Below are 55234 nucleotides of genomic sequence, written 5' to 3'. Positions count from 1 at the left end.
GGGGCCTTCCTCGTATCCGCCGTTACGGCCTGCGGGCCGAGGTCACGCGGTACACGTCGTAGACGCCCTCCACGCCGCGTACGGCCTTCAGGACGTGGCCCAGGTGCTTCGGGTCGCCCATCTCGAAGGTGAAACGCGAGGTGGCCACCCGGTCGCGGGAGGTCTGGACGGCCGCCGACAGGATGTTGACGTGCTGGTCCGAGAGGACCCGGGTGACGTCGGAGAGCAGCCGCGAGCGGTCCAGGGCCTCGACCTGGATGGCGACGAGGAAGACCGAGGACTGGGTGGGCGCCCACTCGACCTCGAGGATCCGCTCCGGCTCCCGGGAGAGCGACTCCACGTTGACGCAGTCGCTGCGGTGAACCGATACGCCACTGCCGCGGGTGACGAAGCCGATGATCGGGTCGCCGGGCACGGGGGTGCAACAGCGGGCCAGCTTCACCCAGACGTCCTCGACGCCCTTGACGACGACCCCGGGGTCGGCGTTGGAACGGCGCTTGGAGCGGCCGCGGACGGGCGGGGCCGTCTCGTCGATGTCCTCGGTCGCCGCCTCCTCGCCCCCGAGCGCCTGGACCAGCTTCTGCACGATGGACTGGGCGGTGACATGGCCCTCGCCGATCGCCGCGTACAGCGAGGAGATGTCGCTGTAGCGCATCTCGTGGGCGAGGGTGACGAGGGAGTCGCCGGTGAGGATCCGCTGGATCGGCAGGTTCTGCTTGCGCATGGCCCGCGCGATGGCGTCCTTGCCCTGCTCGATGGCCTCGTCGCGGCGCTCCTTGGAGAACCAGGCCCGGATCTTGTTGCGGGCGCGCGGGGACTTGACGAAGCCCAGCCAGTCGCGGGAGGGCCCGGCCCCGGCGGCCTTGGAGGTGAAGACCTCGACCAGGTCGCCGTTGTCGAGGGTCGATTCGAGCGGCACCAGCCGCCCGTTGACCCGCGCCCCTATGGTGCGGTGGCCGACCTCGGTGTGGACGGCGTACGAGAAGTCGACGGGGGTCGCGCCGGCGGGCAGCGCGATGACGTCGCCCTTGGGCGTGAAGACGAAGACCTCGTTGCGCGAGAGGTCGAAGCGCAGGGACTCCAGGAACTCGCTGGGGTCCTCGGTCTCCTTCTGCCAGTCGAGGAGCTGGCGCAGCCACGCCATGTCGTTGAGGTGGTCGTCCTTGCCGGTCCGCTTCGGGACGTCGGCGCGGACCTTGGAGGCACCGGCGACGGCCTCCTGCTTGTACTTCCAGTGCGCGGCGATGCCGTACTCGGCGCGCCGGTGCATGTCGAAGGTGCGGATCTGCAGCTCGACGGGCTTGCCGTTGGGTCCGATGACCGTCGTGTGCAGCGACTGGTACATGTTGAACTTCGGCATCGCGATGTAGTCCTTGAACCGGCCGGGGACCGGGTTCCATCGCGCGTGGACGGTGCCGAGGGCCGCGTAGCAGTCGCGGACGGTGTCCACGAGGACGCGGATGCCGACCAGGTCGTAGATCTCCGCGAAGTCACGGCCGCGGACGATCATCTTCTGGTAGACGCTGTAGTAGTGCTTGGGGCGGCCGGTGACGGTGGCCTTGATGCGGGCGGCGCGCAGGTCGGTCTGGACCTCGTCGGTCACTATGGCGAGGTATTCGTCCCGCTTCGGGGCGCGCTCGGCGACGAGCCGGACGATCTCGTCGTACATCTTGGGGTAGAGGATCGCGAAGGCGAGGTCCTCCAGCTCCCACTTGATGGTGTTCATGCCCAGGCGGTGGGCCAGGGGCGCATAGATCTCGAGGGTCTCGCGGGCCTTCTTCTCCTGCTTCTCCCGCTTGAGGTAGCGCATGGTGCGCATGTTGTGCAGGCGGTCGGCGAGCTTGATGACCAGGACGCGCGGGTCCTTGGCCATGGCGACGACCATCTTGCGGACGGTCTCGGCCTGCGCGGCCTCGCCGAACTTGACCTTGTCGAGCTTGGTGACGCCGTCGACGAGCAGCGCGACCTGGTCGCCGAAGTCCCGGCGCAGGGTGTCGAGGCCGTACTCGGTGTCCTCGACCGTGTCGTGCAGCAGGCCGGCCATCAGGGTCGCCGGGTCCATGCCGAGCTCGGCGAGGATGGTGGTCACGGCGAGCGGGTGCGTGATGTAAGGGTCGCCGCTCTTGCGCTTCTGCCCGCGGTGCCAGCGCTCGGCGACCTGGTAGGCCCGCTCGATCTGGCGGAGCGTCGCCGTCTCGATCTTCGGGTCGTTGGAGCGGACGATCCGCAGCAGCGGTTCGAGGACCGGGTTGTACGGGGAGGAGCGCTGGACGCCGAGCCGGGCCAGGCGGGCGCGGACGCGGTTGGACGAGCCGCCCGAGCGTGCGGGCGCCGCCGGCGCGGGCCGCGTGGGGGCCGGGGCCTCGGGCGCCGGGGGCTTGGGGGCCGGCGACGCGGAGGCGGCAGGCGCGGGCCCGTTCTCCGCGGGCTTGTTCTGGGGCGTGCCGGTCCCCGGCGCGGCCTTGTCGGCCTTCGGGTCGGGCTGCGCGGCGGAGAGTGACTGGGCCTCGTCTGGCAAGAGCGCTCCTCTGGGGTCCCCCCGGACGGAGTCTGGGGGAGGTGCCGGGTCCCCCGGTCAGGCCCGGAAAGGCCATCGTATCGAGCCCTGACACGCACTGCTCACGCGGCCGGGGCGGCGAACGGCCCGGCGACGGGCGTGCCACGCCCCTCAGGTCCCGGACCGGGACACTCCGGAAAACCGACGGGGCGCCCCGGGGATTCCCCGGAGCGCCCCGTGCGGGGTGAAGCCCGATGTCAGACGGTGATCAGCGCCGTGAGCGGAGCGCCGTTCAGAGCCGGCTCCAGGCGGGCGCGGCCCGGGAGGAAACCGAGTTCCATCAGGACCGCGACGCCCGCCACCTCGGCGCCCGCGCGACGGATGAGCTCGATCGAGGCCTCGGCCGTACCGCCGGTGGCGAGGACGTCGTCGATGACCATGACGCGGTCGCCCGCGGCCAGGTCCTCGGCGTGCACCTCGATCTCGGCGGTGCCGTACTCCAGCTCGTACGCCTGGCGGAGCGTCGCCCCGGGGAGCTTGCCGGCCTTGCGGACGGGGATGAAGCCCAGTCCCGCGCGGACGGCCACCGGGGCGGCCAGGATGAAGCCGCGCGCCTCAAGACCGACGATCTTCGTCGCGCCGTGCGCGGAGCACAGCCCGGCGAGGGCGTCGGTGAGCGCCGTGAACGCCTCCGGGTCCGCGAGCAGCGGCGTGATGTCCTTGAACAGCACGCCCGGCTTCGGGTAGTCCGGTACGTCGCGGATGCGGCTGAGCAGGAGGTCGGTGACGTCCTCGGCCCGGGCGGTCATCCTCGCTGCCCCGAGGAGCGGCCCCGACGGCTCGCCCGCGGACCGACGACGGCGATCTCGTTGTCGTCGGAGCGGTCGTCCGACCCGTCGTACGACTCGCCCTTGGCGGCCTCACCGGCGCGCTTCGTCATGATGCGCTTCTTGAGTGCCCTGATCGCCGGCTCGCGCTCCTTGAGGTCGGCGACGAGCGGGGTGGCGATGAAGATCGAGGAGTACGCACCGGCGGCGAGACCGACGAACAGCGACAGCGAGATGTCGTTGAGCATGCCGGCGCCGAGGACGCCACCACCGATGAAGAGCAGGCCGGCGACCGGCAGCAGCGCGACGACGGTGGTGTTGATCGAACGGACCAGGGTGCCGTTGATCGAGCGGTTGGCCAGCTCGCTGTACGTGAAGCGGGTCTGCTTCGTGATGTCCTTCGTCTGTTCCTTGAGGGAGTCGAAGACGACGACCGTGTCGTACAGCGAATAACCGAGGATCGTCAGCAGACCGATGACCGTACCGACGGTGACCTCGAAGCCGACCAGCGAGTAGATGCCGACCGTGATCGTGAGGTCGTGGATCAGCGCGATGAGCGCCGCGATCGCCATTCTCCACTCGAAGGCGATGGCCAGATAGATCACCACGAGGATCATGAAGATCCCCAGACCGGTCCAGGCCTTGGTGGCGATCTGCTCACCCCAGCTGGGACCGACGAGCTCCGCCGCGATCTTGTCCTCGGGGACGTTCAGGTCCTTGGCGAGCTCCGTGCGGACCTTGTCGGACTGCGCGGTGTCGAGGCCGCCGACCTGGATGCGCAGGGAGCCGTTGCCGAGCTGCTGGACGATCGCGTCGTGGCCGGAGGCCTCTTCCGCGTACTCCTGCGCCTGGCTGACGGAGACTTCCGACTTCGGGGTGGTGAAGACGGCACCGCCCTGGAACTCGATGCCCATGTTGAGGCCGCGGACGGCCAGGGCGACGATGGCGGTGATGGTGATCAGGATGGACAGGCCATACCAGATCTTGCGGTTGCCGATGAAGTCGTAGCCGACCTCACCACGGTGGAGCCGGGCGCCGAGATCGCCGAGCTTCGACATCTCACGCCTCCTTCGGGTCGACAGGGCCAGCGACAGAGGCATTGGCACGACGGGTGCGGCGCAGCGGCGGCTTGGCGCCGAGTCGCTTCGGGTCGAGGCCGGACCAGGGGTGGCCGTCGCCGAAGAACTTGGTCCGCGCGAGGAGCGTCATGACCGGCTTGGTGAAGAGGAACACCACGACGACGTCGAGCAGGGTGGTCAGGCCGAGCGTGAACGCGAAGCCCTGGACCTTGCCGACGGTGACGATGAAGAGCACGGCCGCGGCCAGGAACGACACGAAGTCGGAGACCAGGATGGTGCGACGGGCACGCGGCCAGGCGCGCTCGACCGCCGGGCGGAGCGTGCGGCCCTCGCGGAGCTCGTCACGGATGCGCTCGAAGTACACGATGAACGAGTCCGCGGTGATACCGATGGCGACGATGGCGCCACAGACGGCCGGCAGGTTCAGCGCGAAGCCGATGGCCGGGCCGAGCAGGGCCATGATCACGTAGGTGAGCAGCGCGGAGACGCCGAGGCTGAGGATGGCGATCAGCGACAGGCCGCGGTAGTAGGCCACCAGGTAGATGATGACCAGGGCGAGGCCGATGGCGCCGGCGATCAGACCGGCCTTCAGCTGCTCGCCTCCGAGCGCGGCGGTGACCGTGTCGACGCTCTGCGTCTCGAAGGTCAGCGGCAGGGCACCGTACGACAGGATGTTGCCGAGGTCCTGGGCCGACTGCTGGTTGAAGTTGCCGGAGATCTCGGCGCTGGCGCTCAGCGTCTGGCGCACCGACGGGGCCGAGACGACCTCACCGTCCAGGACGATCGCGAACCGGTTCTGCGGGTCGGCCTGCGCCGACAGCTTGCCGGTGATCGCCTGGAACTTCTTGGAGCCCGCGCTCGTGAAGTCCATGGTGACGATCCACATGCCGCGCTGCTGGTCGAAGGCGCCCTGGGCGTCGTCGACGTCACGGCCCTCGACCTCGGCGGGGCCGAGGAGGTACTTCGACCACACGCCCGGCGCGTCCTCGCCACAGGCGACGGTGGGATCGCTGGGCTTGACGCCCTGGCCGGCGGCGCTGCGCTGCTTGGGGTCGAGGCAGTTCAGGGAGGTGAACTTCTGCTGGAGCGCCGCGGTGGCGGCGTCCGGCGCCGGGGTCGCCGACGGGGTGCCGGTGGCCTTCGGCGTCGCGGACGACGAGGCGCTGCCGGTCGGCGTCGGGGTGGGGCTCGGGGCCTTGAGGGCCTCGGTGAGCGCACGGCCCTGGGCGGATCCGGTGGCCGTCGGGGTGCCCGGCTTCTCGCCCACGGACGAGCCGGAGGTGGAGGCGGACGGCTTCGGCGTGGCCGAGGGAGAACCGGAGGAGCTGGCGCTGGGCGCCACGGCGGGTCCACCGTTCGTCACGCCGAGAACGGGCCGGAAGTAGAGCTGGGCGGTGGTACCGACCTGCTCCCGGGCCTGCTTCTCGTTCGTCCCGCGAGGGATGTTGACGATGATGTTCTCTTTGCCCTGCGTCTGGACCTCGGCCTCGGAGACACCGAGACCGTTGACCCGGCGCTCGATGATGCCGACGGCGGTGTTCATGTTGGTCTCGTTGACCGCCGACTCCTGGCCCGGCTCAGCCTTGGCCTTGAGCGTGATCGACGTACCGCCGGCGAGGTCGATGCCCAGGCGCGGGGTGGTGTGCCCCGACCAGAACATGCCGCCGGTGAGCGCGACCATGGCGATCAGGATGAGTGCCAGGGCGCGGCCCGGCCGGCTCTGTCCCCCCGCCGGCCTTCGGCCCTTCTTCGGTGCTGCCACCTGTCGTATCTCCCTGTCCAACCGTCGCGCGCCGGGTGTGCGCGGGACGGCCACGAAGTGTGTGTGGGGACCTTCCCCCGCAGACGTGGAACCGTTCCGAGAACCGCGCACGCCGGTGGGCGTGCGCGGTGTCCTCGGCCGCGACTACTTCGCGTCGGTCTCGCCGTCGGCCTTGCCGTCCTTCTGGCCCTCCGCAGCGTCGGTCGCGTCCGACTTCTTCGTCAGATCGGCCTTCGGCGCGTCCTCGACGGTCTCCGTGGCCTCGGCGGCCTCGGTCAGCGACGAGGCGTCGTCCGGGACGACCGTGTCGGAGTCCGCGTCCTCGTCGTCACCGTGGACGATGCGGTTGTACTCGGAGTCCTCGAGGACGGCGCCGATCGCGTTCTTGGCGTAGACGGCGTGCACGCCGGGCGCGACCTCCAGGAGGACGGTCTCGTCGCCGATCTCCTTGACGGTGGCGTACATCCCCCCGATCGTCCGTACGCCGGTGCCGGGCTGCATCTCGTTGCGCATCTGCGCCGCCGCCTGCTGCTTCTTCTTGGCAGAGCGGGTCATCAGGAACATGGCCCCGATGAGGACGATGAAGGGGAGGAGGGTCACGATGCTCACGGGACGGGTTTCCTTCGCACGGTCGCGGAGAACCCGCGGCCTGATCTTCGGGGGTGGGCGCGCCGACCAGAAAGGGCGGCATCGGCGGAGTCTAGGCGAGTCCGCATCGACTGAACAACGTCCAGCATCGCACCCCGGTTCCTGTCCGGGCGAGTGTCAGCACCGTCACGCCCCGAAGAGCCCCTGTTGTCCGCTTCCGGCCGCCCCTGGGCCCGCTGCCTGCGGCGGAACCAGTCCGAGATGCGCCCATGCCGCGGGGGTGGCGACCCGGCCACGGGGCGTACGGGCCAGCAGTCCCTCCCGTACGAGGAAGGGTTCGGCGACCTCCTCGACGGTCTCGCGCTCCTCCCCCACCGCGACGGCCAGCGTGGAGAGGCCGACCGGACCGCCGCCGAAGAGCTTGAGCAGGGCCTCCAGGACCGCGCGGTCGAGCCGGTCGAGCCCGCGGCCGTCGACCTCGTACACGCTGAGGGCCGCCTCGGCGATCTCCCGGGTGATGACGCCGTCGGCCCTGACCTGCGCGTAGTCGCGGACGCGGCGGAGCAGCCGGTTGGCGATGCGGGGGGTGCCGCGGGACCGGCCGGCGATCTCGGCGGCGCCCGCCGGGTCGATCTCGACGTCGAGGAGTCCGGCGGAGCGGTGGATCACGCGCTGGAGCTCGGCCGGGTCGTAGAACTCCATGTGCCCGGTGAAGCCGAAGCGGTCGCGCAGCGGCGGCGGCAGGAGTCCGGCCCGGGTGGTGGCGCCGACCAGGGTGAAGGGCGGGAGTTCGAGCGGGATCGCGGTGGCGCCGGGGCCCTTGCCGACGATGACGTCGACCCGGAAGTCCTCCATCGCCATGTAGAGCATCTCCTCGGCGGGCCGGGACATCCGGTGGATCTCGTCGAGGAAGAGGATCTCGCCCTCCTGGAGGGAGGAGAGGATCGCGGCGAGGTCGCCGGCGTGCTGGATGGCGGGGCCCGAGGTGATGCGGATCGGCGCGTTCATCTCGGCGGCGATGATCATCGAGAGGGTGGTCTTGCCGAGGCCGGGGGCGCCGGAGAGCAGCACGTGGTCGGCGGTGGCGCCGCGCTGACGGGCCGCTTTGAGGACCAGGTCGAGCTGCTGACGGACCTTCTCCTGGCCGACGAACTCACTGAGGTCCTTGGGCCGCAGCGCCGCCTCGACGGCCTGGTCGTCCCCCTCGGCCGATGCCCCGACGATGCGCGCCTCGTCGTCGCCGGTGGTCTCGTCGTCCCAGTTCACGGTTCTTCTGCCTTCTCGGTGGTGGTGCGGTGGTCGGTGCGGCGGGGTGGGGAAGGCCCCGCGCGGCGGGGCCCGTCAGCGGGCGCGGTTCAGGGACTGCAGGGCCGCCCGCAGCAGCTGCGGCACCGGTGCCGAGCCACCCGCGGCGATCGCCGCCTCGGCCTGCGGGGTCACCGCCGCCACCGCCTCCTCCGCCTCGCGCGACGCGTAGCCGAGGCCGATCAGCGCGGCGGACAGCTGCTCCGTCCACGGCGCGGGCCCGGAGGCCGCCGCCCGCTGCGCGCCGACCATGCCACTGCTGCCGAGCGGCGCGCCGAGCTTGTCCTTCAGTTCGAGGAGGAGTTTCTGCGCGCCCTTCTTGCCGATGCCGGGGACGGCCATGAGGGCCTTCTCGTCACCGGTGGACACGGCGAGGCGCAGGGCGTCGGGGCTGTGCACCCCGAGCATGGCCTGGGCGAGTCGGGGTCCGACGCCGCTGGCGGTCTGGAGGAGCTCGAAGACCTGCCGCTCGTCGTCGTCCGCGAAGCCGTACAGGGTGAGGGAGTCCTCCCGTACGACGAGGGAGGTGGCGAGCCGGGCGTCCTCACCGATCCGCAGTCCCGCGAGCGTGCCCGGCGTGCACTGGACGGCCATGCCCACACCGCCGACCTCGATGACGGCCGTGGTGGGGGCGAGCGCGGCGACCGGGCCGCTGACGAAGGCGATCATCGGGTTCGGCCTTTCACTGCGGCCGCCTGCCGGGCGACCGCCTGCTGGAGACGGTTCTCGGCGACGGCCTGTTGGAGACGGTTCTGGGCGGGGGCGCGCCAGATGTGGCAGATGGCGAGGGCGAGGGCGTCGGCGGCGTCGGCCGGCTTGGGCGGCGCGGCGAGCCGGAGCAGCCGGGTCACCATGGCCCCGACCTGCGCCTTGTCGGCGCGGCCGCTGCCGGTGACGGCGGCCTTGACCTCGCTGGGGGTGTGCAGGGCGACGGGGATGCCGCGGCGCGAGGCGCAGAGCATGGCGACGGCACTGGCCTGGGCGGTGCCCATCACCGTACGAACGTTGTGCTGGCTGAACACCCGCTCCACGGCGACCAGTTCGGGTGAGAAGCGGTCGAGCCACTCCTCGATGCCACGCTCGATGCCGACGAGGCGCACCCCGATGTCGTCGTCCGCGGCCGTCCGCACCACGCCCACGCCGAGCATGGTGAGGGGCCGTCCGGCGACACCCTCGACGACGCCGACGCCGCACCGGGTCAGACCCGGGTCCACCCCGAGAACACGCACGCCGCACCCCCTCCTCGCTCACCTGTTTGTGCAGGCTATCCGCTGCCACCGACAACGCCGCACGAACGACAGCGGGCCGACGGGGGCGTGTCCCCGTCGGCCCGCTGCGGAACCTCGTCGATCGACGGCCCGGATCAGGCGTCGACCTTCTCCATGACCTCGTCGCTGACGTCGAAGTTGGCGAAGACGTTCTGCACGTCGTCGCTGTCCTCCAGCGCGTCGATCAGCTTGAAGATCTTGCGCGCGCCCTCTTCGTCGAGCTCGACCTGCATGGTCGGGACGAAGCTGGACTCGGCGGAGTCGTAGTCGATGCCGGCGTCCTGGAGTGCGGTGCGGACCGCGACCAGGTCGGTGGCCTCGCTGATGATCTCGAAGGACTCACCGAGGTCGTTGACCTCCTCGGCACCGGCCTCGAGCACCGACTCCAGGACGTCGTCCTCGGACAGCTCGCCCTTGGGGAGCACGATGACGCCCTTGCGGTTGAACAGGTACGAGACCGAGCCCGGGTCGGCCATGGAGCCGCCGTTGCGGGTCATGGCCACGCGCACGTCGGAGGCGGCGCGGTTGCGGTTGTCGGTGAGGCACTCGATGAGCACCGCGACACCGTTCGGACCGTAGCCCTCGTACATGATCGTCTCGTAGTCGGCGCCGCCGGCCTCAAGACCCGCACCGCGCTTGAGCGCGGAGTCGATGTTCTTGTTCGGGACCGACTGCTTCTTCGCCTTCTGGACGGCGTCGAACAGCGTCGGGTTACCGTCCAGGTCGGCGCCGCCCGTGCGGGCCGCGACCTCGATGTTCTTGATCAGCTTCGCGAAGAGCTTGCCGCGCTTGGCGTCGATCACGGCCTTCTTGTGCTTCGTCGTAGCCCATTTAGAGTGGCCGGACATCTGCCTGTCTCCTTCGCGTAACCCATTTCTGAACGAACCCCAGAGATCCTACCGGGATCGGATCAGCGTGCCGCGCGCACCATGTCGACGAACAGGGCGTGAATACGGTGATCCCCGGTGAGCTCCGGGTGGAACGAGGTCGCGAGGACCCGGCCCTGCCGTACGGCGACGATGTGACCCTCGTGCTCGGCGAGGATCTCGACCTCGGCGCCGACGGACTCCACCCAGGGGGCCCGGATGAAGACGCCCTCGACGGGGCCGTCCTCGATGCCCGCGACGGTGACGCCGGCCTCGAAGGACTCGTTCTGCCGCCCGAAGGCGTTGCGGCGGACGATCATGTCGATGCCACCGAAGGTCTCCTGGCCCGAACGCGGGTCGAGGATCTTCTCGGCGAGCATGATCAGACCGGCGCAGGTGCCGTAGACCGGCAGACCGGCGGCTATCCGCTCGCGCAGCGGCTCCGCCATGCCGAACAGCTCGGCCAGCTTGGAGATGGTGGTGGACTCCCCGCCGGGGATGACCAGACCGTCGATCTCGGCCAGCTCTTCGGGGCGCCGGACCGGCCTGGCCACGGCGTCAGCCGCGGCCAGGGCGATCAGGTGCTCCCGTACGTCGCCCTGGAGTGCCAGGACACCGATCACGGGTGTGCTCATGAGTGATTACCAGCCGCGGTTGGCGTAGCGCTCGGACTCGGGGAGGGTGTCGCAGTTGATGCCGACCATGGCCTCGCCCAGGTTGCGGGAGGCGTCCGCGATGATCTTCGGGTCGTCGTAGAAGGTGGTGGCCTTCACGATGGCGGCGGCGCGCTTGGCCGGGTCGCCCGACTTGAAGATGCCGGAGCCGACGAAGACGCCCTCGGCGCCGAGCTGGCGCATGAGCGCGGCGTCGGCGGGGGTGGCGACGCCACCGGCGGAGAACAGCACGACCGGGAGCTTGCCGAGCTCGGCGACCTCCTTGACCAGCTCGTAGGGGGCGCGCAGGTCCTTGGCGGCGGCGAACAGCTCGTTGTTGTCGAAGCCGCGGAGCCTGGCGATCTCGTTCTTGATCTGGCGCAGGTGGCGGACGGCCTCGACGACGTTGCCCGTGCCGGCCTCACCCTTGGAGCGGATCATGGCCGCGCCCTCGGCGATACGGCGCAGGGCCTCGCCCAGGTTGGTGGCGCCACAGACGAAGGGGGTCGTGAAGGCCCACTTGTCGGAGTGGTTGACCTCGTCGGCCGGGGTGAGGACCTCGGACTCGTCGATGTAGTCGACGCCGAGGGACTGCAGGACCTGGGCCTCGACGAAGTGGCCGATGCGGGACTTGGCCATGACCGGGATGGAGACGGCGCCGATGATCTCTTCGATCATGTTCGGGTCGGACATGCGGGCCACGCCGCCGTCCTTGCGGATGTCCGCGGGGACCCGCTCCAGGGCCATGACGGCCACGGCACCGGCGTCCTCGGCGATCTTCGCCTGCTCGGCGTTGACCACGTCCATGATCACGCCGCCCTTGAGCTGCTCGGCCATGCCGCGCTTCACACGGGCGGTGCCGGTCTCGGGGGACTGGGGGGAAACGGAAGGCGTGGTGGACACGGGGACCTCACTCGTGACAACGGGGGTTGACGACTAGGTCGAGGAAACAGTCCACCTGCGGTCCACAGCAAGGGCCAATGTGGACCCGGTGGATCGTTTTCGCAGGCTGAGAGCGTCAGGCCGGGCGGTCGGCAAGGGCCACCGGCGCCTCGTCATCCATTTCGAAGGCCAGCGGGAAGGGCGCGTGGCCCGCGAGCCGGAACCAGCGGACCGTACGGTGGCGGCGCAGGGCGCGGGCGGCGCGGACGGCGTCGTTGTGGAAACGGCGGGCCATCGGCACCCGGCGGACGGACGCCGCCAACTCCTCCGCGGCCTCCTCACCACCGGGGGCCTCCCGTACGAGCTCCACCTGCTCGGGCTCGCCGAACACCACCCGCAGGGCCTGGCTCAACTCGCTCTCGGCGACCTCCCGCTGGTCCTCCTCGGCCTGCCGTGCGGCGTGCGCGGCCTCGTACAGCACGATCGAGGCGGCGGGGTCGAGGACTCCGGAGGTGGCCAGCTCCTGGGTGACCGAGGCCCGACGCAGCAGCTGCGCGTCGAGGGCCGCGCGGGCGGCGTCGATACGGGAGTGCAGCCGGTCGAGCCGTCCGGCGGTCCAGCTGAGATAGACGCCGATGAGGATCAGCGCGACGACGGTCCAGATCAGGGTTTCGGTCACGGGCCGAAAGGCTACCGGGGCGGCGGCAGCACCCCTTCCCAAAGGTCATGGTCATGGGCGAACAGGACACGCGCGGGCCGGCCCGCGGCGAGCTCGGCGAGCCGGTCGAGCCACGGCAGGTACGGCGTGCCGAACTCGTGGGCGAAGTCGTACGCCTGCCCGGCGAGAACGGTCACCCGGTCGCCGTGGTCGAGGAACAGCGACTGGTGGCCCTCGGTGTGACCGGGGGTGGGCACGATCCGTACGCCCGGGGCGATCTCGTGCTCACCGTCGAGCTCCACGTACCGGACGCCGGGCAGCAGCGAGTCGATGGTGTGCCCGCCGGCGCGGGCGAGGGCGAGCTCGGTGCGCTGGACGAGGACGGGGGTGTCGGGGAAGCGCTGGTTGCCACCGATGTGGTCGAAGTGCAGATGGCAGTTCACGAGGAGGTCCACGTCCGCGGGACCGACGGTGAGGGGCTTGCGGACGGGCCGGTAGTGGGCGTCGGTCTCGGCGGAGCCGGTGCCCATGCCGGTGTCGAAGAGGAGGGCGCCGCGGGGGTACCGCACGAGATGGCCGAGGACGGGCTCCACGCGGGGGTGGGGGCCGGCCCACTCGGTGGCGGGGCGGGTGAAGTGACCGAGATCGATCGTACTGACGGAGATCATGGGCGGAGCCTGCCCGGGGGCGGCGACGACATTCGCGACGCCCGCAGGACGGCCCCTGTACGGGCCGCGCCCCCGCAACAGGGCGCCCGCCCTCCCCCGCCGGGCGAACCGCCACGCGCCGTCACCGCGCGGGGCCGCCCGCCCGCGCTACAGGCCCAGTCTCGCGCGGAGGCCCACTCGTTCGTCCGTGTCCACCGCCGCCGCCCCGTCCGTCACCGTCTCGTACACCGCCAGGATGTCCGCTCCCACCGTCGTCCAGTCGAAGCGGCGGACGTGCGCCGAGCCCCGGACGCTCAGTTCCGCGCGGCGCTCCTCGTCGCCGAGGAGGCGGATCGCCGCGTCCGCGAGCGCGTCCGCGTCCTCGTTGGTGAAGAGTTCGCCCGCCGACCCCTGGTCCAGGACCTGCGCGAACGCGTCCAGATCGGAGGCGAGGACCGGCGCTCCCGCCGACAGCGCCTCGACGAGGATGATGCCGAAGCTCTCGCCGCCGGTGTTGGGCGCCACGTACACGTCGACGCTGCGCAGCAGCCGCGCCTTGTCCTCGTCGCTGACCATGCCGAGGAACTCCACCCGGGAGCGCATCTCCCGGGGCAGCGAGGCCACCGCCTCCTCCTCGTCCCCGCGCCCCGCGACCAGGAGCCGCGCCCCGGGCCGCTCGGTGAGGATCCTGGGCAGCGCCCGCATGAGGACGGGCAGGCCCTTCCGCGGCTCGTCGATGCGCCCTATGAAGCCGAGCGTCTCGCCCTGCCACTCCTTCTTCGGCTCGGCGCGCGCGAAGAAGTCCACGTCGACCCCGTTGGGGATGACGACGGCGTCGCCGCCGAGGTGCTCGACCAGCGTGCGCCGCGCGTACTCGCTCACCGCGATGCGCGCGCTGATCTTCTCCAGCGCCGGCTGGAGGATCGGATACGCAGCGATCATGGCCCGTGAGCGCGGGTTCGACGTGTGGAAGGTGGCCACGATCGGCCCCTGCGCCGCCCAGCAGGTCAGCAGCCCGAGCGACGGCGAGGTCGGCTCGTGGATGTGGACGACGTCGAAGGTGCCGTCGTGCAGCCAGCGGCGTACCCGCGCGGCCGAGAGGAAGCCGAAGTTGAGCCGCGCCACCGAGCCGTTGTACGGCACGGGGACGGCCCGGCCCGCCGACACCACGTACGGCGGCAGCGGGGTCTCGTCGTCGGCGGGCGCGAGGACGGAGACCTCGTGGCCGAGCCGGATGAGGTGCTCGGCGAGGTCACGGATGTGGAACTGGACGCCGCCCGGCACGTCCCACGAGTACGGGCAGACGATCCCGATCTTCACTCGGCGCGCTCCCCGCCCCGCTCGCCGCCGGCGGCTCCGGCGGGCGCGCCGGATGCCGGGCGTTCGTCCAGGTCCGCGAGCCACAGTCGTTGCAGCATGTGCCAGTCCTCCGGGTGCTCCGCGATGCCGGTGGCGAAGGCGTCTGCCAGTGCCTGTGTCATCACGGACGTCTTCTCGGCCCGCGTACCTGACTCGGGTACGTCGATCGGCGCGTGGATGCGCCCCCGCATGACCGGTGTCTCGTCGTACCAGAGCGTCACCGGCAGGAGCAGCGCGCCCGTCTGCTGGGCGAGGATGGCCGGTCCCGCCGGCATCCGCGCCGTGTCCCCGAAGAACGTCACCTCGGTGCCGGAGGCCGACAGGTCGCGGTCGGCGACCAGGCAGACCAGGCCGCCCGCCCGCAGGCGCCGCGCCAGCGTGCCGAAGGCGGAGCCCCCGGTGTGCGGGAGGACCTCCATGCCGAGGGACTCGCGGTAGGCCACGAAGCGGTCGTACAGCGTCTCCGGCTTGAGCCGCTCCGCGACCGTGGTGAACGGGACGCCGAGGCAGCGGGTCACCCACACGCCCGCGAGGTCCCAGTTCGCCAGGTGCGGCAGGGCCAGGACGACCCCGCGCCCGGCGGCGAGGCCCTCCTGGAGGTGGTGGATGTCCTGGATGTCTATCCCGCGCTCGACCCGTTCCTTGCTCCAGGTCGGCAACCGGAAGGACTCCATCCAGTACCGCATGTACGAGCGCATGCCGGCCTTCGACAGCTCGGCGAGCCGCTCGGGCGTGGCGCCCTGCACCACGCGCGCGAGGTTGGACTCCAGACGCAGGACGCTCTTGCCCCGGCGCTTCCACGTGAGGTCGGCGATCCGCCGGCCGAGGCCGGCGGCCACCGGCTCGGGCAGCTTCTTGACGGTCGCCCAGCCGGCGCCGTACAGCCCGTCGCTCAGCCGTTCCTTCAGCGTGCTGCCCCCGGCGGGCGCGCCGTCCCGCGAGGCACCGCCACCGACCGATGCCGCGCCGCCCTCCGGCATCCCGTCCGCGGGCGTGCCGTCCTTCGACGTGCCGTCCTTCAGCGTGCTCATGTCGTCGCCCCGCTCCCGTCGGCCGCGGCGGCGTCCGCCTCGGCCGATTCCCGTCGTACGGTCACGACGCGCTGGCCCAGGGTGACGGCGCTGCCGACGGCCACGATCCACAGCGCGATCGGCAGCAGGACCTCGACCCCGGGGACGCCGAACGTGTGCAGCCCGGCGAGGCCGGCCGCGACGAGCGAGATCACCAGGCGTTCGGCGCGTTCGATCAGACCGTTCACGGCGACGGGCAGGCCAATCGATTCACCTCGGGCCTTCGTGTACGACACGACCTGACCGCTCGCCAGGCAGAAGATCGCCACGGCGCACAGCACGTTGTCGTCGCCCTTGCCCGCGTACCAGAGCGCGAAGCCACCGAAGATGGCGCCGTCGGCGACCCGGTCGAGCGTCGAGTCGAGGAAGGCGCCCCAGCGGCTGGAGACCCCCGCCTGCCGGGCCATGTTGCCGTCGACGAGGTCGGAGAAGACGAAGAGGGTGATGACGATGGTGCCCCAGAAGAACTCCCCGCGCGGGAAGAAGACCAGCGCACCGGCCATCACTCCCGCCGTGCCGATGAGCGTGACCGCGTCGGGGCTGACGCCCCTGCGGAGCAGAAACGCGGCGAACGGTGTGAGGACACGCGTAAAAAATGCACGCGCGTACTTGTTCAGCATGGCCTTCCCGAGGTTCGGTGGGCCGCGCGGCCCCTACGACCACCGGCTCACCCATCGTAGCCACGCGCGCCCCGGCGTACGGGCGGCACCCGCCCCGTCGCGTCCACGTCCCCCGCCAGGGCCCTCCCCGTGTACGACGTATGGACGCCTCCTTGCGTCGGTGCAAAGCTCGAAGGACCACCGCGGGCACCCACCGGAGCCGTACAACGACACACCACTCCCCCGCGGCACCCGTCGTACCGCCGCACCGTGCGAGCAGTCGGGAGGAACACATCATGGGTGACAAGGCGAACACGGCCGCCGGAGCCGCCGGCAGGGCTTTGACGGCCGACCGGCCCACGGCCGTACGGAACGTGGTGCTGGTCGGCCACACCGGATCGGGCAAGACGACCCTGGTCGAGGCGCTCGCACAGGCCGCCGGGGCACTCAACCGGGCGGGCCGGGTCGAGGACGGCGGCACCGTCTCCGACTACGACGAGATCGAGCACCGCCAGCATCGCTCCGTACAGCTCTCCCTCGTCCCGGTCGGCTGGGACGGGTACAAGATCAACCTCCTCGACACCCCCGGGTACGCCGACTTCGTCGGGGAGCTGAGGGCCGGTCTGCGCGCGGCGGACGCGGCCCTCTTCGTCGTCTCGGCCGCCCAGGAGGCCGACGCCGTCGCCGCCTCCACCCGGATGATCTGGGAGGAGTGCGCCGCCGTCGGCATGCCCCGCGCCATCGTCGTCACCCACCTGGACACCGCCCGCACCGACTTCGGCGAACTCACCGAGGTCTGCGCCTCGCTCTTCGGCCGCGACGACCCGGACGCCGTCCTGCCCCTCTACCTCCCGGTGCGCGGCGAGGAGGGCGCCGACGGGCACGCGCCCGCGACCGGTCTGGTCGGCCTGCTCTCGGAGCGGATCTTCGACTACTCGACGGGGGTACGGCGGGAGGACCCGCCCGACGAGGGCCAGCGGGAGCTGATCGCCGAGGCCCGGGCCCGGCTGATCGAGGGGATCATCGCCGAGAGCGAGGACGAGACCCTCATGGACCGCTACCTCGGTGGCGAGGCGATCGACGTGAAGACGCTCGTCGACGATCTGGAGAAGGCCGTCGCCCGGGGCACCTTCCACCCGGTGCTCGCGGCCGCACCGGCCGCCGACGGCGGTACGCAGGGGCTGGGCACCCTGGAACTCCTGGAGCTCATCACCGGCGGCTTCCCCTCCCCCCTGGAGCACGAACCGACCGCCGTGACCACCCCGGACGGGCAGCCCCGGCCGCCGATCACCTGCGACCCCGAAGGGCCGCTCGTCGCCGAGGTCGTGAAGACCGCCGCCGACCCCTATGTGGGCCGGGTCTCCCTGGTCCGGGTCTTCTCCGGCACCCTGCGCCCGGACGCGACCGTCCATGTCTCCGGTCACGGTCTGGCCGACCGGGGGCACGCGGACCACGACGTCGACGAGCGGATCGGCGGCCTCACCTCCCCCTTCGGCAAACAGCAGCGGCCCATGGCGCACTGCATCGCCGGGGACCTCGCCTGTGTGGCCCGGCTGGGCAGGGCCGAGACCGGCGACACGATCTCCGCGAAGGACGATCCGCTGCTGATGGAGCCCTGGACCATGCCGGAGCCGCTGCTCCCGCTGGCCGTCCAGGCCCACGGCAAGGCCGACGAGGACCGGCTCTCGCAGGGCCTCGCCCGGCTGGTCGCCGAGGACCCCACCCTGCGCCTCGAACAGAACCAGGACACCCGTCAGGTGGTCCTGTGGTGCCTGGGCGAGGCCCACCAGGACGTCGTCCTCGAACGCCTCCGCGGCCGGTACGGGGTCCAGGTCGACGCCGTGCCGTACAAGGTGTCGCTGCGCGAGACCTTCGGCGGCGCCTCGGCGGGCCGGGGCCGGCACGTCAAGCAGTCCGGCGGTCACGGCCAGTACGCCATCTGCGAGATCGAGGTGGAACCGCTCCCGCCGGGCAGCGGCATCGAGTTCGTCGACAAGGTGGTCGGCGGCGCGGTCCCCCGGCAGTTCATCCCCTCCGTGGAGAAGGGCGTACGGGCCCAGGCCGCGCGCGGTGTCGCGGCCGGCTATCCGCTCGTCGACATCCGGGTCACCCTGAAGGACGGCAAGGCCCACTCGGTGGACTCCTCCGACGCCGCGTTCCAGACGGCCGGGGCGCTCGCGCTGCGCGAGGCGGCGGCCGAGGTCGCCGTCCACCTCCTGGAGCCGGTCGCCGAGGTCCAGGTCCTGGTGCCCGACGAGTACGTCGGTCCCGTGATGAGCGATCTGTCGGGGCGGCGGGGCCGGGTCGTCGGCACCGACCAGGCCGGTCCCGGGCGGACCATGGTCCGGGCCGAGGTGCCGGAGATCGAGATCGGGCGGTACGCGATCGACCTGCGCTCCGTGTCGCACGGCACCGGCCGGTTCGACCGTGCGTACGCACGGCACGAGCCGATGCCTCCGCACCTCGCCGAGAAGGTCCGCGAACAGGCCTGAAAAGGCGCCTGGTTGAGGGGCGACAAGGGAGTGACGGCGGTGAACGTTCGCCCGGCACATGTCGGGCGAACGTCATTCGGCCTCGATATCCACAGGCGGTGACGCACACGACGGTACCCGGTTACGCTGTGGTGCCCAGCTCAGAAGGTGTGCGGGGCGCGGCAGTTGGGAACAGCCCGCACAAGTAACCGCGGCGATGGGGGCGGCAGTGGCGATCGATGGCTTCGGACCCGGGGCGCAGGTCCCCCTCACGGGCACGGGCGGCGGTACGGGGGCGACGAGCGCGCTCGCGTCCGCCGCGTACCGCGACAGCCCGCTCGACACGATCCAGCAGGCGGACAACGAGCTCTACAAGACGACGCTCAAGCCCGGGAAATGGGAGAAGCTCTTCCGCCCCGACCTCGGCGAGGCCTTCTCCCGCGCGGTCCAGGTCCGCATGCTCGGCGGCGGTCGCAAGGCCCTCATCCAGTCCTTCGGCGCCGAGCCGCAGCCGGTCGTCGAGCACTGCCTCGCGGCCACCCACATCCGCCGCCGGCGCGATGCGCAGCTGACCCTGGTCACCGTCGTCTGCGGCATCCTCTTCCTGCCCGGCCTGCTGCTCTGGCTCGGCGTCATCCAGCTGCGCCGCCTGGCCGCCGGCTCCGAGAACAAGCGGACGAGCGTCGTCGGCACGGTCCTGCTGTGGGCGGCGGGGATCTTCGCCGCGCTCGTACTGCTCAAGCTGCCCTTCGACGGGATCCTGCCGAACTACCTGCGCGCCATGCTCGTGGCCCCGGTCATCGGCTGGTTCCTGGCCCGCCGGATCTGCGACCGGTCCGCCGTCGACCTGCGGGAGCGCTGGACGGGTCTGCTCAGCGGCGGTGGCGCCGGTCCGCAGGTGCCCAAGTCCGTTCCGCAGGACCCCGGTGAGAAGGAGGCCGAGGAGCTCCGGCTGAACCTGGAGAAGCTCTCGGCCGAGCAGCAGTCCAACATCGCGTTCTACGCCGGACCCAAGGGCATTCTCGGTCTGGGCACCCGCTGGGGCAGCTGGACCCTCGCCGAGGAACTCCTCCCCGTGGCCGGCCGGGAGATCCACGACTTCCGGGCCTGGGACGTCATCCGCAAGATCCACGACCAGCTCACGCTCCTGGAGCGCGGCTCCCTCAAGACCGGTTTCCCGAAGCCGACCGTCAAGCACTGGATCGTCTCCGCCGTCGGCGAGGGCGCCGACGAGGTCACGCGGCCCGAGGGCGACAACATCGTCCACTTCCAGGTCAAGCCGCACGAGATACAGCGCATCTGCAACGACCAGCAGTTCGGCGCCGGCAACCGCCACTACCTCGGCGTGCAGTTCACCCTCTGGGACGGGAACCTCGTCCTCACGATGATGGTGACGGTGACCTCGCTGCACCACACGCTCAGGATCGAGGTCACCGGCCACGCGCTCGGCCCCGTCCACGGCCTGTTCACGACGAAGCCGAAGGCCAAGACCAAGGAGGTCTCGAAGGCGGTCCGCTTCTGGGAGACGAAGGAGATCCAGCAGCCGCTGCTCACCACCGACGACATCGTCCGGCTGGCGGTGCGCGCCCCGCTCACCTGGTACCCGCCGGTCCTGGAGTTCCTCGGCGGCAAGATGGTCCTGCCCGAGCCCTTCGGTCTGCGGCACGTCTGGGCGGGTCCGCTCTGGAAGAACCGCTTCATGGCCGACGACGCCATAAGGATGGCGACGCCGGTGCTGCGCGCGGTCCACTCCGCGACCCTGAAGTTCCTCGACGAGCACAACGTGGACACGGAGCGCTTCACCAACCGCTCGCTGGTCCTGAGCGGCGGCATCCAGGAGCCCGGCCCCAAGAAGGCCGACGTCTACGACGCGTGACGAGGCCGTACGCGAGGGGCAGGGGCGACGGGCGTGACCGGAGCGTACGGCGAAGGGCCCGGGTCCACCGCTGTGGCCCGGGCCCCTCGCGTACGGCTCAGCGCGTACGGATCAGATCGTGGCCGGCCAGGCGTCGGCCAGCATCTTCCGGGTGTCCGCGAGGAGCTGCGGCAGCACCTTGGTGTGCCCGACGACCGGCATGAAGTTGGTGTCCCCGCCCCAGCGCGGCACCACGTGCTGGTGCAGATGGGCGGCGATCCCGGCGCCCGCGACGGCGCCCTGGTTCATGCCGATGTTGAAGCCGTGCGCGCCGGAGGCCGCCCGCAGCGCGACCATGGCGCGCTTGGTGAAGTCGGCGAGCTCCGCCGTCTCCGCCACGTCGAGGTCCGTGTAGTCGGCGACGTGGCGGTAGGGGACGACCATGAGGTGCCCGCCGTTGTACGGGTACAGGTTGAGGACCGCGTACACGCTCTGGCCCCGGGCGATCACCAGACCGTCCTCGTCCGACTTCGACGGAATCGAGCAGAACGGACAGCCGTCCTCGGCGCCCGGCCCGGTCGGCTTGTTCTCGCCCTGGATGTACGCCATCCGATGAGGCGTCCACAGGCGCTGGAACGCGTCCCGCGTCCCCACTCCGATCTGCTGCTCCGGCTCAGTCGTCATGCTGAGCAGCATATTGCGTCGCCCGTTCGGAACGTGTCGCCGGGGCGGAAGATCCATGCAGCGGCCATGCTGATCCGATGGACGTGAGGCCGGAGAAGCAGGAGCGCTGGGACCGTCGCATGGAGACACCGCTCGCGGTGGCCTCCCTGCTCTTCCTCGCCGGCTACACGGTGCGGGTGCTCGCCCACGGCATGGACCAGGTCTGGCTGGACCTCTGTCTGGCGGTCACGCTCGGGGCGTGGGGCGTCTTCATCGTCGACTACGTGGTGCGGCTCCGGCTCAGCGGCCTCGGGCCCCTGCGCTTCGTCCGCGCGCATCTCCTGGGCACCATCGTGCTGCTGCTGCCGCTGTTGCGGCCGCTGCAGATGGTGAAGATCTACGAGCAGATCCAGCGCCGCCACGACAAGCCGCGCCTGACCCTCTACGCCCGCGTGATGGCCTACTCCAGCCTCACCGTCAGCCTGCTCGGTTTCGCGGGAGCGCTCGCCGTCTACCAGCACGAGCGCGGCGCCCCGGGGGCCACGATCGACACCTTCGGCGACGCCCTCTGGTGGGCCGCCGAGACGCTGACGACGGTGGGGTACGGCGACGTCACACCGGTGACCCCGACCGGCCGGTTCATCGCGGTGGGCATGATGGCGTGCGGAGTCGCCCTGATCGGGGCCGTCACGGGTTCGTTCTCGTCCTGGCTGATCCAGACGTTCACGCGGGAGGACGAGAAGAGGCCCCCGGGCGGTACCCCGGGGGCCTCCTGAGTCGGTGCGATCGGTGGGTCAGACCTGGACGCGGTCCTCGACGATCTTGGCGATCTTGGCGATGGCCTCGTCGACGGGGATGCCGTTCTCCTGCGAACCGTCGCGGTAGCGGAAGGAGACGGCGCCTGCGGCCATGTCCTCGTCACCCGCGATGATCATGAACGGGACCTTCTGCTTCTGCGCGTTGCGGATCTTCTTCTGCATCCGGTCCGAGGACGAGTCGACGTCCACCCGCAGACCCTGCTTCTTCGCCTTGGCGGCGAACTCGTGCAGGTAGTCGACGTGCGCGTCGCCGATCGGGATGCCGGTCGCCTGGACGGGCGCCAGCCACGGCGGCATCGCGCCCGCGTAGTGCTCCAGGAGCACGGCGAAGAAGCGCTCGATCGAGCCGAACAGCGCGCGGTGGATCATGACCGGGCGCTGCTTGGTGCCGTCCGGGGCGGTGTACTCCAGGTCGAAGCGCTCCGGCAGGTTGAAGTCGAGCTGCACGGTCGACATCTGCCAGGTGCGGCCGATGGCGTCGCGCGCCTGTACCGAGATCTTCGGGCCGTAGAACGCGGCGCCGCCCGGGTCGGGGGTCAGCGGGAGGCCCTGCTTCTCGGCGACCTGCTGGAGGACCGCGGTGGCCTCCTCCCAGATCTCGTCCGAGCCGACGAACTTCTCCGGGTCCTTGGTGGACAGCTCCAGGTAGAAGTCGGTCAGACCGTAGTCGCGCAGCAGGTTCAGGACGAAGGTGAGGGTCTTGTCGAGCTCCTCCGCCATCTGCTCCTTGGTGCAGTAGATGTGCGCGTCGTCCTGGGTGAAGCCGCGGGCCCGGGTCAGGCCGTGCACGACGCCCGACTTCTCGTACCGGTACACGGTGCCGAACTCGAACAGGCGCAGCGGCAGTTCACGGTACGAACGGCCGCGCGCGTCGAAGATCAGGTTGTGCATCGGGCAGTTCATGGGCTTGAGGTAGTAGTCCACGCCCTCGTCGAGCTGCATGGGGGGGTACATGCCCTCGGCGTACCAGTCGAGGTGGCCCGACTTCTCGAACAGCTTGCCCTTGGTGGCGTGCGGCGAGTAGACGAACTCGTAGCCCTCCTCCTCGTGGCGCTTGCGCGAGTAGTCCTCCATGACCCGGCGGATGATGCCGCCCTTGGGGTGGAAGACGGCGAGGCCGGAGCCGATCTCGTCCGGGATGGAGAAGAGGTCGAGCTCGTTGCCCAGCTTGCGGTGGTCGCGCTTCTCGGCCTCGGCGAGGAAGTCGAGGTGGGCCTTCAGCTCGTCCTTCGACGGCCAGGCGGTGCCGTAGATGCGCTGGAGCATCGGGTTCTTCTCGCTGCCGCGCCAGTAGGCGGCGGCGTTGCGCATCAGCTTGAACGCCGGGATGTTCCGGGTGGTGGGCAGGTGGGGACCGCGGCAGAGGTCCTTCCAGCACAGGTCGCCGGTCTTGGCGTCGATGTTGTCGTAGATGGTCAGCTCGCCGCCGCCCACCTCGACGCTGGCGCCGTCGTCGGTCGACGCGGAGCCCTTGATGCCGATGAGCTCCAGCTTGTACGGCTCGTCCGCCAGCTCGGCGCGGGCGTCCTCGTCGGTCACCACACGGCGGGCGAAACGCTGGCCGCGCTTCTGGATCTCCTGCATCTTCTTCTCGATGACCTTGAGGTCCTCGGGAGTGAAGGGCTTCTCGACGTCGAAGTCGTAGTAGAAGCCGTCCCGGACCGGCGGGCCGATGCCCAGCTTGGCCTCGGGGAAGAGCTCCTGCACGGCCTGGGCCATGACGTGCGCGGTCGAGTGGCGCAGGATGTCGAGACCGTCCGGGGAGGAGATCTCGACGCCCTCGACGACGTCGCCGTCGGCGAGCTCGTACGACAGGTCCTTCAGCTCGCCGGCCACGCGGGCGGCGATGATGGTGCGGTCGTCGGCGAACAGGGCGCCGGCGGTGGTGCCCGCGCTCACCGCCCTCTCCTCTGCTTCCGAGGCGGACTGGACGGTCACACGGACTTCAGACACGGGGACTCCGTACATAGGGGCGCAAGCAGACACGAGGTGCCGGCGCCGGCGGTGCGCGACAGGTACGAGGTGCCGCGCACGGCCGATCCTACCGAGGCCGCCGGGGCGCCCGCGAAACGGTTTCCCGCCCGCCGGGCCGCCCGCGAAAGGGTTTCCCGCCCGCCGGGCCCCGCCGGGGGCGGTCTCACCCCTCGTCCGGCCCGCACGCCTCCTCGAAGAAGTCGAGGTTCTCCTGGAGGGACTTCATCAGCCGGTCCCGTTCCGTCTCGTCGACCTGGACGGGGACGACCCCGGAGGCGTCGGTGAGGCGGCGGAAGCCGCCCCGGCTCTCCAGCCGGCCCACCACCCGGATCGGGAGCCCGACGAGATGGGCGTGCCCCGCGGTGCGGTACGCCTCCTCGTCCAGGCTGATCCGGACGTGCGGGACCTCCGCCCCGCCGAGGACCCGGAGCCGTACGGTGCCCTCGCCGCGCGGCCCGGAGCGGCGCATGCGGACGACGGCGCCGGTCAGCCGGACCGGTACGGAGGGCTCGTCGGTCAGATAGCGGGCGCTCGCCTCGCGCAGCGCGGGCAGGTCGCCGGGCGAGAACTCGACCGGTTCGGGCCGGGCGGCGCAGCCCTCGGGAGCCCCGGCGGACGGGGCCCACTCCAGGGCGATCCTGGCTCCCTCGGTCCCCCGCACCAGGGCCACGAGCGCCTCGGTGAGTTCGCGGCTGACGCCCGCCTCGACGGCCGCGTCGAAGGCCTCCATGCCACCGGTGGCCCGCTGGTAGTCGGTGGCCTCGCGGGCCGCGTGGAGGGCGTGGTAGAGCCGGACGGCGATGGGGCGGCCCGGTACGACGGGCAGGAACGCGGTGAGCCCGCGCCCGCCGGGCGCCGCGCCGACGACGACGGTCTCCAGGGAGGCCTGGGCGGGGCGCCGGTGCCGGGCGCCGTAGTAGCCGGCCCTGCCCCGTACGGCGAGGGCGCCGGCGAGGAGGAGCTGGCGGGCGGCGGACCTGAGCTGTTCCTGCACGGTCCAGGGGACGATACCGGCCGGGCCCGGGGGCACGTCGCGCCACCAGCGGATCTCGTCGCTGGGCACGGCGAGGCCGGTGAGGACCTCGCGGGCGGAGGGCGTGGCGCTGCGGGCGAGGGCGGTGAGCGCCTCGCCGAGCAGGTCCTCGCAGTCCGGGAAGGCACGGCTCTCCGGCACGAGCAGGCTGGTGCCGGTGCCGCTGCCGGGCGGGGTCCAGCGGCTGTAGCGCCCGGCCGCCCCGCCCCGCCGCCGCCATCCGTGGCGGGCGAGCAGGGCGCCGAGGACACGCGGGTCGACCCTGCCGGGGTCGGGTGTGCCCTGGGCGTCGGCCCAGGGGCCGGTGGGCGGGGCCGGGACCCCGGTCCAGGGCCCGGGGATGTCCCCGGGCGCCGGATGGGGCCGGTAGGGCGGAGGAACGGAGACGGGGCCGTGTCCGGCCCCGTTCCCCTCGTCCCCGAACCTCGGTTCGTCGATCGGTCGGTGCATCAAGGTCTCCCTCCCACGCCGACCCGGGTCATGATCTCGCAGAGCGCCCGGTCGTCGAAGATCCGTGCCGTCGGTACGCGCACGGTGGTCCGGCGCTGTCCCGTGACCGGGTGTCCGGCCAGGTTGATCCAGTAGCAGCAGTGCCGCAGGTCGAGCCGGTCGTGGCTCGCTCTCAGCCAGTCCTCCTGTGACCTCGGGACGAGCATCACGACGAGGATCTTGTGCACGGACACCGGGGTCCTGGCGAGCTTCACCAGGTGGTCGTTGTCGAGGGTGAACGAGAAGGTCTTCCCGGGCGGGCGCGGCGGGATCTGGTAGGTGCACTTGAGCTGCACCTTGATGGTCACCTCGTCGTCGACCGTGTGGCCGGGCGAGCCGTGGCTCACGTGCCAGTCGATGCCGTTGTCCGGAAAGGGCTGGGACAGCGAGCAGCCGGCCGCGGCGGCGACGGCGTGCAGGTATCCCACCTGGAGGGTCTCCATGCAGGCGGTGGTGGCGAGTGAGCCGCGCGTCGGTGCCAGCCGCTGGGGCGGCAGCCCTCCCGACTCGGGCTGGGCGAGCGCCATGTCGTTTTCCTTCCCCGTCCCTTGTGTTGTGACCGGTCCGCGTACGGCGCAAACAGTCCGGGTATCACCGTTTCGGGGCAGGGGGTTGGCCATCTGCCGCACGTGTGCAGGGAGTTCAGGGATGACGATGCACTGGTACGAAGGGCCCCTGGCCGCTTTCGACACGGAGACCACAGGAGTTGACGTCGAGGGCGACCGGATCGTGTCCGCCGCCCTCGTCGTACAGGACACGGTGGGGGCACGGCCGCGGGTGACGCGGTGGCTGGTCAATCCGGGCATACCGGTGCCCGAGGGGGCCACCGCCGTGCACGGACTGACGGACGATCACCTCCAGCGGAACGGCCGCTGGCCGGCTCCGGTGATGGAGGAGCTGGCGCGCGCGCTGGCGGAGCAGAGTGCGGCGGGGCGTCCGCTGGTGGTGATGAACGCGCCGTTCGATCTGACGATCCTCGACCGTGAGCTGCGCAGGCACCGGGCGTCCACGCTCGGCGACTATCTGGGGGGCACCCCGCTGGTCGTCCTCGACCCTCGGGTCCTGGACAAGCATCTGGACCGCTACCGGAAGGGCCGCCGGACGCTCACGGACCTGTGCGCGCACTACGAGGTGGAGCTGGCGGGCGCGCACGACGCGGCGGCGGACGCGACGGCGGCGCTCGATGTCGTACGGGCGGTGGCGCGGCGCTTCTCGTCCCGGCTGGAACGGCTGACGCCGGCGGAGCTGCACACGCTGCAGGCGGTATGGCACGCGGCGCAGGCGCGGGGCCTCCAGGCGTGGTTCACCCGGCAGGGGACGCCGGAGACCGTGGACCCGTCGTGGCCTCTGCGGCCGGAGCTGGGCACGGCGGCCTGAACCGGCCCCGGCGCCCCGGCACATGACAGAGGCCGGTCCGTCTTTCGACGGACCGGCCTCTACCCGGTGGGCGATACTGGGATCGAACCAGTGACCCCTTCGGTGTGAACGAAGTGCTCTCCCGCTGAGCTAATCGCCCGGGAACGGGTTGAACCATACAGGCCTTCAAGCCCTTCGTTCAAACCGCCCGCCCGCCGCCCGACCACCACCCTCATCGGCGCTCTTCGAGCGGCCCCTTCAGACGGGCCGCGATCCCCCGCCGGCCTCCCCGCATCATCAGGGCATGGTTGGCGCGGAAGACGGGCCGCCCGGGGACGGCGAGGGCGCGCAGCAGCCGGGCCCGGACCTCGACCTCCTGCTCGTACAGGACGTGGGTGCCGGCGCCCTCCGGCGTGAGGGTCCAGCGGGCCCAGCCCTCCAGGTCGCCGCCGAGCCCGACCTCCAGGACCCGGCCCGCGGGGTCGCTGTGCACGGCGCGGGCGGTGACGACGATGTCGTACGGGAGCAGGGAGCGGAAGCGGACGGTGCCGGTGGTGTCGTCGACGGGGACGACCTCGCGGACCTGGGGCCACCAGCGCGGGTACTCCTCGGCGCGCTCCAGGACGGCGTAGACGGCGTCGGGCGGGGCGGCGAGCCGCCAGACGCTGCGGAAGCGGTACCGGCACCAGTCCATGACCCCAGTGTGAACGTACTCAGACGCGCGGGAGCCGGAAGATGAGTATCCGGACGCATTCCCGCCCGGTGCGGTGGGGGCCACACTCCGGGCATGGACAACTCCTTGCCGCCCGCGGACGAGCTCGTGCTCGTCGACCGTGAGCTGGCCCGACTCGACGCACGCCGGTCCCAGTTGCTGGCCCGGCGGGCATGGCTGCTCCGGGTGCTGTACGCGCCGGCGTCGTCGGCGCCCGGCCCGTTCCCTTCGGCGCCCGGCGCGCGGCCGACGCCTTCCGGCCCGCGCCCGCCGGTGGCGGACTCGACGCCGCGGAGCGCGCAGAACGTGCTGCTGACGCTCGGCGGCACGCTGCTGACCATCGCGGCGATCGCGTTCACGCTGGTGAGCTGGGGGTCGATGGGGATCGGCGGCCGCTCGGTCGTCCTGTTCGTGGTCACCTCGGCCGCGCTGGCGGCTCCGGTGGCGCTGCTGCGCCGGAGCCTGGTGTCGACGGCCGAGTCGGTGGCGGCGCTGGGTCTGGTCCTGATGGTGCTCGACGCGTACGCGCTGCACCGGGTGGCGCTGCCGGAGACGGACGGCCTCGGGTACGCGGCGGTGGCAGCCGCGGTCCTCGCGGGCGCGTGGACGGCGTACGGCTCGGCCCTGTCCCGGCTGCGGATCCCGCTGCCGGTGGCGGTGGTGGCGGGGCAGCTGCCGCTGCCGCTCGGCGTGCTGGCCGCCGGGGGCGGTCCGACGGTCTTCGCGTGGGCGGCGCTCGGCACGGCCGCGGCGGACGGCGCGGTGATCCTGTGGGCCCGCCCCGCGGCGGTCCGGATCACGGCGGCCGTCGGTGCGACGGCACTGGGCGGCTGGGCGCTCCTGACCGGCGGCTGGCTCTCGCTCGCCTCGCCGTGGAGCGGGGCACCGCTGCTCCTGGCGGCCGCGGCGCTGACCCTGTACGCGGCTTGGCGCCTGCCCACCGTCGCGGTGGCCGCCTCGGTCCTCGCCGGCCTGGCGACGGTCGCGGCGGCGGGCGGCCTGCTCCGGCCGGCCGTCCCGACGGACTGGACCGTGCCGGTGTACGTCCTGTGCGGACTGGCGCTGGCGTCGATGTGGCGCCTGAGCCCGGCCATGGCCGGGGACGGAGCCGCCGAGGAGGCCGGGAGGCGACTGCCGGGCGGGGTCCGGCTCGGGCTCGCCGGCGCGGGCGCCGGAGTCGCGGCGCTCGGGGTCGTCTGGGCGCTGCCGCCGGTGGCGGTCGGTCTCCTCGGGCCGCCGGCCCGGACGACGGAGGTGTGGTCCGGCGAGCACGCCGGGCGGGCGCTGACCTCGTACCCGGGGACGGCCGTCCTCGTCCTGGCGGTGGCCGCCGCCGTCCTCGCGGCCGTCCCTCGGCTGTGGGCCCGCTGCGGCGCCCTCGCCCTGGTCTGGGCGCTGCTCACGGCGCTGCCGGTCTCCCTCGGCCTGCCGTACGCGGCGACGCTCGCCCTCCAGCTCCTGACCACCGCGGCGGCGCTCGCGTACGCCGTCCGCCCGGGCCCGCTGACGCGCGGCCTGCGCCGCCCGGCACCGGCCGAGGGCCCCGCCACGCCGGAGCCGGCCACCACCGCCCCGGCCGCTGCCGGTGCTCCCTGGGGCGCCTGGGCGCCTTCCCGGCCCCGCCCTCAGGCCCCCACCGAGCCCGGGACCGTCCTGGGGTGGATCGCGTACGCCGGCGGTCTCGCGTCCGCCCTGAGCGCGGTCGCGCTCGCCCTCGACGTGCGGGAGGCGACGTTCACGGCGCTCGGGGCGCTGCTCGCGCTCCTGGTGGGCGTGGCGGTGCTCGGGGCGGGCGCGCGCCGGGTGGTCGCCGCCTGCGCCGCGGTGCTCACCGCGACGGGGCTCGTGGTCGCGGTGGCCGCCGCCGGCGGGTTCGAGGACCACTGGACGGCGCTCGCCCTGCTGCTCGTCCCGGCGGCGACGGCCGCCATCGGCGCCAAGGCCCGCCCGGTGGCCCTGCCGGTCGAGATCACCGGTGCGGTCGTGGCGCTCCCGGCGTTCGCGCTCGCCGCGGCCCGGCCCGCGTTCCTGGCGCTCGCCCTGGCCCTCGGCGGGGTGATCGCGGCGGCGACGGCCGTGCGGCCCGAGCGGCGGCGCTTCGCCTCGTGGACGGCCGCGGTGCTCTTCCTGCTGGCCACCTGGGTGCGGCTGGCGGTGTGGGGGGTGACGACCCCGGAGGCGTACACCCTGCCGGTGACCGTGCCGGCCCTCGTCGTCGGCTTCCTGCGGCGGCGCCGGGACCGGGAGGCCTCGTCCTGGACGGCGTACGGCCCGGGTCTCGCGGCGACGCTGCTGCCGAGCCTCGTCGCGGCCTGGACGGACCCGGAGTGGCCGCGGCCGCTGGCCCTGGGGGTCGCCGCGCTCGTCGTGACCCTGCTCGGCGCGCGGTTCCGGCTGCAGGCGCTGCTGGTCCTCGGCGGCTCGGTCCTCGCCCTGGACGGGCTGCACGAGCTGGCGCCGTACGTGGTGCAGGCGGTGGGCGCGCTGCCGCGCTGGCTGCCGCCGGCCCTCGCCGGGCTGCTGCTGCTCGCGGTGGGCGCCACGTACGAGCAGCGGCTGCGGGACGCCCGGCGGCTCCGGGACCGGGTCGCGCGGATGCGGTGAGCGGACCGGATACGCCGAAGGCCCGAGACGGTGTTCCGTCTCGGGCCTTCGGACCGGGTGGTGGGCGATACTGGGTTCGAACCAGTGACCCCTTCGGTGTGAACGAAGTGCTCTCCCACTGAGCTAATCGCCCCGGTGCACCGCAAACATTACCGCATGTCAGCGGGGCTCCCGCACCATCCCGGGGTCACTGATCGATCTTCCACGGCATGACGAAGCCGAACTTCCACAGGTAGACGCCGAGCAGGGCGGCGATGATCACCAGGCCGACGGTGGTGAGGATGATGTTCCTGCGGCGGACCTTGGGGTCGAGTGCGCGCTGTGCGGCCTCCGTGACCTTGCGCTTGGTCCAGCGGAGCACCAGCTGCGCCCAGACGAACTCGGTCGCCCAGATCGCCATGCCGCCGAAGATGACCAGCCAGCCGGGCCCCGGGAGCGGCAGCATGACCACTCCGGCGCCGACCACGGCGAGTCCCACGATGAAGACGCCGACCTGCCAGCTCAGGTGGAGGCCTCGTCGGGACTTGATGAACTCCGGTGCGCGGGATCCCAGTTCGGCTTCCTGGCCGTCCGCGGACTCCCCGGTGCGCTCGTCACTCTCCGCATTCATGGTCCCCAACTTACCGGACGCGGAGCCCCCACCGGAATGGCGGTATTACCGCAGGTCACACGCCCCCGAACGAGCTACCTGAACGATCACAAAACCGACAGAGGGGTTTACAACGGCACCTGAGGTGGCATGTCGATTTCGCCGACGTGCGAATCCCCGAGCGCACACTGAGCGAAAGGCCCTGGCGCTTATGAACACCACGGTCAGCTGCGAGCTGCACCTGCGCCTCGTTGTGTCGAGCGAGTCCTCACTGCCTGTACCCGCGGGCCTGCGGTATGACACGGCCGATCCGTATGCCGTGCACGCCACCTTCCACACCGGAGCCGAGGAGACGGTCGAGTGGGTCTTCGCCCGCGACCTTCTCGCCGAGGGGCTGCACCGGCCCACCGGCACGGGCGACGTCCGCGTCTGGCCGTCCCGGAGTCACGGTCAGGGAGTCGTCTGCATCGCGTTGAGCTCCCCCGAGGGAGAAGCCCTGCTCGAGGCCCCGGCGAGGGCCCTGGAGTCGTTCCTGAAGCGGACCGACGCCGCCGTGCCACCGGGCACCGAGCACCGGCACTTCGATCTCGATACGGAGCTCTCCCACATCCTGGCCGACAGCTGAGCCAGGCCGAGAGCCGCACGGCGCCGTCCGACTCGGGGCGACGGCGCCGCGCGGGCAGCCACATAGGCACGACAACGGCGCTCCCCACCGCGCAGCCGGCGCGGTGGAGGGCGCCGTTGTCCTTTTCCCGGTCGCGCTAAAGTCAGCGCCATTCCGCGGGCGCCCGCCCGCGGCCGGCCAGGGAGCGAATCGTGCTGATCCCCCACGACACCCGGATCGCCCTCGACACAGTCGTCGATCTGATGAACACCGCGCCGCAGGGCGACCGGGCCGACGAGCTCGCGGACATCCAGGGGCTGCGGACCTTCGTACACGCGCACAAGATCAGCGACGTGGGCGACCTCGGGGCGGCCGATCTGCGGGCCGTGCGCGAGGTGCGCGAGAAGTTCGCGGCGGTCTTCTCGGCCCCCGAGGCCAGGATCGCGGCCCCCCTGATCAACCAGCTGGTGGCGGGCGCGGGGACCACGCCCCAGCTCACCGACCACGACGGCTACGACTGGCACGTGCACTACTTCGCGCCGGGCGCCTCGGTGGCCGACCACCTCGCGGCCGACTGCGGCATGGCGCTGGCGTTCATCGTGGTGGGCGGCGAGCAGGAGCGGCTGCGGCGCTGCGAGGCACCGGACTGCGGGCGGGCCTTCGTCGACCTCTCCCGCAACCGCTCACGCCGTTACTGCGACAGCCGCACCTGCGGCAACCGGCTGCACGTGGCCGCCTACCGGGCGCGCCGCAAGGAGGCCGCGGGCTGAGGCGCCGGGCCGCGCTCGGGCCGAGGCCGAAGCCGGGGCCGAGACCCGGCCCGCGACCGTGCCCGGGGCCGTCACAGGACGAAGAGATCGTGCACAGCGGCCATGAGCAGCAGACAGCCGATCACCCCGAGAAAGATCATCAGCGGGGGCTGGGAGAGCGCGAACAGGCAGCCGCGCGGCTCTTCGGCAGGGGCATCGGGGGCGGCGGGGACGGTCTCCCGCGAGGTATCCAGCATCTCGGGGGGATGATCGCGTACCCGGGGCCCGGGGATTCCCGCAACACGCCCCACCGCAAGGGCTGTTCACCCCTTCCCGTGGATCGCCGGACGATCACGGTAACGGGAACTGCCAGAACCGGTCAGATTCCGTGCTTCTTCAGAATCGCCTCGATGTCGCTGAAGTCCTCCCCGGCCGGCGTGCCGGACCGCGGCTTCGCCGTCACGGCACGCGAGGGCGACGACGCCGCCGGGGCCACGGCACCCGGCTCCGCACCGCCAGTGGCCTCCTTGCGACCGCCCCGGCGCCGCTCCACGGCCCGGGTGGACAGGAAGAGCAGCCAGGCGGCGCCCAGGACCCCGAAGCCGGCCCAGGCGACCGGGCTGAACGCCGTGTCCACGAGCCATTCGACGGCGCCCGTCATCACCAGACCGATCGGCACCAGGGAGTAGGCCGCGATCCGGGCCGCGGACAGGAACTTCTTCCGGTACGCCGTGATCGCGGCGATGCCCAGGCCCGCCGCGGACACCGCGGAGCAAATGGTCTCGGCGAGCATGCGGTCCTCCAGGTCCCGGGTGATACGTCCCTTCCATCCTGCACCGGTGAGGCCCCCCGCGGCCATGTCCCGGGCCCGGTCTCAGGGAGATCTCCGGGTCACCCCCACCGGGATCTCCTCCCCAGGTCCCGGTCGGGAGGCACCCGCTCCTCCCTGGTGAGGGAGACTGCTGTCATGAGTGACTCCACCACCGCACCCGCCTCCCCCGTCGTCCTCGAGGCGTGGTTCGACCTCCAGTGCCCCGACTGCTTCCAGGCCCTCGACGACGTCCGCGCGCTCCGCGAGAAGTACGGCGACCGGCTCGACGTACAGCTGCGGCACTTCCCGCTCGCGAAGCACAAGCACGCGTACGCCGCCGCCCAGGCCGCCGAGGAGGCCTTCGAGCAGGGCAAGGGCTGGGCGTACGCGGAGGCGCTGCTCGCCAGGACCGCCGAGCTGGGCGAGCGGGGCGAGCCGGTGCTCATGGAGGTCGCCACCGAACTCGGCCTCGACGCCGAGGAGTTCGACACGGCCCTGATCGACGGCCGGCACCTCCTGACCGTCGACGCTGACGAGGCCGAGGGCAAGGCGATCAAGGTCACCGGCACGCCGACCTATGTCGTCGACGGCGAGCGGCTGGACGGCGGCCAGAGCCAGGACGGTCTGCGCGCGCGCATCGAGGAGATCACCGACCGCCTCCTGAAGGGCTGAGGACCCGGCGCCCGGGGGTGAAGAGCGCCCGGGGTGCAAGCCCGGCGCCAGGGGGTGAAGGCCGGGCGCCCGGGGGTGCGACGCGCCCCTACCGCAGCTCCTTCGCGCTGTTGACGTAGGTCGTGCGGTAGCCCAGGGACTCGTAGAGCCGGATCGCCGGGGTGTTGCCCGCGAAGACGTGCAGTCCGAGCAGGGTCTCCCCGGCCTCCCGCGCGACCCGCTCGGCGAGCAGCATCAGCGCCCGGCCGTAGCCGTGCCCACGGTGCGCCTCGTCGACCTCGATGTCGTACACGAAGGCCGCCCAGCGGCCCGGCTCCAGCTCGATCCGGCCGGTCCACAGGAAGCCGGCGGGCCGGCCGTCCCTGACGACCACGTGGATCGCGACGCCGGGGGTGGCGAGGCCCTCCGGGAGGTACGTCGCGTGGCTGCTCTCGGCCTTGGCGCGCGCCTGCTCCTCGGGCACCCCGCGGTCGATCCAGCTCCGCGCGAAGCCCTCCTTGGCCCGCGCCTCCCACGCCGCGTACTCGGCCTCGGTCATCGGCCGCACCTCGACGCCCTCCGGCAGGGCCGGCGGCTCGGCGGGCAGTTCCTTGACCATGTTCCGGCTGCGCTCGGTGTAGCCGAGCGAGCGGGCCATCCGCAGCGCGGGTCCGGCGTCGGCGGGCACGGAGATCTGGACCTCGACGCAGCCCCAGCCCCGCAGGACCTCCTCCGAGGCCAGCGCCGCGACCGTGCCACGGCCCCGGCCCCGGTCCGGCTCGCGGACCCCGAGGCGACTGATCACGCCGGAGGCGGCGCCGAAGCCGGGGTCGGTGGAGAGGTGCACGGAACCGACGCGGCGGCTGTTCACGCACACGTCGTAGGTACGGGAACGGCCGCCGTCGGGCGTCTGCTGAAGCGGCTCGGCCGGCCGCAGGGTGGTGGTCATCAGTCGTGTTCTACCCACCCGGGGGCCGTCCGTCATCAGGTTTTGCGCGAGGCGGTCACGCGAGGCGCGGATCCCGGTCCCGTGCGGCGTGCTCGTCGAAGATCCGCATGGCCTTGGCGGTGACCGGGCCGGGCGCAGGCGACAGCTCGCGTCCGTCGACCCGGTGCACGGCCTGGACGTCGCGGAGCGTCGAGGTCAGGAAGATCTCGTCGGCGCTCTCCAGGGCGTCCAGCGGCAGATCGGCCTCCTGCGCGCCGGTCCACTCGACGGCGAGCGCGCGGGTGATGCCCGCGAGGCAGCCGGAGGAGACGGGCGGAGTGAGGATCCGGCCGTCGACCACGACGAAGACGTTGGAGCCGGTGCCCTCGCAGAGCTGCCCCACCGTGTTGGCGAAGAGCGCCTCGGAGGCCCCCTGCTCGCGCGCCCGGGCCAGGGCGACCACGTTCTCGGCGTATGACGTGGTCTTGAGCCCGGTGAGGGCGCCGCGCTCGTTGCGCGTCCAGGGCACGGTGATCACCGCGGTGGAGTCGGCGCGACGGCTGGTCTCCCCCAGGCCGACGACCAGGCTGGTCCCCGCGTCGCCGCGCTCCGAGCCGAGCGGCGAGAGGCCACCGGTGTACGTGACGCGCAGCCGGCCGAGCTCCATCGGGTTCGCCTCCAGGACGGCGGCGCAGGCGCGGCGGACCTCGTCGAGGTCCGGGTCGGGCAGGCCGAGACCGCGGGCGGAGCGGGTGAGGCGCTCCAGGTGGAGGGTGAGGGCGAAGGTCTCGCCGCGCACCGCCTTGACCGTCTCGAAGATGCCGTCTCCGACGGTCAGTCCGTGGTCCAGTACGGAGACCAGGGCGGTCTCCGCGTCGTGCAGCCCGCCGTTGACCCAGATTTTCATCGAGAAGTGGCCTTTCCGGTCGCCTCGAGGGCGCCTGACTCGTAGGCGCCCGACGCTATCGCGACCAGCCGGGACGCCTTCAGCTCGGTCTCCTCCCACTCGCGCTCCGGGTCGGAGCCCCAGGTGATCCCCGCGCCGGTGCCGAAGCGGAGCACGCCCTCGGGGCGGTCGATCCAGAAGGTCCTTATCCCGACGGCCAGCTCCGCCGTGCCCGCGTCGGCGTCGACCCAGCCGACGCCTCCGCAGTACGGGCCGCGGGGGGCGGTCTCCAGGGCCTCGATGATCCGCAGCGCGCTGGACTTGGGCGCGCCGGTCACGGATCCGGGCGGGAAGGTGGCGTCGAGCAGCTCGGGCCAGCCGGCGTCCGCGCGCAGCAGGCCGGTGACCGTGGAGACGAGGTGGACGAGGCCGGGGTGCTCCTCGATCGCGCAGAGGGCGGGGACGGCGACGGAGCCGGTCTCGCTGACGCGTCCCAGGTCGTTGCGGACGAGGTCGACGATCATCACGTTCTCCGCGTGGTCCTTGGGGAGGAGGTCGGCGGCGGTGCGGCCGGTCCCCTTGATGGGACCGGAGGAGATCAGGGCCCCTTCCCTGCGGAGGTAGAGCTCGGGGGAGGCGGTGGCGATCTCCACGCCGTGCGCGGGCAGCCGGATCGTTCCGGCGTAGGGGGCGGGGTTGCCCCGGGCGAGGAGCGCGGTGAGGGCGTCGACGTCGGCGGCGGCCGGGTCCGGCAGCGGCGCGGTCAGCACCCGGCAGAGGTTCGCCTGGTAGACCTCGCCGCGCGCGATGTGCTCGCGTACGCGCCGGACGCCCGCGACGTACGCGGCGCGGTCGAGGGAGGACGTCCAGTCCCCGGCGGCGGGGCCGCGCCAGGCGCCGGGGACGGGCGCGGGAACGGGGTCGGGCCGCACGTCACCGAAGCGGGCGCAGGTCAGACGCCCTTCGAAGTCCGCGCAGACGGCCCAGAAGCCGGCGGAGTCCAGGGCTTCGGGGTCGTGGGTGACGTCCCGGAGGTCGGTCGCGAGGAGGCCGCCGAAGCGGGCCAGCGGAGCAAGGTCGTACACGCATCGAGTCTAGGTCCGCCGGAAGAGGGACACCGGGGCACGGGCGACGGGGGCTCCCCGCCACCTCGGGAGCACGGCGAGTGAACGCGGCGCGAACCCTCCGGGACGCCCTGCCGGGCACCCGGATCGGCGCGCAGGTCAGCACGCTGCGGAAACGCGTTTTTGTGCTGGCCCAGGAATCCGCTAGAGTTCAACACGTCGCCGGGACGCGCAAGCGAAACGGAAAAGACAAGCGGACGTGGCTCAGTTGGTAGAGCATCACCTTGCCAAGGTGAGGGTCGCGAGTTCGAATCTCGTCGTCCGCTCGATGTGGGGGATCTTCCCGAACCCCTGTATTCACTCCTGGTGGAGTGGCCGAGAGGCGAGGCAACGGCCTGCAAAGCCGTCTACACGGGTTCAAATCCCGTCTCCACCTCCAAGCGCGATTAGCTCAGCGGGAGAGCGCTTCCCTGACACGGAAGAGGTCACTGGTTCAATCCCAGTATCGCGCACGCAGAACAACCGAAGATCCGGTCCGTACGGACCGTCCCGCGCGATTAGCTCAGCGGGAGAGCGCTTCCCTGACACGGAAGAGGTCACTGGTTCAATCCCAGTATCGCGCACGCAGTACGCAGTACCTCCGGGTACGTCGTGTGCACCACCCGCGCGATTAGCTCAGCGGGAGAGCGCTTCCCTGACACGGAAGAGGTCACTGGTTCAATCCCAGTATCGCGCACCACCGAAGAGCCCCCGGTCGCATCTCGCGGCCGGGGGCTTCTTCATGCACGAGGGCGCTCGTGCACCGGGAGACCCGGTGCACCCCCGGTCAGGAGGAGAAGAGCATCCGGCCGAAACCGCGCTGACGGTAGTGACCGCCGCCGTGGTGGCCGCCGTGGTGCGGGGCGCCCCAGGCGGGGGCGGCGGGCTGCGCGGCCGGGTAGGCCTGCGGGGCCGGCGGGGCGGGCGGAGCCTGCTGGACCCACTGGGACTCCAGGCGAGTCAGGGACTCAAGCTCGCCGTAGTCCAGGAATATCCCCCGGCAGCCGCTGCACTGCTCGATCTGGACGCCGTTGCGGTTGTACGTGTGCATGGCCGCATGGCACTTGGGACACTGCATGGTCGGCTCAACTCCCTGACTTCGCCGTACGAATGGTGGCTTCACCTTACGTGGACGCCACAGACGCCGAGTCGGTTCGATACCCGGCGATACGGGCGCAGGTGTCGATCATCACGTCCTCGACCTCGTCGAGCGGCCGGGCCTCGGCCGTCGACTTGGCGACGGCGAGCGCCGCCGTCTGGACCGTCAGGGCACGGGCGGGCCCATCGAGTTGGACCCATGGATCCGCGCCCACGGCCGGGCCGCCCGCCTCCTGGTACGCGCCGAGGAAGCGGGCCCAGATCTCCGGCGGCAGGATGCCTGCCGCGAACCAGGCCGCGGGGCGGGCCAGATCCCACGCGGGATCGCCGAGCCCGGCGTCGTCCATGTCGATCAGCCGCCAGGGGGCGTGCGGCGGGGTCGGCCCGCCGGCGGACTCCGCGGGCCCCGTGTCGCGGACCAGTTGGCCCAGGTGGAAGTCGCCGTGGCAGAGGAGGCGGGGGCGGTCGTGCGCGAGGCCGTCGGGGACCGACCGCCAGGCGGCCAGGACGGTCGCGGCGGCCGGGTGGTCCGGTGCCGTCCGGCGCATCCGGTCCACGGCGAGGGCCGCCTTGACGGGAGCCCTCATCTCGGGAAGCCGGGCGGCCTCCCCCGCGGGAGGCGGGGTGCGGTGGAGCCGGGCGAGGAGCGTCGCGGCCTCCTCCCAGGGGGCGGCGTCGGGGTCCGTCGGGTCGACGGGCGAACCGTACGGCCACACGCTGACCGGCCGGCCGTCGAGTTCGCCGGGCGTCGGCAGCGGGAGCGGCGGGAGGAAGACCTCGCGGACGTCCGGGTGGGCGGCGAGCGCGATCCGCGCCCGGTGCGCCTCGGGGTCGGTGCCGGGGGCGTGCGCCTTCGCGACCAGTCGCCCGTGCCGTACGACCGTCCCGTCGTCCCGGTCCGCCAGCACTCCGACGAGATCGCCCGGGCAGAGGCAGGGCGTGCCGGGGTGGTGGGCGGCGGTGCGCGCGTACGCGGCGAGGCCGTCGAGGAGGGGGCGGTCGGGGAGGTCCACGGGGGCGAGCGTACGGGGCGTCCGGGGCGGGAACGCGCGAGGGCCGGTCAGCTCCCCAGCTGACCGGCCCCACGCTGCCGTCCGCCGCACCCCCGTCCCCACGGGGTTGATGGCCGGATGTCCCGACCCGGGCCGCTCTCCCGGGTCCGGGGCGCTGGTCAGCGCCCCAGCATCACGCCCACGGACGACGCCTGTGTGACCACTGCGTCCCAGCCGCCGAAGGCGACCACGAGCAGGGCCGCGAGAGGGAGGACCATGGCGGTGGCCACCAGCGGGTGACGCCGGCTCGAAGGCTGGGTGCTCGTCCGCGATGCCGTGAACGCCATGGTTCCTCTCCTGTCGTGTCTGGCGCGGCGGGTGCTTGACCTCGGGGGACGAGTGCTGCACCCGCCGCTTGACCTCAACATTAGGGAGCCGGGAGCCCCCGGACGTCATGCCCGCGTACCGACTTCCGGGCCTCCCGGAGGATGACGCCCGGTCGTACGGCGTACTCCCCTGGGTGGAGACGGCGGCGTGGAACCTGGGGACTTCCCTGAGGGGTTCCGGACGGGCCGGTGAAGGGGTTGGCCGGGGCGTGACTTCGCTCACTTCCCGGGACGTCGCGCGAAACCCCTGGTCGGAGGGGGCCGGGAGCGCCTCCCGGGGCATCCGCGGCCCGCCTCGGGCGGAGCGTCAACTGGGTTGATGGGGTGGGTGGTTGGGGCGGCCGCCGGAGGCGCTCATTCCTCCCGTGTACCCCTCAGCACTGACAATCGATCCAGGTGCGAGGGCGCGGCCTATGAGCGCGTGCGGGCGCCACTACGTAAGCTGTGCCACGTCGAACGGACGAGGGGACGGACATGGCGATGATGCGGCTCCGGCGCGAGGATCCGCGGATCGTCGGGTCGTTCCGGCTCCACCGCAGGCTGGGGGCCGGCGGGATGGGCGTCGTGTACCTGGGTTCCGACCGGCGCGGCCAGCGGGTCGCGCTCAAGGTGATCCGGCCCGACCTGGCCGAGGACCAGGAGTTCCGGTCCCGGTTCGCCCGCGAGGTCTCAGCCGCCCGGCGGATCCGCGGCGGCTGCACGGCCCGGCTCGTCGCCGCCGACCTGGAGGCCGAGCGCCCCTGGTTCGCCACCCAGTACGTGCCCGGTCCCTCCCTGCACGACCGGGTCGCCGAGGAGGGCTCGCTGCGCGCCGCCGACGTGGCCTCGATCGGGGCCGCGCTCTCGGAGGGGCTCGTCGCCGTCCACGAGGCAGGGGTCGTGCACCGGGACCTCAAGCCCTCGAACATCCTGCTCTCCCCCAAGGGCCCCCGGATCATCGACTTCGGCATCGCCTGGGCCACCGGGGCCAGCACCCTGACCCACGTCGGTACGGCCGTCGGCTCCCCCGGCTTCCTCGCCCCCGAGCAGGTGCGCGGCGCGGCCGTCACCCCCGCCACCGACGTGTTCTCGCTCGGTGCCACGCTGGCGTACGCGGCGATGTCCGACTCGCCCTTCGGCCACGGCAGTTCCGAGGTCATGCTCTACCGGGTCGTCCACGAGGAACCGCAGCTGCACGGCGTGCCCGACGCGCTGGCACCGCTCATCCGGGCCTGCCTCGCCAAGGACCCCGAGGACCGTCCCAGCACCCTTCAGCTGTCGATGCGGCTCAAGGAGATCGCGGCGCGCGAGGCACAGGGGCTGCCCGTCTCACGGCCGCCGGTGCAGCGGGAACGCGCCGAGGAGCGCAACACCCTGCGGCCGACCGAGCGCTACACCGAGCGGGACGTGCCCGGACGTGGGCCCGAGCGCGGTGCGGAGCGGAGCGTCGACCGGGGCGGCGACCGGGGCATGGAGCGTGGCGCGGAGCGGGAGCGCGGCGGGCGTGGGCCCGGGCCGTCGTCCCGGCCCTCCGCAGGGCCCCGGACCGGTGGCCGGCCCGCGACCCGGCCGGGTGCGCGGTCGACGTCCACCGGCCGCCGGCCCGCCAACCCGCGGCTGCTGCGGCAGCGGCTCTTCGTCTTCGTGGTGGTGACGCTGGTGGTGGCCCTGGGCATCGCCGCCGCCCAGGCCCTTCAGGGGTAGACGGCTCGGGCGGTCTGGGCCCGGGCGGTTTGCGGGTGGGGCCGAGGGCTGGGGTTGAGGCTGGGGGCTTGGTCCAGGGCCGGCGTTGGGGCTTGGTCCAGGGCCGGTTCGAGTCCCTTTCAGGACTCCGGGCGGCCCGTCGCCACCGCGTAGAAGGCCACCGCCGCCGCCGCGCCCACGTTCAGCGAGTCGACCCCGTGGGCCATCGGGATGCGGACCCACTCGTCCGCCGCCCGCAGCGCCTGCGTGGACAGGCCGTCGCCCTCCGCGCCCAGCATCAGGGCCACCCGCTCCATGCGGTGCGGGGCCGCCTCGTCGATCGACATCGCCTTCTCGGCCGGCGTCAGCGCCAGGAGCTTGAAGCCCGCCTCCCGTACCGCCTCCAGACCCCGCGGCCAGGTGTCGAGCCGGGCGTAGGGCACCGAGAACACCGCGCCCATCGACACCTTCACCGACCGCCGGTACAGCGGATCCGCGCAGTCCGGCGACAGCAGCACCGCGTCCATGCCGAGCGCCGCGGCGCTGCGGAAGATCGCGCCGATGTTGGTGTGGTCGTTCACCGACTCCATCACGACCACCCGGCGCGCACCGACGAGCAGCTCCGCGGCGTCCGGGAGCGGCTTGCGCTGCATCGAGGCGAGGGCGCCCCGGTGCACGTGGTAGCCGGTGACGCGCTCCGCGAGGTCCGGCTGGATCGCGTACACCGGCGCGGGGACCTCGTCGATGACGTCCCGCATCACATCGACCCACTTGGCGGAGAGCAGCATCGACCGCATCTCGTACCCCGCCTGCCGGGCCCGGCGGATGACCTTCTCGCCCTCCGCGATGAACAGGCCCTCGGCCGGTTCCCTTCTGCGGCGGAGTTCGACATCGGTCAGACCGGTGTAGTCGCGCAGGCGCGGGTCGTCGGGGTCGTCGATCGTGATGAGTTCGGCCACGAGGTGATACTGCCTTGTCCGGGGTGTGGTGCCAATGTGTGTGCGACTGTGCGTCGCCCGCTGCTGGGCGCTGCTACTTGACCAGGCGGTCCGGGCCTTCCGTCACGACCTCGCCGATCACGATGACCGCCGGCGGGCGCACCTCCTGCGTCCGCACCGTCTCCGCCACCGTCGCCAGCGTCGCGTCCACCCGGCGCTGCGCGGCCGTCGTGCCCTCCTGGACCAGGGCGAGCGGCGTCTGCGGGTCCTTGCCGTGGGCGATGAGCGCCTCGGCGATCTTCCCGATCTTGTCCACGCCCATCAGGATCACCAGCGTCCCCGTGAGCTTCGCGAGCGACGCCCAGTCGACCAGCGAACGCGGGTCCTCCGGGGCCACGTGCCCGCTCACCACCGTGAACTCGTGCGCCACGCCCCGGTGCGTCACCGGGATGCCCGCCGCGCCCGGGACCGAGATCGAGCTGGAGATGCCCGGCACCACCGTGCAGGCGATGCCCTCGACGGCGAGCGCCTGCGCCTCCTCCATGCCGCGGCCGAAGACGAACGGGTCGCCGCCCTTCAGCCGCACGACGGACCTGCCCGCCTTCGCGTGCTCGATCAGCGCGTTGTTGATGGCCTCCTGCGCCATGAACCGGCCGTACGGGATCTTCGCCGCGTCGATCACCTCGACGTGCGGGGGCAGTTCGTCCAGCAGGTCGCGCGGGCCCAGGCGGTCGGCGATGACCACGTCCGCCTCCGCGAGCAGCCGGCGGCCGCGCACCGTGATCAGGTCCGGGTCGCCGGGGCCGCCGCCGACCAGCGCCACGAAGGGGGTACGCGCGCGGTGCTGCGGGGCCGCGATCGAGCCGTCCCGCAGGCCCTCGACGATCGCGTCGCGCACGGCCGCCGAGCGGCGCGGGTCGTGGCCGGTGAGCACCGCGACGGTGACGCCCTCGCTGCGGCCCGTCGCCGGGGTCCAGGCCGTGGCCGCCTCGGCGTCGTCGGAGCGCACGCACCAGGTCCTGGTGCGCTCGGCCTCGGCGGAGGCGGCGGCGTTCGAAGCCGGGTCGGTCGTGGCGACCAGGGCGTACCAGGCGTCGGCGAGGTCGCCGTCCTCGTACCGCCGCTTGGTCCAGGTGATCTCTCCGGCCTCGGCCATCGCCTCGACCGAGGGGGTCGCGGAGGGGGAGATCAGCGTGATGTCGGCGCCCGCGGCGATCAGGGCGGGGAGCCGGCGCTGGGCGACCTGGCCGCCGCCGAGGACGACTACGCGGCGGCCGGCCAGGCGCAGGCCCACGGGGTAGGCGGGGTGCGTCGTCGGCTGGGCGGTGTGCTCGGCGTGCTCGGCCATGGGTGAGCGGCTCCTCGGAGGGCGGGTGCTGGCCGCTGCTGCGATGAAGCGGCTGGTGGGGCGGCGGCGGGGCGCCTGGTCCCAACGATATCGGTGTGGTGGTGTCGTCACGCTGTGACGGATGTCCCGGGGCTGAGCTGCTGAGTCTGCCGCTTGCCCTTCGGGCTGCCCTTCGAGAGTGCGGCTTTCTCTTTACGCGCCACAAGTCACGCTTTGCGTCCCGAACACGGTCCCTGCGCGTCCCCCACTCCCGTCGTGGGAGGGGGGACGCGCCCGGTGCTACTTCTCGGTGACTCCCGCCGAGTCGAACGTGGCCACCTCGTGCATCGCGCGGGCCGCGCTCTGCACCAGCGGGAGGGCGAGCAGTGCGCCCGTGCCCTCGCCGAGACGGAGGTCCAGGTCGACCAGCGGGCGCAGGCCCAGCTTGTTGAGCGCGGCCACGTGGCCCGGCTCGGCGCTGCGGTGTCCGGCGATGCAGGCCGCGAGCGACTCCGGCGCGATCGCGCGGGCCACCAGGGCCGCCGCGCCGGTGGACACACCGTCGAGGATCACCGGGGTACGCAGGGAGGCCGCGCCCAGGATCAGGCCGACGAGGGCCGCGTGCTCCAGGCCGCCGACCGCCGACAGGACGCCGATCGGGTCCGCCGGGTCCGGCTTGTGCAGGTCCAGGGCGCGACGGACGACGTCCACCTTGCGGGCGTGCGTCTCGTCGTTGATGCCCGTGCCCCGGCCGGTGACCTCGGTCGGATCGACGCCCGTGTAGACCGAGATCAGGGCGGCGGACGCGGTGGTGTTCGCGATGCCCATCTCGCCCGTGAGCAGGGCCTTGTTGCCGGCCGCGACCAGGTCGCGGGCCGTTTCGATGCCCACCTCGATCGCCGCCAGAACCTCGTCGCGGGTCATCGCGAGACCCGTGGTGAAGTCGGCGGTGCCGGGGCGGACCTTGCGGGGCAGGAGACCGGGGGTGGCCGGGAGTTCGGACGCCACGCCCACGTCGATGACGCAGACCTCCGCGCCCACCTGGTTGGCGAAGGCGTTGCAGACCGCTCCCCCGCCGAGGAAGTTGGCCACCATCTGGCCGGTGACCTCCTGCGGCCAGGGCGTCACGCCCTGGGCGTGGACGCCGTGGTCGCCCGCGAAGATCGCGACGGCCGCCGGCTCCGGGATCGGCGGCGGGCACACCCGGGAGAGTCCCGAGAGCTGCGCCGCGATGATCTCCAGCATGCCGAGTGCGCCGGCCGGCTTGGTCATCCGCTTCTGGCGCTCCCACGCCTCGCCCAGCGCCTTCGCGTCCAGCGGGCGGATGTTGGCGATGGTCTCCTGCAGGAGGTCGTGCGGCTCCTCGCCGGGCAGCGCGCGGCGGCCGTACGTCTCCTCGTGGACGACCCAGGCCAGCGGGCGGCGCTTGGACCAGCCCGCCTGCATCAGCTCGGGCTCCTCGGGGAACTCGTCGACGTAGCCCACGCAGAGGTACGCGACCACTTCGAGGTGCTCGGGGAGGCCCAGGGTGCGGACCATCTCGCGCTCGTCGAAGAAGCTGACCCAGCCGACGCCGAGGCCCTCGGCGCGGGCGGCGAGCCAGAGGTTCTCGACGGCGAGCGCCGAGGAGTACGGGGCCATCTGCGGCTGCGTGTAGCGGCCGAGGGTGTGGCGGCCGCCGCGGGTCGGGTCGGCCGTCACGACGATGTTGACCGGGGTGTCGAGGATGGCCTCGATCTTCAGTTCCTTGAACTGCTTCGCCCGGGCCTTCGGCAGCGACTTGGCGTAGGCCTCGCGCTGTCGCTGGGCCAGCTCGTGCATCGTCTGCCGGGTCTCGGCGGAGCGGATGACGACGAAGTCCCAGGGCTGCGAGTGGCCGACACTGGGCGCCGTGTGGGCGGCCTCCAGGACGCGGAGCAGCACCTCGTGCGGGATCGGGTCGGAGCGGAAGCCGTTGCGGATGTCGCGGCGCTCGCGCATCACACGGAGGACGGCCTCGCGCTCGGCGTCGTCGTAGCCGGGGGCCGGGGCCGACTCGGCCTCCTCTTCCGTGGAGGGGGCCGTCTCCGGCTGTTCCTCGGCCTCCACGAGTGCCTCGGGGGCGACGGGCTCCTCGGCCGCGACCGGCTCCTCGGCATGCGGGGCCTCGGCCTGCGGGGCCTCGGCGGCGGGCGCCGCCTCGGTCTCGGTCTCCGGGGCCGGCTCCGGCAGGGCCTCGGGGGCCTCCTCCGGGACGAAGGGGATCTCCTCGGCGACCGCCTCGACGGGGGCCTCCTCGGGCAGCTGCTCCTCCGCGGGCTGCTCCTCCGTCACGGCGACCGGCTCGGCCGGGACTTCGGCGACGAGTTCGGCCGGGGCCTCGGCGACCGGCTCGGCCGGGGCCTCGGCGACGGGCTCCGGCTGCTCCTCGGCTTCCGTGACCTGCTCGGCCACGGGCTCCTCGGCCTGCGCGAGCTCGGGGGTCTCGGCGGCCGGTTCGCCCTCGCGGGGGGCGGGGACGACGGCGTGGACCTCGGGCGTCTCCGCCGGGGCCTCCGGTGCGGTCTCCTCGACGGCCACCGGGGCCTCGGGCTCCGACGGCTCTTCCGGCGCGGGGGCCGGCTCGGGCGCCGGGGCCGGGGCGAGGTGGGGGGTCGTCGGGACGGTGCCCTCGACCTGGACGAACTGCCCGCTCTGCGGGACGACCGTTTCTGCGGGGAGCTCGGGGGCCTGCGGGGCCTCGGGCTCCTGCGGCTGCGCGGCCCACGGCTCGGCGCCCTGCGGCGCGAGCTGCTGGTCCTGCGCGATCTCGAAGTACTCGGGGCCGCTGGTCGGCGGACCCGGGTTCCGTACGGGCATCGGCGCGGGGCCGGTGGCCACGAGCGGCTCGGGTGCGGGGACCGGCGCGGGCTGCGGGGCCGGGGCGGGCGCGGCGGCGGGGCCGCGGTCGGCCAGCGAGAGCACGACGCCGCCGGCCTCGGGCACGGGCGGGCCCATGTGCAGCGGGCGGCGGGCCTGCTGCGGGGCCGGGGCAGGCGGGGGCACCCGGACGCCGCTCAGGTCGACGGAGCCGGAGTCGCGGCCGGCGGCCTCGTGCGCGCCGGTGTCGAGGATGCCGGGTTCGTAGCCGTGCGGGGTGGGCGCCTGCTCCTGCGGGGCCACGGGGACGCCGTGCGCGGGGGTGCCGGTGAGCTGGTCCAGCGGGATGCCGTGGGCGGGCGTGCCCGTCGGCTGGTCCGCCGGGACGGCGTGCGCGGGCGTGCTGGTGGGCTGCTCCACGGGGACTCCGTGGGCCGGGGTGCCGGCGAGCGGGACGCCGTGCGCCGGGGTGCCCAGCGGGACTCCCTGCGGCGGGGTCTGGTGCTGCGGGGCCGTGAGCACGTCGGCGAGGGCGACGGAGTCCAGCGGGGCCGTGAGGGGGTTCGGCAGCGGGTCGGTGAGCGGGTCGCCGATCACCGCCGGCGCCTCGGGGGCCGCCGGGTGCGCGGCCGGCACGCCCTGGTTCGGGACCATGGGCGCCGCCGGGGGCGGCACGGCGACCGGGGGCGCGGGCGCGACGCCCGGCGGGTGCTCGCTCCAGGCGCCCTGGGCGCCCGGCATCAGCAGAAGGTCGTCGTCCTCGGTGGTGTGCTCGGAGGGGTCCAGGAAGGTGTACGCGCCCGGTGCGGGGATGCCCGGCTGCTCGACCATGCCTGCGTTCTCCGGCAGCCCCTCGCCCGGGACCTGGCCGGTGTCCGTCATGCGTACCCCTCGCCCATCGCTTGTGCTCCTTCAGACCTGCGCCCGTCGACAAGAACGAGCGCGCGCGCCGCGCGGCACGAAGGACACGCGGACATCCATCACATTGTCGCGGCCGCGGGCCCTCGTGGCAGGGAGATTTGCCACGGTGCGCTGTGGACTGCGCCACGTCGCGCGGTCCCCCCTTGTCGCGTACCACGTCAGCGGCGCAATGTGGCCACTCGTTCAGGACATTGACGAACAAAGCGCCGAACATCCGGATGCGGTACAACAATCGGCCAGCCTACCTGGCCCGGCGGGCGCCATGGTCACGGGTGGGGGAGGCCCTAGCCGTGGGGGGTGTCGGTCCTGCGGCCGGAGAGCAGGAAGACGACCGATCGCTCGCGTTCCGACCAGTCGTGCGGATCGAGTCCGACGGTCTGGAGGAGCAGGCTCTCGACGGTGTAGCCGCCGTCGGCGAGGGCGGCGCCGATCGCCTCGGCCTCGTCCCGGGTGGAGGCGTGGGCGACGATGCGTTCCGGCCGCCGGTCGGTGCAGGCGGTGACGACGGCGACGCCGCCGGCCGCGACGCGGACGACATCGGGTTCGGGGAGGTTCTCCAGGACGTGCGGGGCCCGGCCGCGCACGGTCTGGAGGGGTACGCCGTGGCGGCGTGCGGCCTGTTCGGTGCGGGCGCAGGCGGTCGGGTCGAGGTCCACGGCGATGACGGCGGCGCCGAAGCGGGCGGCCTCGACGGAGAAGGCGCCGCCCGCGCAGCCGATGTCCCAGACGAGGTCGCCGGTGCGGGGCCCGAGGCGGGCGAGCTGGGCGGCGCGCAGGGACGGGTCCTCGCCCGCGCGGGTCCGTGCGCCGCCGCCGGCGGGGTCGTACTCCTCCGTGGGCAGGCCCCAGCCGCGGACCGGGGGCGACGCGGGGTCCTGGCCCATCAGCCAGGGGGCGGCGGGGGGCCCGCCCGCGGTGCCGCCGATGACGAGGACGACGTTCGGGTCGCGCCAGCTGTGGTCGGCGGCCTTGTCGGAGGTGAGGACGGAGACCTGCTCGCGGTCGGTGCCGAGTTCCTCGCAGACGACGAAGGTGCGGTGGACACCGTCGAGGAGCAGGGCGAGTTCGGCGGGTCCGGCGCCGGGCGAGGTGAGGACGGCGACCTTGGGGTGGGCGCGGCAGACGTTGACGGCGCGGCGCAGGGTGCGCTGCTGGGCGACGACGATCCGGGCATCCTCCCAGGGCATCCCGGCGCGGGCGAACGCGGCGGCGACGGAGGAGACGGCGGGGACGACCTCGACCTCCAGGCCGTGTTCGGGGGCGCGCAGGGTGCGGACGACGCCGAAGAAGCCGGGGTCGCCGTCGGCGAGGACGACGGCGGTGCCGCGGTGGCCGGCGATGCGGCGGGCGGCGAGGTCGACGCTGCCGAGGCGGACGCGTTCGGCGCCGGGCGGGATCTCGGGCAGCGCCAGGTGGTGGGCGGCGCCCGCCACCAGGCTGGCGGCGGAGAGCGCGGACCGGGCCGCCGCGGTGAGGGGCGAGCCGTCCCAACCGATCACCGTGACGCGGTCGGCCATTCGTCGTCTCCTGGTGTCGTCGCAGGTCGGGGGCGTCCCGAGCGTACCCCGGGTGGGGGTGCGGGGCTCAGCTCCAGTCGGTGTACGAGGAGTATCCGGCCTCGGCCATCTGGTCGGCGACGCCGTCGAGGTCCTCGGGGAGGAGGCCCCAGACGATGAAGTCGGTGCGCAGTTCGGTCCAGCCGCCGTCCTCGGTGCGGGTGCGGGCTATGCAGGCGTTGCGGAGGACGCCTTCGCTGATGCAGCCGATCTTCTGGGCGACCTGCTGGGAGGCAGTGTTGTCGGCGGCGGTGCGCAGTTCGATGCGCTCGAACTTCTGGTCGCCGAAGAGCCACTGGGCGGTGGCGAGGGCGGCTTCGGAGGCGTATCCCTCACCGCGGGCCCAGGGGGCGACGATGTAGGAGATCTCGGTGGAGCGGACCTTCCAGTCGGTCTTGGCCAGCTGGATGATGCCGACCAGCCGCTGGGTGAGGAATTCGGTGACGGCGAGGTCGATGCCCCGGCCCGCGGCGCGTTCGGCGGGCGCGTACTCGGTGATCCAGCGGCGGGCGGCCGTCTCGGTGTAGGGCTGGGGCACCGCGGTCCAGGCGCCGACGAGTTCGTCGTTCATCATCTCGGCGAGGGCGGCGGCGTCCCCTTCCTCCAGCGCGCGCAGCACCAACCGGTCCGTGTTGATGGAGATGTCCGGAAAGGTGGTAGTCATGCGCAGCTCCATGCCGTGGACCGTCCGAATCGACCGTGAACGCACAGCATGCAGCATGCGGGCGGCGGTGCGCATGGCCGGGTCGGTGTCGGGTGAGGGGTGTGGCGAAGGCCCCGCGCACCGGACGGGGTGCGGGGGCCTTCTGCTCAAGGACTGTACGGGGGAACCGGTCTGACGGTCCCTCGGACGCCGGAGACTACTGGGCGGCGCCGAAGGCCGGGATGACCGAGCCCTTGTAGGTGTCCTCGATGTACTTCTTCACCTCGGGCGAGTTGAGGAGCTTGGCGAGCTTCTGCACGCGGGCGTCCTTCTCGTTGCCCTCCTTGACGGCGAGGAAGTTGGCGTACGGGTTGCCGTCCGCCTTCTCCAGGGCGATGGCGTCCTTGGCCGGGGACAGCTTGGCCTCGATGGCGTAGTTGCCGTTGATGACGGCGGCGTCCACGTCGTTCAGGGCGCGGGGCACGGTGGCGGCCTCCAGCTCCTTGAACTCCAGGCCCTTCTTGTCGGTGATGTCGGAGAGCTTGGCGTTGGTGCCGACGCCCGGCTTGATGGTGATCAGGCCGTTCTCGGCGAGCAGCTGGAGCGCGCGGCCGCCGTTGGTGGTGTCGTTGGGGACGGCGATGGTCTGGCCCGCCTTGATGTCCTTCACCGACTTGATGTTCTTGGAGTAGAGGCCCAGCGGCTCCAGGTGGACGTCGACCACCGGAACGATGTGGGTGCCGTTCTTCTTGTTGAAGTCGTCGAGGTACGGCTTGTGCTGGAAGAAGTTGGCGTCGACCTGGCCGTTCTCGGTGGCGGTGTTAGGCAGGACGTAGTCCGTGAACTCCTTCACCTCCAGCTTCAGGCCGGCCTTCTCGGCCAGGTTGTCCTTGACGTAGTTGAGGATGTCGGCGTGCGGCGTCGGGGACGCGGCGACGACGAGCGCCTTGGAGGTGTCGCCGGCGCCGGCCGAGTCCTTGGACCCGGGGTCCGAGGAGGTGCCGCAGGCGGTGAGGCCGAGGGCGAGGGCGGCGGTGGCGGCGATACCGGCGGTGAGCTTGATGTTCTTGCGCACGAAGAGTGCCTCTTTCCGGTGGTGCGGTGGACGCCTGGACAACAAGTCCGGGCTGTTCTTCGAAGGACGAAGTCTGGGGTGGCCGGGGGGCCGTTACGCGGTACGGCCCCGGCGGGCGAGGAGTCGTACGACCCCGTCGCCGATGAGCTGGACGACGGTCACGATCAGGACCAGGACGACGACGGTGACCAGCATGAACGTGGTGTCGAAGCGCTGGTATCCGTAGGTGACGGCCTTGGAGCCGAGGCCCTCGCCACCGACCGCGCCGGCCATCGCCGAGTAGCCGATGAGGACGATGACCGTGGTGGTGACGCCCGAGACCAGCGAGGGCAGGGCCTGCGGGAGCAGCACCTTGCGGACGATGGTGGGGATGCCGCCGCCCATGGCCTGGACGGCCTCGACGAGCCCGTGGTCGACCTCGCGGATGGAGGTCTCGACGAGGCGCGCGAAGAAGGGGATGGCGCCGATGGCGAGCGGCACGATCATCGCGGTGGGGCCGATGAAGGTGCCGACGACCAGGGTGGTGAAGGGGATCAGGGCGATCAGCAGGATGATGAACGGCAGCGAACGGCCGATGTTCACGATCGCACCGACGACCTTGTTGACCGGCAGGTTCTGCAGCAGTCCGCCCTTGTCCGTGAGGACGAGGAGGATGCCGAGCGGCAGGCCGCCGAGCACGGTGACGACGGTGGCCCACAGGACCATGTAGAGGGTGTCGACGGTGCCCTGCTCCAGCAGTGGCTGCATCTCGGACCAGGTCACTTGGCACCTTCCTTCACGAGCAGGGTCGCCGCGTCCTGGACAACCGTTTCTTCGGTGGGCGTCTCCTCGACGACCTCGACCTGGAGGCCCTGCTCGCGCAGGAAGCCGACCGGGACGACGTTGTCCTCGTACCGTCCGGGCAGTTCGATCCGCATCCGGCCGATCTGCCGGCCGCCGACGGTGTCCATCGCCGCCCCGAGGATCGAGATGTCGATGTTGTACGTACGGGAGAGCTGCGAGATCACCGGCTGGGTCGCGGCATCGCCGTGGAAGGTGACGTCGACGACCGTGCGGTCGGGGCCGGTGTGGGCGCCGCTGACCGGGAAGAGCTCGGCCGCCAGCTGGGAGCCGGGGGTGGCGAGCAGTTCACTGACGGTGCCGGACTCGACGATCCGTCCCTTCTGCATCAGCGCGGCCGAGTCGCAGATCGTCTTGACGACGTCCATCTCGTGCGTGATGAGCAGGACGGTGAGTCCGAGCTGCCGGTTGAGGTCGCGCAGCAGCTGGAGGATGGAGCGGGTGGTCTCCGGGTCGAGGGCGCTGGTGGCCTCGTCGGAGAGCAGGACCTTGGGCTCGCCGGCCAGGGCGCGGGCGATGCCGACGCGCTGCTTCTGGCCGCCGGAGAGCTGGCCCGGGTAGGACTTGGCCTTGTCGGCGAGGCCGACCAGGTCGAGGAGTTCGAGGGCGCGTCGGGAGCGCTCGGCTCCGGAGACGCCGAGGATCTCCAGGGGAAGCTCGATGTTGTCCTTCACCGTGCGGGAGGACAGCAGGTTGAAGTGCTGGAAGACCATGCCGATGCTGCTGCGCGCCCGGCGCAGGTCCTTGCCGGCGCGGCGGCCCTTGCCGGCGAGGGCGGTGAGGTCCACGCCGTCGACGGTCACGGTGCCGGAGGTGGGGCGCTCCAGGAGGTTGACGCAGCGGATGAGCGAGGACTTGCCGGCGCCGCTCTGGCCGATCACGCCGAATACCTCGCCCTCGCGGACGTGGAGGTCGACACCGTCCAGAGCGGTGACCTGCCGGCCGCGCGACTCGTAGACCTTGGTCAGGCCCGAAGTGGTGATCACAGGGGGTTTCCGTCACTGTCGAGTGCGCGACGCGGGGTCCGTCGTGCACGGGGCATTCGTCTTCGGACAGTCAGGCGCACGGAGGCCGGTCCGGCGGGTGGCCGGGAGTCTCGGCGGTGCGCGGGGCGGGCACGTTCCATCGCCGGTGGGCGGGAGGAACGGCACGGCCGTCGGTCTCGCTTCGGGGCGCGAGACTCAGGCGGGGGCCCTCAGATGGCGCACATTCGACACATACAACGAGCACCGGGCGTGGGGGTCGCCTCGGTCGCAAGGATGCGGCTGCTCGTCGTGGTCATGTCTGCAAGTAAAGCATGCGCAGGTGCGAACGAAAGGGGACTGTCCGAATAGCGGACGTCATTGAGACGCCATGCGGACACTCCGGAGGCCCTCGTTCCGCCCGCTTTCCCCGTGTGGCCTGCGGGGACGCGCGCCCCTCACCGCGGCCCGCGAGGGGTCCGCCGGGGACCTCGTGGGCGCCGGCTGTGGCCAAGGCCACGGTCCGCGCGCGGGCCCGCCGCGACGGCGCGGGGGGCGAGCGCATCGGGCGCTTCGGACCGTAATACCCTCGGGCGCATGCTTGACGCCCTGACGGTCGCGGTCTCCGTGGCCGCGCTCGCCCTCGCCGCCTGGTGCGGCTTCGCCGCCTTCCGCGACCAGTCGACCAAGGACTGGCACTTCATCGGCATGGCCGTGGTGACCTTCCTCGTCCTGGTCCAGCTGATCGTCGGGATCGTGCAGCTGACGCGGGGCGAGAAGGCCGAGGAGGGCGCGACGATCTTCGTCGCCTATCTGCTCGGGGCGCTGTGCGCGGTGCCCATCGCCGGCTTCATGTCCCTCGCGGAGCGCAGCCGGTGGGGTTCGGCCACGGTGGCCGCCGGCGCGGTCGTCCTGGCCGTGCTCGAAGTGCGTCTCTACGACATCTGGACGGTGGGCTGACCATGACCGAGACGCAGGAGAAGGCCGCACCCGGCACGAAGGCCCGTCTCGTCACGGGCCCCGGCATCCTGCTGGTCTGGCTCTACGGCGTGATGTCGGTCGGCGCGGTCTCGCGCTCGATCTACCAGATCGCCACCGAGTTCGACCGGGCGCCGCTCGCGTACTCCCTGTCGGCGTTGGCCGCCGTCGTCTACGCCTTCATCACCTACACGCTGGTGCGGGGCGGGGAGAAGGCCCGCAGGGCGGCGCTGGTGTGCTGCGCCGCCGAGCTCACGGGCGTACTGATCGTGGGGACCTGGACGCTGGTCGAGCCGTCCGCCTTCCCGGACGCGACGGTCTGGTCGGACTACGGCTACGGCTATCTCTTCATCCCGGTCCTGCTGCCGCTGAGCGGCATCTGGTGGCTGCGCCGGTCGCGTACCGCGACGGCCGCCTGAGTCAGGCCGCGGCCTTCTCCAGGGTCACCAGGGTGAGCTTGGGGCCGAGCTCCCGGGTGGCGACCTGCGCGTACCCCTTGCTGCGGTAGAGGCGCAGATTGCCCTCGCTGCGGTGGCCGGTGAAGAGCTGGAAGCGCTTGGGCGACGGAGCCGGCCGTGCGGCCGTGTCGGCCGTCTCGGCGAAGTGGCGCTCGATGCCGTCGAGAAGGCGGCCGCCGAGGCCGTGCCGCTGCATCCGCGGGTGCACGATGAGCTTGGCGATCCGTACCGTGCCGTCCTCGTCGAGCCGGGCCCGTACGGAGGCGACGACCTCGTCGCCGAGCCGGGCCACCAGCCCGTACCCCTCGGCCAGTTCGGTGCGCAGGGCGTCGAGCGACTGGGTGAGCGGTTCGATGGACCAGTCCCCGTAGAGCTCCGCCTCGCTCTGGTAGCAGAGGTACTGCAGCTTCAGGATGTGCTCCGCGTCCGCCGCGTCCGCCGCTGAGATGGTCACACTCAGGCCCATGTGTGCACGCCTCCCGCTCATCTGTCGATCATCGGTTTACCGCACCCTTCCCCGTCGGCCCGGGGCGGGAACCTCTGCAGCCAGCATTCTGCGCAGGCATCCCAGGCAACGGGAACGCATCGGCCCCAGACTGCCCTGTGAGATACCCAACTCTCCTGCGATTTCCCGGTACGTGGGGTCCTCGGGATCGAGCATCGCGGTCAGCACCCGGGGGCAGCGGCCGGGGGTCCGGGTGACGGCGGCGCGCAGGGTGCGGCGGCCCTCGGCGGCCATCAGCGAGGACTCCGGGGAGCCCTGGGGCTCGGCGGTGCCCGCGTCGTGGCCGGGTTCCTCGCGGTAGGGGCGTTCGCGGTCGCTCGTCCTGCGGGCCCGGCGGGCCTCCGCGCGGACGGCGCGGCGCAGCCACTCGGCGGGACGCTCGGGGGCGCTGCCCGTGTCGCGGAGCTGTTCAAGGAGGCGGAGCCAGACGGCCTGTTCCAGGTCGCTCGGCTCGACACCGGCGGCCGGCGCCTCGGCGTCCGACTCGGCCGCGAGCAACGGGGCGAGGGCGGCGAGCAGCCCGGGGGTGGCGTCCGGGGCCGGCTCGCGGGTGCTGTCCGGCGCGGACTCGGGCGCGGTGTCCCGGCCGGACGCGCGGGTGCTGTCCGGCGCGGTGTCCCGGCCGGACGCGGGGGTGGCGCCGGGCGCGGACTCGGGCGCGGTGTTCTGGGCGGATTCGGGGAGGGTCACGGGGGTGGTCATGCACCGCACCATGCCGGGGCACGCGGGCGTGGTTGCGGTTCGGGCGTCAAACCACCCGGGAGGAGGTCGTGCGGGCCCGATCGGCGGACCCGCACGGTCCTCACGTACGCGGTCGGCTCCCCTACCCGGTCGTTCAGTCGCGGGCGGTGAGGTCCGCCGCGCCCAGCAGGGCGGTGTCCGGGTTGTCGGAGAAGATGCCGTCGATCCCCGTCTCCAGGTAGCGCTTCAGGGCCCCGAAGGAGTCCCCGTACGCCGTCGGGTCCGTGCCCCGGCGGAAGTCCGCGGGCAGGAAGGAGTTCTCGTTGCGGTGGGTGTACGGGTGGAGGATCAGGCCCTGCGCGTGCGCGTCGCGGACCAGGGTGGTCGGGTCGCCGAGGCGGCCGCTCGCGTCCTTGGGGATCACCAGGTCGAGCGTGGGGCCGATGCCCTGGGCGTACGAGGCGATCCAGCGCAGGCCCTCGGGCGCGACGAGGTCTGCGACCGTCCGCGGGTCCCCGGCCTGGACGAAGTCCCAGGGGCGGCTGGTCGCGCCGGAGAGCAGGACCACACCGGGCGAGTCGACCAGCTTCGCGAGCCGCTGGATGCTGGTCGGCTCGAAGGACTGCAGGAAGACCGGGGAGTCGGCGCGGTGACGGCCGTACCGGCGGAGAAGCTTGGCGAGGCGCTCCTCCAGGCCCAGGCCGAGGGAGCGGAAGTAGGTGGGGTGCTTGGTCTCGACGTGGAGCCAGATCTCGCGGCCCCGGCGGCGGCCCTCCTCCTCGGCCCAGCGCAGCACCTCCTCGAAGGTGGGGACCGTCCAGCGGCCGTCGTAGAGGGTGTTCTCCTGGCGGACGGCCGGAATGCGCTCCTTCGCGCGGAGGGTCTTCAGCTCGGCGAGCGTGAAGTCCTCGGTGAACCAGCCGGTGAGGGAGACGCCGTCGACGCTCTTGGTGGTCTTCCGGGACGCGAACTCCGGGTGGTCGGCGACGTCGGTGGTGCCGGTGATGTCGTTCTCGTG

The 55234-nt window shown here is 72.4% G+C and carries 52 protein-coding genes and 7 tRNA genes (1 of these 59 running past the window's edge); 16 read left to right on the top strand and 43 right to left on the bottom strand.

Annotated elements, in window-relative coordinates; genetic code table 11:
• Window positions 1-22 precede the first annotated feature (22 nt).
• The 16 genes from ACIP8Z_RS27800 to pgsA form a co-directional block, all read right to left on the bottom strand.
• Window positions 23-2518 (bottom strand): bifunctional (p)ppGpp synthetase/guanosine-3',5'-bis(diphosphate) 3'-pyrophosphohydrolase, encoded by a 2496-nt coding sequence (locus tag ACIP8Z_RS27800; protein WP_319318062.1) that lies wholly within the window; start codon window positions 2516-2518, stop codon window positions 23-25.
• 236 nt (window positions 2519-2754) lie between these two features.
• Window positions 2755-3306 (bottom strand): adenine phosphoribosyltransferase, encoded by a 552-nt coding sequence (locus ACIP8Z_RS27795; protein WP_402088055.1) that lies wholly within the window; start codon window positions 3304-3306, stop codon window positions 2755-2757.
• Window positions 3303-4382: a protein translocase subunit SecF gene (secF, locus tag ACIP8Z_RS27790; protein ID WP_402088052.1), complete on the bottom strand. Its 1080-nt coding sequence runs from the start codon at window positions 4380-4382 to the stop codon at window positions 3303-3305. The genes ACIP8Z_RS27795 and secF overlap by 4 nt, the downstream gene beginning before the upstream one ends.
• Before the next feature lies 1 nt (window position 4383).
• Window positions 4384-6165, bottom strand: coding sequence for a protein translocase subunit SecD (secD, locus tag ACIP8Z_RS27785; protein WP_402088049.1), 1782 nt, complete (start codon window positions 6163-6165; stop codon window positions 4384-4386).
• Window positions 6166-6309: 144 nt separating this feature from the next.
• Window positions 6310-6774, bottom strand: coding sequence for a preprotein translocase subunit YajC (yajC, locus tag ACIP8Z_RS27780; RefSeq protein ID WP_319318070.1), 465 nt, complete (start codon window positions 6772-6774; stop codon window positions 6310-6312).
• A 165-nt stretch (window positions 6775-6939) separates the two neighbouring features.
• Entirely contained in the window at window positions 6940-8019 is a 1080-nt protein-coding gene (ruvB, locus tag ACIP8Z_RS27775; protein ID WP_030316238.1) for a Holliday junction branch migration DNA helicase RuvB, read from the bottom strand.
• 75 nt (window positions 8020-8094) lie between these two features.
• A complete protein-coding gene (gene ruvA / locus ACIP8Z_RS27770; RefSeq protein WP_402088045.1) occupies window positions 8095-8727 on the bottom strand; it encodes a Holliday junction branch migration protein RuvA in 633 nt (210 codons plus the stop codon).
• Entirely contained in the window at window positions 8724-9287 is a 564-nt protein-coding gene (gene ruvC, locus ACIP8Z_RS27765) for a crossover junction endodeoxyribonuclease RuvC (RefSeq protein WP_402088042.1), read from the bottom strand. The genes ruvA and ruvC overlap by 4 nt, the downstream gene beginning before the upstream one ends.
• Window positions 9288-9421: 134 nt before the next feature.
• Window positions 9422-10174 (bottom strand): YebC/PmpR family DNA-binding transcriptional regulator, encoded by a 753-nt coding sequence (locus tag ACIP8Z_RS27760; protein WP_319318076.1) that lies wholly within the window; start codon window positions 10172-10174, stop codon window positions 9422-9424.
• A gap of 62 nt (window positions 10175-10236) precedes the next feature.
• Complete coding sequence (gene pdxT, locus ACIP8Z_RS27755; protein WP_063886646.1) at window positions 10237-10827, bottom strand: pyridoxal 5'-phosphate synthase glutaminase subunit PdxT; 591 nt, start codon at window positions 10825-10827, stop codon at window positions 10237-10239.
• A gap of 6 nt (window positions 10828-10833) precedes the next feature.
• Window positions 10834-11748 carry a pyridoxal 5'-phosphate synthase lyase subunit PdxS gene (gene pdxS, locus ACIP8Z_RS27750; RefSeq protein WP_030204560.1) on the bottom strand — a complete coding sequence of 305 codons (915 nt, stop codon included), beginning with the start codon at window positions 11746-11748 and terminating at the stop codon, window positions 10834-10836.
• Window positions 11749-11863: 115 nt separating this feature from the next.
• Window positions 11864-12406, bottom strand: coding sequence for a hypothetical protein (locus ACIP8Z_RS27745; RefSeq protein WP_319318081.1), 543 nt, complete (start codon window positions 12404-12406; stop codon window positions 11864-11866).
• Window positions 12407-12417: 11 nt separating this feature from the next.
• The gene (locus ACIP8Z_RS27740) at window positions 12418-13053 is read right to left on the bottom strand and encodes an MBL fold metallo-hydrolase (protein ID WP_402088038.1); all 636 of its coding nucleotides are present in this window, start codon (window positions 13051-13053) and stop codon (window positions 12418-12420) included.
• A 147-nt stretch (window positions 13054-13200) separates the two neighbouring features.
• Window positions 13201-14352, bottom strand: a complete 1152-nt coding sequence (locus ACIP8Z_RS27735) for a glycosyltransferase family 4 protein (RefSeq protein WP_319318083.1) — start codon at window positions 14350-14352, stop codon at window positions 13201-13203.
• Window positions 14349-15422, bottom strand: a complete 1074-nt coding sequence (locus tag ACIP8Z_RS27730) for a phosphatidylinositol mannoside acyltransferase (protein WP_402088035.1) — start codon at window positions 15420-15422, stop codon at window positions 14349-14351. The genes ACIP8Z_RS27735 and ACIP8Z_RS27730 overlap by 4 nt, the downstream gene beginning before the upstream one ends.
• A complete protein-coding gene (gene pgsA, locus ACIP8Z_RS27725) occupies window positions 15419-16081 on the bottom strand; it encodes a phosphatidylinositol phosphate synthase (protein WP_402088032.1) in 663 nt (220 codons plus the stop codon). Before pgsA ends, ACIP8Z_RS27730 begins: the two co-directional genes overlap by 4 nt.
• Window positions 16082-16356: 275 nt before the next feature.
• On the opposite strand from pgsA, the gene ACIP8Z_RS27720 reads away from it, so the two are divergent.
• Together ACIP8Z_RS27720 and ACIP8Z_RS27715 are read left to right on the top strand one after the other, a co-directional pair.
• On the top strand, window positions 16357-18552 hold the full coding sequence (locus ACIP8Z_RS27720) for an elongation factor G-like protein EF-G2 (protein WP_402088029.1): 2196 nt from the start codon (window positions 16357-16359) through the stop codon (window positions 18550-18552).
• Window positions 18553-18748: 196 nt separating this feature from the next.
• Complete coding sequence (locus tag ACIP8Z_RS27715) at window positions 18749-20407, top strand: hypothetical protein (RefSeq protein ID WP_402088026.1); 1659 nt, start codon at window positions 18749-18751, stop codon at window positions 20405-20407.
• 111 nt (window positions 20408-20518) lie between these two features.
• Here the strand turns inward: ACIP8Z_RS27715 and ACIP8Z_RS27710 are convergent, their stop codons facing one another.
• Window positions 20519-21082, bottom strand: coding sequence for an HIT family protein (locus tag ACIP8Z_RS27710; RefSeq protein ID WP_402088023.1), 564 nt, complete (start codon window positions 21080-21082; stop codon window positions 20519-20521).
• A gap of 65 nt (window positions 21083-21147) precedes the next feature.
• On the opposite strand from ACIP8Z_RS27710, the gene ACIP8Z_RS27705 reads away from it, so the two are divergent.
• Window positions 21148-21825, top strand: a complete 678-nt coding sequence (locus tag ACIP8Z_RS27705) for a potassium channel family protein (protein WP_402088021.1) — start codon at window positions 21148-21150, stop codon at window positions 21823-21825.
• Between the two features lie 18 nt (window positions 21826-21843).
• Here the strand turns inward: ACIP8Z_RS27705 and thrS are convergent, their stop codons facing one another.
• The 3 genes from thrS to ACIP8Z_RS27690 all read right to left on the bottom strand — a co-directional run bounded on the left by thrS (window position 21844) and on the right by ACIP8Z_RS27690 (window position 25890).
• The gene (thrS, locus tag ACIP8Z_RS27700; RefSeq protein WP_055599263.1) at window positions 21844-23820 is read right to left on the bottom strand and encodes a threonine--tRNA ligase; all 1977 of its coding nucleotides are present in this window, start codon (window positions 23818-23820) and stop codon (window positions 21844-21846) included.
• A 184-nt stretch (window positions 23821-24004) separates the two neighbouring features.
• Complete coding sequence (locus tag ACIP8Z_RS27695; protein ID WP_402088018.1) at window positions 24005-25324, bottom strand: hypothetical protein; 1320 nt, start codon at window positions 25322-25324, stop codon at window positions 24005-24007.
• Complete coding sequence (locus ACIP8Z_RS27690; protein WP_073914755.1) at window positions 25324-25890, bottom strand: DUF4365 domain-containing protein; 567 nt, start codon at window positions 25888-25890, stop codon at window positions 25324-25326. Before ACIP8Z_RS27690 ends, ACIP8Z_RS27695 begins: the two co-directional genes overlap by 1 nt.
• Before the next feature lie 121 nt (window positions 25891-26011).
• On the opposite strand from ACIP8Z_RS27690, the gene ACIP8Z_RS27685 reads away from it, so the two are divergent.
• Window positions 26012-26740 (top strand): 3'-5' exonuclease, encoded by a 729-nt coding sequence (locus ACIP8Z_RS27685; RefSeq protein WP_030316204.1) that lies wholly within the window; start codon window positions 26012-26014, stop codon window positions 26738-26740.
• 67 nt (window positions 26741-26807) lie between these two features.
• Here ACIP8Z_RS27685 and ACIP8Z_RS27680 read toward each other — a convergent pair.
• Both ACIP8Z_RS27680 and ACIP8Z_RS27675 read right to left on the bottom strand, forming a co-directional pair.
• Window positions 26808-26879 (bottom strand) — tRNA-Val (locus ACIP8Z_RS27680).
• 72 nt (window positions 26880-26951) lie between these two features.
• Complete coding sequence (locus ACIP8Z_RS27675; protein ID WP_402088015.1) at window positions 26952-27413, bottom strand: SRPBCC family protein; 462 nt, start codon at window positions 27411-27413, stop codon at window positions 26952-26954.
• Between the two features lie 93 nt (window positions 27414-27506).
• Between ACIP8Z_RS27675 and ACIP8Z_RS27670 the strand changes: the two genes are divergently transcribed.
• Complete coding sequence (locus ACIP8Z_RS27670; RefSeq protein ID WP_402088012.1) at window positions 27507-30035, top strand: SCO7613 C-terminal domain-containing membrane protein; 2529 nt, start codon at window positions 27507-27509, stop codon at window positions 30033-30035.
• Between the two features lie 58 nt (window positions 30036-30093).
• On the opposite strand, the gene ACIP8Z_RS27665 is transcribed toward ACIP8Z_RS27670, so the two are convergent.
• Window positions 30094-30168, bottom strand: a tRNA-Val gene (locus ACIP8Z_RS27665).
• A 54-nt stretch (window positions 30169-30222) separates the two neighbouring features.
• On the bottom strand, window positions 30223-30645 hold the full coding sequence (locus ACIP8Z_RS27660; protein ID WP_055600423.1) for a TIGR02611 family protein: 423 nt from the start codon (window positions 30643-30645) through the stop codon (window positions 30223-30225).
• Between the two features lie 190 nt (window positions 30646-30835).
• Between ACIP8Z_RS27660 and ACIP8Z_RS27655 the strand changes: the two genes are divergently transcribed.
• Both ACIP8Z_RS27655 and ACIP8Z_RS27650 read left to right on the top strand, forming a co-directional pair.
• Window positions 30836-31249, top strand: a complete 414-nt coding sequence (locus ACIP8Z_RS27655) for an SsgA family sporulation/cell division regulator (protein WP_015032345.1) — start codon at window positions 30836-30838, stop codon at window positions 31247-31249.
• A gap of 191 nt (window positions 31250-31440) precedes the next feature.
• Window positions 31441-31998 carry a CGNR zinc finger domain-containing protein gene (locus ACIP8Z_RS27650; RefSeq protein WP_319318105.1) on the top strand — a complete coding sequence of 186 codons (558 nt, stop codon included), beginning with the start codon at window positions 31441-31443 and terminating at the stop codon, window positions 31996-31998.
• Window positions 31999-32069: 71 nt separating this feature from the next.
• Here ACIP8Z_RS27650 and ACIP8Z_RS27645 read toward each other — a convergent pair whose 3' ends face one another.
• A complete protein-coding gene (locus ACIP8Z_RS27645; RefSeq protein ID WP_167346850.1) occupies window positions 32070-32234 on the bottom strand; it encodes a hypothetical protein in 165 nt (54 codons plus the stop codon).
• Between the two features lie 122 nt (window positions 32235-32356).
• Window positions 32357-32770 (bottom strand): hypothetical protein, encoded by a 414-nt coding sequence (locus ACIP8Z_RS27640; RefSeq protein WP_402088008.1) that lies wholly within the window; start codon window positions 32768-32770, stop codon window positions 32357-32359.
• A 174-nt stretch (window positions 32771-32944) separates the two neighbouring features.
• On the opposite strand from ACIP8Z_RS27640, the gene ACIP8Z_RS27635 reads away from it, so the two are divergent.
• Window positions 32945-33460, top strand: coding sequence for a DsbA family protein (locus ACIP8Z_RS27635; protein WP_383872000.1), 516 nt, complete (start codon window positions 32945-32947; stop codon window positions 33458-33460).
• Window positions 33461-33548: 88 nt separating this feature from the next.
• On the opposite strand, the gene ACIP8Z_RS27630 is transcribed toward ACIP8Z_RS27635, so the two are convergent.
• The 3 genes from ACIP8Z_RS27630 to ACIP8Z_RS27620 are packed head-to-tail and all read right to left on the bottom strand — an operon-like array spanning window position 33549 to window position 36338.
• Window positions 33549-34388, bottom strand: a complete 840-nt coding sequence (locus ACIP8Z_RS27630) for a GNAT family N-acetyltransferase (RefSeq protein ID WP_319318113.1) — start codon at window positions 34386-34388, stop codon at window positions 33549-33551.
• A 55-nt stretch (window positions 34389-34443) separates the two neighbouring features.
• Window positions 34444-35274: an aminotransferase class IV gene (locus ACIP8Z_RS27625; protein WP_402088004.1), complete on the bottom strand. Its 831-nt coding sequence runs from the start codon at window positions 35272-35274 to the stop codon at window positions 34444-34446.
• Entirely contained in the window at window positions 35271-36338 is a 1068-nt protein-coding gene (locus ACIP8Z_RS27620; RefSeq protein WP_402088002.1) for a chorismate-binding protein, read from the bottom strand. Before ACIP8Z_RS27620 ends, ACIP8Z_RS27625 begins: the two co-directional genes overlap by 4 nt.
• A gap of 232 nt (window positions 36339-36570) precedes the next feature.
• Between ACIP8Z_RS27620 and ACIP8Z_RS27615 the strand changes: the two genes are divergently transcribed.
• From ACIP8Z_RS27615 to ACIP8Z_RS27595, 5 genes are all read left to right on the top strand, one after another.
• A tRNA-Gly gene (locus tag ACIP8Z_RS27615) sits at window positions 36571-36643 on the top strand.
• 39 nt (window positions 36644-36682) lie between these two features.
• Window positions 36683-36756: transfer RNA gene (locus tag ACIP8Z_RS27610), tRNA-Cys, on the top strand.
• Between the two features lies 1 nt (window position 36757).
• Window positions 36758-36829, top strand: a tRNA-Val gene (locus ACIP8Z_RS27605).
• A gap of 39 nt (window positions 36830-36868) precedes the next feature.
• A tRNA-Val gene (locus ACIP8Z_RS27600) sits at window positions 36869-36940 on the top strand.
• A gap of 41 nt (window positions 36941-36981) precedes the next feature.
• Window positions 36982-37056, top strand: a tRNA-Val gene (locus ACIP8Z_RS27595).
• Between the two features lie 87 nt (window positions 37057-37143).
• On the opposite strand, the gene ACIP8Z_RS27590 is transcribed toward ACIP8Z_RS27595, so the two are convergent.
• From ACIP8Z_RS27590 to ACIP8Z_RS27580, 3 genes are all read right to left on the bottom strand, one after another.
• Window positions 37144-37434 carry a zf-TFIIB domain-containing protein gene (locus tag ACIP8Z_RS27590; protein WP_187622671.1) on the bottom strand — a complete coding sequence of 97 codons (291 nt, stop codon included), beginning with the start codon at window positions 37432-37434 and terminating at the stop codon, window positions 37144-37146.
• Between the two features lie 46 nt (window positions 37435-37480).
• Window positions 37481-38467, bottom strand: a complete 987-nt coding sequence (locus ACIP8Z_RS27585; RefSeq protein ID WP_402087999.1) for an aminoglycoside phosphotransferase family protein — start codon at window positions 38465-38467, stop codon at window positions 37481-37483.
• 158 nt (window positions 38468-38625) lie between these two features.
• Window positions 38626-38793 carry a hypothetical protein gene (locus ACIP8Z_RS27580; protein WP_319318122.1) on the bottom strand — a complete coding sequence of 56 codons (168 nt, stop codon included), beginning with the start codon at window positions 38791-38793 and terminating at the stop codon, window positions 38626-38628.
• A gap of 513 nt (window positions 38794-39306) precedes the next feature.
• Between ACIP8Z_RS27580 and ACIP8Z_RS27575 the strand changes: the two genes are divergently transcribed.
• Window positions 39307-40515 (top strand): protein kinase, encoded by a 1209-nt coding sequence (locus tag ACIP8Z_RS27575; protein WP_402087996.1) that lies wholly within the window; start codon window positions 39307-39309, stop codon window positions 40513-40515.
• Window positions 40516-40634: 119 nt separating this feature from the next.
• On the opposite strand, the gene ACIP8Z_RS27570 is transcribed toward ACIP8Z_RS27575, so the two are convergent.
• The 8 genes from ACIP8Z_RS27570 to ACIP8Z_RS27535 form a co-directional block, all read right to left on the bottom strand.
• On the bottom strand, window positions 40635-41453 hold the full coding sequence (locus ACIP8Z_RS27570) for an RNA methyltransferase (RefSeq protein WP_187622675.1): 819 nt from the start codon (window positions 41451-41453) through the stop codon (window positions 40635-40637).
• Window positions 41454-41526: 73 nt separating this feature from the next.
• Window positions 41527-42780 carry a uroporphyrinogen-III C-methyltransferase gene (gene cobA, locus ACIP8Z_RS27565; RefSeq protein ID WP_402087994.1) on the bottom strand — a complete coding sequence of 418 codons (1254 nt, stop codon included), beginning with the start codon at window positions 42778-42780 and terminating at the stop codon, window positions 41527-41529.
• 279 nt (window positions 42781-43059) lie between these two features.
• Window positions 43060-46479: a nicotinate-nucleotide--dimethylbenzimidazole phosphoribosyltransferase gene (gene cobT, locus ACIP8Z_RS27560; RefSeq protein WP_402087991.1), complete on the bottom strand. Its 3420-nt coding sequence runs from the start codon at window positions 46477-46479 to the stop codon at window positions 43060-43062.
• A 323-nt stretch (window positions 46480-46802) separates the two neighbouring features.
• Window positions 46803-48035: a precorrin-6y C5,15-methyltransferase (decarboxylating) subunit CbiE gene (cbiE, locus tag ACIP8Z_RS27555; protein WP_402087989.1), complete on the bottom strand. Its 1233-nt coding sequence runs from the start codon at window positions 48033-48035 to the stop codon at window positions 46803-46805.
• Window positions 48036-48102: 67 nt separating this feature from the next.
• Window positions 48103-48738, bottom strand: coding sequence for a GNAT family N-acetyltransferase (locus tag ACIP8Z_RS27550; protein WP_402087986.1), 636 nt, complete (start codon window positions 48736-48738; stop codon window positions 48103-48105).
• Between the two features lie 196 nt (window positions 48739-48934).
• Window positions 48935-49792: a MetQ/NlpA family ABC transporter substrate-binding protein gene (locus tag ACIP8Z_RS27545; protein ID WP_402087983.1), complete on the bottom strand. Its 858-nt coding sequence runs from the start codon at window positions 49790-49792 to the stop codon at window positions 48935-48937.
• Between the two features lie 93 nt (window positions 49793-49885).
• A complete protein-coding gene (locus tag ACIP8Z_RS27540; RefSeq protein WP_055602364.1) occupies window positions 49886-50554 on the bottom strand; it encodes a methionine ABC transporter permease in 669 nt (222 codons plus the stop codon).
• Window positions 50551-51618, bottom strand: a complete 1068-nt coding sequence (locus ACIP8Z_RS27535; RefSeq protein WP_319318137.1) for an ATP-binding cassette domain-containing protein — start codon at window positions 51616-51618, stop codon at window positions 50551-50553. Before ACIP8Z_RS27535 ends, ACIP8Z_RS27540 begins: the two co-directional genes overlap by 4 nt.
• A 573-nt stretch (window positions 51619-52191) precedes the next feature.
• Here ACIP8Z_RS27535 and ACIP8Z_RS27530 point away from each other — a divergent pair.
• A complete protein-coding gene (locus ACIP8Z_RS27530; protein ID WP_187622682.1) occupies window positions 52192-52554 on the top strand; it encodes a hypothetical protein in 363 nt (120 codons plus the stop codon).
• Window positions 52555-52556: 2 nt separating this feature from the next.
• Window positions 52557-52991 carry a hypothetical protein gene (locus ACIP8Z_RS27525; protein ID WP_402087978.1) on the top strand — a complete coding sequence of 145 codons (435 nt, stop codon included), beginning with the start codon at window positions 52557-52559 and terminating at the stop codon, window positions 52989-52991.
• Window position 52992: 1 nt separating this feature from the next.
• On the opposite strand, the gene ACIP8Z_RS27520 is transcribed toward ACIP8Z_RS27525, so the two are convergent.
• The 3 genes from ACIP8Z_RS27520 to ACIP8Z_RS27510 form a co-directional block, all read right to left on the bottom strand.
• On the bottom strand, window positions 52993-53496 hold the full coding sequence (locus ACIP8Z_RS27520) for a GNAT family N-acetyltransferase (RefSeq protein WP_402087975.1): 504 nt from the start codon (window positions 53494-53496) through the stop codon (window positions 52993-52995).
• A gap of 36 nt (window positions 53497-53532) precedes the next feature.
• Window positions 53533-54054: a sigma-70 family RNA polymerase sigma factor gene (locus ACIP8Z_RS27515; RefSeq protein WP_402088327.1), complete on the bottom strand. Its 522-nt coding sequence runs from the start codon at window positions 54052-54054 to the stop codon at window positions 53533-53535.
• A gap of 316 nt (window positions 54055-54370) precedes the next feature.
• Window positions 54371-55234 carry the 3' portion of a glycerophosphodiester phosphodiesterase gene (locus tag ACIP8Z_RS27510; protein ID WP_402087973.1) on the bottom strand. It continues 336 nt past the right edge of the window, so 864 of the gene's 1200 nt are visible here — the last part of the coding sequence; its start codon lies beyond the right edge, outside the window — the gene reads right to left on this strand; it ends in the stop codon at window positions 54371-54373.

Source organism: Streptomyces sp. NPDC088553 (assembly GCF_044752965.1).
In the GTDB taxonomy this organism is placed as follows: domain Bacteria; phylum Actinomycetota; class Actinomycetes; order Streptomycetales; family Streptomycetaceae; genus Streptomyces.
Note: the sequence above shows the minus strand (reverse complement) of the source record. Positions and strands in the feature narration are given on the sequence as shown.

What these genes read in the sequence shown, in the direction of transcription:
- ACIP8Z_RS27550 (WP_402087986.1), bottom strand. Translation starts at nt 48,738, where the DNA reads ATGACTACCACCTTTCCGGACATCTCCATCAACACGGACCGGTTGGTG.
- ACIP8Z_RS27730 (WP_402088035.1), bottom strand. Translation starts at nt 15,422, where the DNA reads ATGAGCACGCTGAAGGACGGCACGTCGAAGGACGGCACGCCCGCGGAC.
- ACIP8Z_RS27580 (WP_319318122.1), bottom strand. Translation starts at nt 38,793, where the DNA reads ATGGCGTTCACGGCATCGCGGACGAGCACCCAGCCTTCGAGCCGGCGT.
- ACIP8Z_RS27760 (WP_319318076.1), bottom strand. Translation starts at nt 10,174, where the DNA reads ATGTCCGGCCACTCTAAATGGGCTACGACGAAGCACAAGAAGGCCGTG.
- ACIP8Z_RS27530 (WP_187622682.1), top strand. Translation starts at nt 52,192, where the DNA reads ATGCTTGACGCCCTGACGGTCGCGGTCTCCGTGGCCGCGCTCGCCCTC.
- ACIP8Z_RS27525 (WP_402087978.1), top strand. Translation starts at nt 52,557, where the DNA reads ATGACCGAGACGCAGGAGAAGGCCGCACCCGGCACGAAGGCCCGTCTC.
- ACIP8Z_RS27710 (WP_402088023.1), bottom strand. Translation starts at nt 21,082, where the DNA reads ATGCTGCTCAGCATGACGACTGAGCCGGAGCAGCAGATCGGAGTGGGG.
- ACIP8Z_RS27670 (WP_402088012.1), top strand. Translation starts at nt 27,507, where the DNA reads ATGGACAACTCCTTGCCGCCCGCGGACGAGCTCGTGCTCGTCGACCGT.
- ACIP8Z_RS27660 (WP_055600423.1), bottom strand. Translation starts at nt 30,645, where the DNA reads ATGAATGCGGAGAGTGACGAGCGCACCGGGGAGTCCGCGGACGGCCAG.
- pdxT (WP_063886646.1), bottom strand. Translation starts at nt 10,827, where the DNA reads ATGAGCACACCCGTGATCGGTGTCCTGGCACTCCAGGGCGACGTACGG.
- ACIP8Z_RS27740 (WP_402088038.1), bottom strand. Translation starts at nt 13,053, where the DNA reads ATGATCTCCGTCAGTACGATCGATCTCGGTCACTTCACCCGCCCCGCC.
- ACIP8Z_RS27690 (WP_073914755.1), bottom strand. Translation starts at nt 25,890, where the DNA reads ATGGCGCTCGCCCAGCCCGAGTCGGGAGGGCTGCCGCCCCAGCGGCTG.
- ACIP8Z_RS27635 (WP_383872000.1), top strand. Translation starts at nt 32,945, where the DNA reads ATGAGTGACTCCACCACCGCACCCGCCTCCCCCGTCGTCCTCGAGGCG.
- ACIP8Z_RS27705 (WP_402088021.1), top strand. Translation starts at nt 21,148, where the DNA reads ATGGACGTGAGGCCGGAGAAGCAGGAGCGCTGGGACCGTCGCATGGAG.
- ACIP8Z_RS27685 (WP_030316204.1), top strand. Translation starts at nt 26,012, where the DNA reads ATGACGATGCACTGGTACGAAGGGCCCCTGGCCGCTTTCGACACGGAG.
- pgsA (WP_402088032.1), bottom strand. Translation starts at nt 16,081, where the DNA reads ATGCTGAACAAGTACGCGCGTGCATTTTTTACGCGTGTCCTCACACCG.
- ruvA (WP_402088045.1), bottom strand. Translation starts at nt 8,727, where the DNA reads ATGATCGCCTTCGTCAGCGGCCCGGTCGCCGCGCTCGCCCCCACCACG.
- ACIP8Z_RS27795 (WP_402088055.1), bottom strand. Translation starts at nt 3,306, where the DNA reads ATGACCGCCCGGGCCGAGGACGTCACCGACCTCCTGCTCAGCCGCATC.
- ACIP8Z_RS27590 (WP_187622671.1), bottom strand. Translation starts at nt 37,434, where the DNA reads ATGCAGTGTCCCAAGTGCCATGCGGCCATGCACACGTACAACCGCAAC.
- ACIP8Z_RS27645 (WP_167346850.1), bottom strand. Translation starts at nt 32,234, where the DNA reads ATGCTGGATACCTCGCGGGAGACCGTCCCCGCCGCCCCCGATGCCCCT.
- cobT (WP_402087991.1), bottom strand. Translation starts at nt 46,479, where the DNA reads ATGACGGACACCGGCCAGGTCCCGGGCGAGGGGCTGCCGGAGAACGCA.
- ACIP8Z_RS27520 (WP_402087975.1), bottom strand. Translation starts at nt 53,496, where the DNA reads ATGGGCCTGAGTGTGACCATCTCAGCGGCGGACGCGGCGGACGCGGAG.
- secF (WP_402088052.1), bottom strand. Translation starts at nt 4,382, where the DNA reads ATGTCGAAGCTCGGCGATCTCGGCGCCCGGCTCCACCGTGGTGAGGTC.
- ACIP8Z_RS27715 (WP_402088026.1), top strand. Translation starts at nt 18,749, where the DNA reads ATGGGGGCGGCAGTGGCGATCGATGGCTTCGGACCCGGGGCGCAGGTC.
- ACIP8Z_RS27630 (WP_319318113.1), bottom strand. Translation starts at nt 34,388, where the DNA reads ATGACCACCACCCTGCGGCCGGCCGAGCCGCTTCAGCAGACGCCCGAC.
- ACIP8Z_RS27675 (WP_402088015.1), bottom strand. Translation starts at nt 27,413, where the DNA reads ATGGACTGGTGCCGGTACCGCTTCCGCAGCGTCTGGCGGCTCGCCGCC.
- ACIP8Z_RS27695 (WP_402088018.1), bottom strand. Translation starts at nt 25,324, where the DNA reads ATGCACCGACCGATCGACGAACCGAGGTTCGGGGACGAGGGGAACGGG.
- cbiE (WP_402087989.1), bottom strand. Translation starts at nt 48,035, where the DNA reads ATGGCCGACCGCGTCACGGTGATCGGTTGGGACGGCTCGCCCCTCACC.
- ACIP8Z_RS27640 (WP_402088008.1), bottom strand. Translation starts at nt 32,770, where the DNA reads ATGCTCGCCGAGACCATTTGCTCCGCGGTGTCCGCGGCGGGCCTGGGC.
- ACIP8Z_RS27655 (WP_015032345.1), top strand. Translation starts at nt 30,836, where the DNA reads ATGAACACCACGGTCAGCTGCGAGCTGCACCTGCGCCTCGTTGTGTCG.
- ACIP8Z_RS27575 (WP_402087996.1), top strand. Translation starts at nt 39,307, where the DNA reads ATGGCGATGATGCGGCTCCGGCGCGAGGATCCGCGGATCGTCGGGTCG.
- ACIP8Z_RS27625 (WP_402088004.1), bottom strand. Translation starts at nt 35,274, where the DNA reads ATGAAAATCTGGGTCAACGGCGGGCTGCACGACGCGGAGACCGCCCTG.
- cobA (WP_402087994.1), bottom strand. Translation starts at nt 42,780, where the DNA reads ATGGCCGAGCACGCCGAGCACACCGCCCAGCCGACGACGCACCCCGCC.
- ACIP8Z_RS27720 (WP_402088029.1), top strand. Translation starts at nt 16,357, where the DNA reads ATGGGTGACAAGGCGAACACGGCCGCCGGAGCCGCCGGCAGGGCTTTG.